A 57,671-nucleotide genomic window follows, 5' to 3' on the forward strand; every position below is an offset into this window, starting at 1 on the left:
CGGCGCTGTGACTGGTCGTGCCTGCAATCCGTAACCGCGAAACGTGAAAAGGCTTGCAGGCAATAACAGTATCTACGCTCTTTCTTTACATATTATTTTCGCTAATGCTTCGTGCAAACGTGGCATCCCTGCGCCAGACTTTGTACAATGCAACGCCCCGGAAGAGCAGACCGCTTGCCGGGGCGTTTCTTTTTAACCCTCCACGGGCCACAACGTGTAACAACGAGGCCGGAAAAAATTATGTCTGAATTAGTTAACACCTCTGAAGTCGTCATTCCTGCGGTTCCAAATAAAAATGGAAAAATTAACCTGCTGGATCTGAACCGTCAGCAAATGCGCGAATTCTTCAAAGAGATGGGCGAAAAGCCGTTTCGTGCCGATCAGGTCATGAAGTGGATGTACCATTATTGCAGCGACAACTTTGATGACATGACTGACATCAATAAGGTGCTGCGTAACAAGCTGAAAGAAGTCGCTGAAATTCGCGCCCCGGAAGTGGTGGAAGAGCAGCGTTCCTCTGACGGCACGATCAAATGGGCTATCGCGGTTGGCGATCAGCGCGTTGAAACCGTTTATATCCCGGAAGACGATCGCGCGACCCTGTGTGTTTCTTCACAGGTTGGTTGTGCATTAGAGTGTAAATTCTGCTCTACGGCGCAACAGGGATTTAACCGTAACCTGCGAGTATCGGAAATCATTGGCCAGGTTTGGCGTGCGGCGAAAATCGTCGGCGCGGTCAAAGCAACGGGCGTACGTCCTATCACCAACGTGGTGATGATGGGGATGGGCGAACCATTGCTCAACCTGACCAACGTGGTACCGGCGATGGAAATCATGCTGGATGACTTCGGTTTTGGGCTGTCCAAGCGTCGCGTTACGCTTTCCACCTCAGGGGTTGTACCTGCGTTGGATAAGCTGGGTGATATGATTGACGTCGCGCTGGCGATCTCTCTGCATGCGCCAAACGATGAAATTCGTGACGAAATTGTGCCAATCAACAAAAAGTACAATATCGAAACGTTCCTCGGGGCAGTGCGCCGTTATCTGGAAAAATCCAACGCCAACCAGGGTCGTGTGACCATTGAGTATGTCATGTTGGATCACATCAATGACGGTACCGAACACGCGCATCAGTTGGCTGAACTGCTGAAAGATACTCCATGTAAGATCAACCTGATCCCATGGAACCCGTTCCCTGGCGCACCGTATGGTCGTAGCTCTAACAGCCGTATCGATCGTTTCTCCAAAGTGTTGATGAGCTATGGTTTCACCACCATCGTGCGTAAAACACGTGGCGATGACATCGATGCAGCCTGCGGTCAATTGGCCGGCGATGTTATCGACCGTACCAAGCGTACCCTGCGCAAGCGTATGCAGGGTGATGCTATCGACATCAAAACCGTTTGATGTCGAGTGCACTACGGTATAATTCATGTACCGTAGTGCAATGTAAGCCAGATGAGGTTCTTTGGTTGTTGTCGTCAGGTCAATAATAACGGTGCGTTTTTGTCGACTTTAAGGCAGTATGTAACGGCGCAACAAGAGTTTAGCCCTCAGGTTTACGCTTTTTTGTCATTGGTAGTCTGACCGTTTTATACTGTCTGACGAAGGTTAACTGACCAGATGTTTCGCGGTGTGGGTGAGCATTGTGACTCGCCGGCGCCAGAACCCAAATTTACGCAGCTGTAGCGAATGAATACTGAAGCCACGCACGACAAAAATGAAGCACTCTCCACCGGCGTTCGTCTGCGCAATGCCCGTGAACAACTCGGATTCAGCCAACAGGCAGTCGCGGAACGACTGTGCCTGAAGGTCTCCACGGTACGCGATATTGAAGAAGATAAGGCGCCAGCCGATCTCGCTTCAACATTCCTGCGTGGGTACATCCGTTCTTATGCGCGTCTGGTGCATATTCCTGAAGAAGAACTGTTGCCAGGGCTGGAAAAACAGGCTCCAATTCGCCCTGCTAAAGTCGCGCCGATGCAGAGCTTCTCGCTCGGTAAGCGTCGTAAAAAGCGCGACGGCTGGTTAATGACCTTCACCTGGCTGGTGCTGTTTGTCGTTGTCGGACTGACAGGTGCCTGGTGGTGGCAGAACCATAAAGCGCAGCAGGAAGAGATCAGCACCATGGCCGATCAATCTTCCGCTGAACTGAATGCCGGTAAAGACACTGCGCAGAATGTACCGTTAGATACCAGCGCCGCAGCAGGTCAGGAGACAACTCCGGCTGCGGGCGATGGCGCGGTAGCGGACGCAGCGCCAGCGACGGATGCTCCGACAACCCCGGCGCCAGCAGCGGATGCGCAACAGAACGCCGTAGTGGCGCCTTCTCAGGCCAACGTCGATACCGCAACCGCAGCGCCAACAGCGCCAGCGAACGCGGCACCGCTGCCGACTGACCAGGCGGGTGTCACTACCCCTGCAGCCGACCCTAACGCGCTGGTAATGAACTTTACCGCCGATTGCTGGCTGGAAGTGACCGATGCGACCGGTAAAAAACTGTTCAGCGGTATGCAGCGTAAAGACGGCAATCTGAATCTGACCGGTCAGGCGCCGTACAAACTGAAAATTGGCGCTCCGGCGGCAGTGCAGATTCAGTTCCAGGGGAAACCTGTTGATCTGAGTCGTTTTATCAGAACTAACCAGGTTGCACGTCTGACCGTTAATGCCGAACAATCACCGGCTCAGTAACAGACGGCAATGCGGGAGATTTTTTAATGCATAACCAGGCTCCAATTCAACGTAGAAAATCGACACGCATTTACGTTGGGAACGTGCCGATCGGCGATGGCGCGCCCATCGCCGTACAGTCTATGACCAATACGCGTACCACTGACGTGGAAGCAACGGTTAATCAGATCAAAGCGCTGGAACGTGTAGGCGCAGACATTGTTCGTGTCTCTGTACCGACAATGGATGCTGCAGAAGCGTTCAAGCTTATCAAACAGCAGGTTAATGTCCCGCTGGTTGCCGATATTCACTTCGACTACCGTATCGCGCTGAAAGTGGCGGAATACGGCGTTGACTGCCTGCGTATCAACCCAGGCAATATCGGTAATGAAGAGCGCATCCGCATGGTAGTGGATTGCGCTCGTGATAAAAATATTCCTATCCGCATCGGCGTAAACGCCGGATCGCTGGAAAAAGATCTGCAGGAAAAATACGGTGAACCGACGCCGCAGGCGCTGCTGGAATCCGCTATGCGTCATGTGGATCACCTTGATCGTCTGAACTTCGATCAATTCAAAGTCAGCGTTAAAGCCTCTGACGTTTTCCTTGCCGTAGAATCCTATCGCCTGCTGGCGAAACAGATCGATCAACCGCTGCATCTGGGGATCACCGAAGCCGGTGGCGCACGTAGCGGGGCGGTGAAATCCGCGATCGGTTTAGGATTGCTGCTATCCGAAGGGATCGGCGATACGCTGCGTGTTTCTCTGGCCGCCGATCCGGTGGAAGAGATCAAAGTGGGCTTTGATATTCTGAAATCGCTGCGCATTCGCGCGCGCGGGATCAACTTTATCGCGTGTCCAACCTGCTCACGTCAGGAATTTGACGTTATCGGTACGGTTAACGCGCTGGAGCAACGCCTGGAAGACATCATTACGCCAATGGATGTTTCGATCATCGGCTGCGTGGTAAACGGTCCTGGCGAAGCGCTGGTTTCTACGCTGGGCGTGACGGGCGGTAACAAGAAAAGCGGCCTGTACGAAGACGGTGTGCGTAAGGACAGACTCGACAACGACGATATGATCACGCAGCTTGAAGCCCGTATTCGCGCTAAAGCGAGTATCCTGGACGAAGCGCGTCGTATCGACGTGCAGCAGCTTGAAAAATAACAACGTGATGGGAAGCGGCGTGCTTCCCGTGTATGATTGAACCCGCATGGCGCCCGCATTGTTCGGGTTAGCGCTGAGGGTTCATTTTTATATTCATAAAGAGAATAAACGTGGCAAAAAACATTCAAGCCATTCGCGGCATGAACGATTATCTGCCTGGCGAAACCGCCATCTGGCAGCGCATTGAAGGCACTCTCAAAAACGTGCTCGGTAGCTACGGTTACAGTGAAATCCGCTTGCCGATTGTAGAGCAGACCCCGTTATTCAAACGCGCGATCGGTGAAGTCACCGACGTGGTTGAAAAAGAGATGTATACCTTTGAGGACAGAAATGGCGACAGCCTGACTCTGCGTCCTGAAGGGACAGCGGGCTGCGTACGCGCCGGCATCGAACATGGTCTCCTGTACAATCAGGAACAGCGTCTGTGGTATATCGGGCCGATGTTCCGCCACGAACGTCCGCAGAAAGGACGCTATCGTCAGTTCCATCAGTTGGGTGTCGAAGTGTTTGGCCTGCAGGGCCCGGACATCGATGCTGAACTGATTATGCTGACCGCTCGCTGGTGGCGCGCGCTGGGTATTTCCCAACATGTTAGCCTGGAGCTGAACTCAATTGGTTCGCTTGAGGCCCGCGCTAACTACCGTGATGCGCTGGTCGCCTACCTGGAACAGCATAAAGAGAAACTGGACGAAGACTGCAAGCGTCGCATGTACACCAACCCGCTGCGCGTGCTTGACTCCAAAAATCCAGAAGTGCAGGCGCTGCTCAACGACGCACCTGCGCTGGGTGATTATCTTGATGACGATTCTCGCGAGCATTTCGCGGGTCTGTGCAAACTGCTGGAATCCGCAGGGATTGCCTACACCGTCAATCAGCGTCTGGTTCGTGGCCTTGATTACTACAACCGCACCGTATTTGAGTGGGTTACCAGCAGTCTGGGCTCGCAGGGTACAGTGTGTGCCGGCGGTCGTTATGACGGTCTGGTAGAGCAACTTGGCGGTCGCGCAACGCCTGCTGTGGGCTTTGCCATGGGCCTGGAACGACTTGTTTTGTTAGTTCAGGCAGTTAATCCGGAATTTATTGCCTCCCCTGTTGTCGATATATACCTGGTTGCTTCAGGCACAGACACGCAGCCGGCGGCAATGCGGCTTGCAGAACGTCTGCGTGATGAAGTGCCTGGTGTGAAACTGATGACCAACCACGGCGGCGGCAACTTTAAGAAACAGTTTGCCCGTGCCGATAAGTGGGGCGCCCGCGTTGCACTGGTACTGGGTGAGTCCGAAGTGGCTGACGGTACCGTTGTAGTGAAGGATTTGCGCTCTGGTGAGCAAACGGCAGTAGCGCAGGATGGCGTTGCCGCGCATTTGCGCACTCTACTGGGCTAAGGAGAAGGACAGCGTGGAAATTTACGAGAACGAACACGACCAGGTTGATGCGGTAAAACGCTTCTTTGCCGAAAACGGCAAAGCGCTGGCGGTTGGGATAATTTTAGGGGTTGGCGCGCTGGTTGGCTGGCGTTACTGGACCAGCCATCAGACGGAGTCCGCACGCTCTGCTTCTCTGGCATACCAAAATACCGTGACCGCGGTTAGCGCGGGTAAAGCGGATAGCATTCCTGCGGCAGAGAAATTTGCCGCAGAGAATAAAAATACCTACGGCGCGTTAGCTTCACTGGAACTTGCGCAGCAGTTTGTTGACCAAAATGAACTTGAGAAAGCCGCAAGCCAGCTGCAACAAGGCCTGGCTGCAACCAGCGATGAGAATCTCAAAGCGGTGATTAACCTGCGTCTGGCTCGTGTTCAGGTTCAGCTTAAACAAGCTGATACCGCGCTGAAAACACTCGACACCATTAAAGGTGAAGGGTGGACGGCCATTGTTGCCGATCTGCGCGGTGAAGCGTTGCTGAGCAAGGGCGACAAACAAGGTGCGCGTAGCGCATGGGAAGCGGGTGTGAAAAGCGATGCCTCTCCTGCTCTGAGCGAAATGATGCAGATGAAAATCAATAATTTGTCCATCTGAGAGGGACCCGATGCAATTGCGTAAATTACTTCTGCCAGGGCTGCTTTCCGTTACCCTATTGAGCGGCTGTTCACTGTTTAGTGGCGAAGAAGATGTCGTTAAGATGTCCCCATTACCGGTGGTTGAAAACCAGTTTACTCCGTCTACGGACTGGAGCACTTCCGTAGGCAACGGTATTGGTGATTTCTATTCTAATCTTCATCCTGCGCTGGCGGATAACGTTGTCTATGCAGCCGATCGCGCAGGTGTCGTGAAAGCGTTGAACGCAGACGACGGCAAAGAAGTGTGGTCTGTGAATCTGGGTGAGAAAGACGGCTGGTTCTCCCGTGCATCTGCACAGCTTTCTGGCGGTGTAACCGTGTCCGGTGGTCATGTTTACATTGGCAGTGAAAAAGCGCAGGTTTATGCGTTGAATACCAGCGACGGTACCACCGCATGGCAGACGAAAGTTGCCGGTGAAGCGCTGTCTCGTCCTGTTGTGAGTGATGGCGTAGTATTAATCCACACCAGCAACGGTCAATTGCAGGCGTTGAACGAAACTGACGGTGCCATCAAATGGACTGTTAACCTCGATATGCCATCCCTGTCTCTACGTGGCGAATCTGCCCCAGCGACGGCCTTTGGCGCAGCGATTGTTGGCGGTGATAACGGTCGCGTAAGCGCCGTGCTGATGCAGCAGGGACAGATGATTTGGCAGCAACGTATTTCCCAGGCGACTGGCCCAACGGAAATCGATCGTCTGAGTGACGTTGATACCACGCCGGTTATCGTCAATGGCGTTGTTTACGCGCTGGCTTATAATGGTAACCTGACCGCGCTGGATCTGCGCAGTGGTCAGATTATGTGGAAACGTGAACTGGGCTCGGTGAATGATTTCATCGTCGACGGTAACCGTATCTACCTGGTCGATCAGAACGACCGCATACTGGCGCTGACCACCGACGGCGGCGTGACGCTGTGGACGCAAAGCGATCTGCTGCACCGTCTGCTGACGTCTCCGGCATTGTATAACGGCAATTTAGTTGTGGGTGATAGCGAAGGCTACCTGCACTGGATTAACGTTGAAGATGGTCGCTTTGTTGCCCAGCAGAAAGTCGACAGCTCCGGTTTCCTGACCGAGCCAGTCTCTGCTGATGGTAAACTGCTGATCCAGGCGAAAGACGGTACGCTGTACTCCATTACGCGTTAATCGTCCTGGCCGCTCGCTTTGAAAAACGGCTCCTGGTGCAGGGGCCGTTTTACTGTTTTTAACAACGGCGCAAAAATGCGCGCGTTGTTTGATGATTTTTTAAATGAGGCTTTAAACATGGTACCTGTGGTCGCGCTTGTCGGGCGCCCTAACGTTGGCAAATCCACGTTATTTAACCGTCTAACTCGCACCCGAGATGCGCTGGTTGCGGATTTCCCGGGTCTGACTCGTGACCGTAAGTACGGTCGTGCGGAAATTGAAGGCCGCGAGTTTATCTGCATCGATACCGGCGGTATTGATGGCACCGAAGACGGTGTTGAAACCCGCATGGCCGAACAGTCTCTGTTGGCGATTGAAGAAGCGGACGTTGTGCTGTTTATGGTGGATGCGCGTGCTGGTCTGATGCCAGCGGATGAAGCCATTGCTAAACATCTGCGTTCACGCCAGAAACCGACGTTCCTGGTGGCCAACAAAACTGACGGACTGGATCCCGATCAGGCGGTTGTTGATTTCTACTCGCTGGGGTTAGGCGAAATTTATCCGATTGCTGCCTCCCATGGTCGTGGCGTTCTCAGCCTGCTGGAGCATGTTCTGCTGCCGTGGATGGATGACGTTGCACCGCAGGAAGAAGTCGATGAAGATGCGGAATATTGGGCGCAACTGGAAGCCAAAGAAAACGGTGAAGAAGAGCCTGAAGACGACTTCAACCCGCAGGATCTGCCGATCAAACTGGCGATTGTCGGTCGTCCGAACGTAGGTAAGTCCACACTGACTAACCGTATTCTGGGCGAAGACCGCGTGGTGGTTTACGACATGCCTGGGACTACGCGTGACAGCATTTATATTCCGATGCAACGCGACGAACGTGAATATGTGCTGATCGACACCGCGGGCGTGCGTAAGCGCGGGAAAATTACCGAAGCGGTAGAAAAATTCTCAGTTATCAAAACGCTGCAGGCGATTGAAGATGCCAACGTGGTCATGTTGGTGATTGATGCGCGCGAAGGTATTTCCGATCAGGACCTGTCGCTGCTGGGCTTTATCCTCAATAGTGGGCGCTCACTAGTTATTGTCGTCAACAAATGGGACGGCCTGACGCAGGAAGTGAAAGAGCAGGTCAAGGAAACGCTGGACTTCCGTCTGGGCTTTATTGATTTTGCGCGTGTACACTTTATCTCTGCGCTGCACGGTAGCGGTGTCGGTAATCTGTTTGAATCAGTCCGCGAAGCATACGACAGCTCCACCCGTCGCGTTAGTACCGCGATGCTGACGCGTATCATGACCATGGCGGTAGAAGATCATCAGCCACCGCTGGTACGTGGTCGTCGCGTGAAGCTGAAATATGCCCATGCCGGTGGTTATAACCCGCCGATCGTGGTGATTCATGGCAATCAGGTGAAAGATCTGCCGGATTCATATAAGCGTTATCTGATGAACTATTTCCGCAAAACCCTGGACGTGATGGGGACACCGATCCGCATTCAGTTCAAAGAAGGGGAAAACCCGTTTGCGAATAAACGTAATACGCTGACACCGACCCAGATGCGTAAGCGTAAGCGTTTGATTAAACACATTAAAAAGAGCAAATAATCGTTGCTGATGTTGATGAAAACCCGCGCTTGTCGCGGGTTTTTTTTCGTTATTCCATCGCCTGCTTCAGCCCGTGCGATGTCAATCACTATTCGTTTTTTACCAAGTTTAAATCTAAGAAAGTAGACATTTGTCGAGTTTTCATCTTAAAGTCCGGGGGCTGGTACTAGACAAAACTAGCCTTAGGTTATCAAATGGTTAAATAACTTTTCGCCGCATGTAAAAAATCGGTCAGATACGTAACTGGCTGGCGTACATCGCGGTGTTTACACGCACGACGACATAACTTTCGGGAGAATTATGCAATCCTCTGTTAATCAAAAAGAAAGCCGAACTTTCTTCGGCCATCCTTATCCGCTCGGCTCGCTGTTCTTCACAGAGATGTGGGAGCGTTTCTCGTTTTATGGCATTCGCCCATTACTGATCCTGTTTATGGCGGCTACCGTCTATGACGGTGGCATGGGGCTGGCGCGTGAAAACGCCTCGGCGATTGTGGGTATCTTTGCCGGTACGATGTATCTCGCCGCGCTGCCAGGCGGTTGGCTGGCGGATAACTGGCTCGGCCAACAGAAAGCGGTATGGTACGGCTCCATCCTGATTGCGCTCGGTCATCTGTCGATTGCGCTTTCGGCCATTATGGGTAACAACCTGTTCTTTATCGGCCTGATGTTTATCGTGCTCGGTTCCGGTCTGTTCAAGACCTGTATTTCGGTCATGGTGGGCACGCTGTATAAAAAAGGCGATGCGCGTCGTGACGGCGGTTTCTCGCTGTTTTACATGGGCATCAATATGGGGTCATTCATCGCACCTTTGATCTCCGGTTGGTTGATTAAAACCCATGGCTGGCATTGGGGCTTTGGTATCGGTGGTATCGGGATGCTGGTGGCGTTAATCATCTTCCGTGTGTTTGCCGTTCCGTCAATGAAACGCTACGACAGCGAAGTGGGACTGGACTCGACCTGGAACAGCCCGGTAGTCAAGCGTAACGGTGTGGGCGCATGGCTACTCGCGCTGGCTGTCGGTGTGGCGATTATCGTTACGCTGATTGCACAGGGCGTGATTGTGATTAATCCGGTCGCGGTTGCCAGCGTACTGGTGTACGTGATTGCCGCCTCTGTTGCACTCTACTTTATCTACCTGTTCATCTTTGCCGGTCTGAATCGCAAAGAACGCGCCAGACTGCTGGTTTGCTTTATCCTGCTGGTTTCCGCCGCATTCTTCTGGTCGGCGTTTGAGCAAAAGCCAACCTCGTTCAACCTGTTCGCCAACGACTACACTAACCGTATGATCGGTGATTTTGAAATCCCGGCGGTCTGGTTCCAGTCGATAAACGCCCTGTTTATCATCCTGCTGGCGCCGGTATTCAGCTGGGCGTGGCCGAAACTGGCGAGCATGAACATTCGTCCGAGCAGCATCACTAAGTTCGTTATCGGTATTTTGTGCGCGGCGGCAGGCTTTGGCCTGATGATGCTGGCGGCGCAAAACGTTCTCAGCAACGGCGGGGCGGGCGTTTCTCCATTCTGGCTGGTGGGCAGCATCCTGATGCTGACGCTTGGTGAGCTGTGTCTGAGTCCGATAGGCCTGGCGACCATGACGCTGCTGGCGCCGGAAAGAATGCGTGGGCAAATGATGGGCCTGTGGTTCTGTGCCAGTGCGCTGGGTAACCTGGCCGCAGGTCTGATTGGTGGTCATGTGAAGGCTGACCAACTGGATATGCTGCCGGATCTCTTCGCACGCTGCTCGATTGCGCTGCTGATCTGCGCCGCGGTGCTGATCGTCCTCATTGTTCCGATTCGTCGTATGCTGGAGAATACGCAAACTAAACCGGCAACCAGCGCCTGATAACACCTCGATTATGCCGGGGCAGAGGCTATGCCCCGGTCATTCAATTGATGAGGTGTGACGGTTTGTTGGACCTGGGCGACATTCAGCGCAGCGTGTTAAACTCAACGCAAGAATAGATCCCTGTACTGGAGTTGTTATGTCTATCATTTGCCCGGGTTGCCACGCTGAACTGGAACCACAAAACGGTGCGGCGCACTGTGAGAGTTGTCAAAAAGATTTTCAACTGGAAGCACGTTGCCCAGAGTGCCATCAACCACTCGAAGTACTAAAGGCCTGTGGCGCGGTGGATTATTTCTGCCAGCATGGCCATGGGCTGATTTCGAAAAAACGCGTGGAGTATGTGCCGGTTTAAACCGGCTTTTTCTTCCGCGTTTTTTTCGCCGCCGTTACGCCCCTCACTTCGCTTTCCACCCAGCCATCTGCTAGACGGGTGGTGATGACATCGCCTGCGCTGACCTGTTTGATCTGTTTCAGTACGCCGCCGCCCGTGGTGGTAGAAACGCTGTAGCCACGCGCCAGGGTCGCCAGTGGGCTGACCGCTTCGAGATGGGTAACCGCGTTGCCAAAACGTTCGCGCTGTGCGCTTAAACGTGTGCGGATATTCTCCGTCAGACGATATTCCAGCTGCTGAATACGGGTTTGCGCGCGATAAATGCGGGGCTGCGGGTTTTGCTGATTGAGCCGTTGCAACATACGCTGCTGGCGCTGATTAGCCTGCTTAATCTTATTCTCAAGCGCAAATCCCATCCGCTGGCGCAGCCGCTCCAGCGACGTTTGCTGACGTGCCAGGCGTAGCTGTGGGTGCTGCTGCTGTAGGCGGTGGAATAGCTGCGTGAAGCGGCGGCTGCTGTTGGCGAGGTAGTAGTCCATCGCCATGCCCAAGCGCTGCTGGGCAGACTGCACCTGACGCAGCAGCTCTTGCTGGTTACGGCTGACGATTTCCGCCGCCGCCGACGGCGTCGGCGCGCGCAGGTCGCCGACAAAATCGGCAATGGTGACGTCGGTTTCGTGGCCGACGGCGCTGACCACCGGAATGCGGCTGGCAAAAATAGCGCGCGCCACCCGTTCGTCGTTAAAACTCCATAAATCTTCCAGTGAACCGCCGCCGCGCCCGACGATTAACACGTCGCATTCGCCGCGCGCGTTCGCCAGTTCAATGGCGCGAACGATTTGCCCCGGTGCGTCGTCGCCCTGTACTGCGGTAGGGTAGATAACCACCGGCAGCGACGGATCGCGGCGTTTAAGAACGTGGAGAATATCGTGCAGCGCCGCGCCGGTTTTCGAGGTAATCACCCCAACGCAGTGGGCCGGGGAGGGCAGCGGCTGCTTGTATTGCTGATCGAACAACCCTTCCGCCTGCAGTTTGGCTTTCAGCTGTTCATACTTCTGCTGTAATAGCCCTTCGCCCGCGGGCTGCATGCTCTCAACAATTATCTGGTAATCGCCGCGCGGCTCATACAGCGTGATGTTGGCGCGTACCAGTACCTGCTGACCGTGCTGCGGACGGAACGTCACCCGACGGTTGCTGTTACGGAACATCGCGCAGCGCACCTGGGCGGAGTCATCTTTGAGCGTGAAGTACCAGTGACCGGAAGAGGGCTGGGTGAAATTCGATATTTCGCCGCTAATCCACACTTGTCCCATCTCCTGCTCAAGCAGCAGACGAACCGTCTGATTCAGGCGGCTTACGGTAAAAATTGAGGAGGTCTGAGAGGATAACATGTGAGCGGGATCAAATTCTAAATCAGCAGGTTATTCAGTCGAAAGTAACATGCTCACAGAGGAGCGCAAGGTTTTTTTGCAAAAAAGTGTGGATGCAATCGGTTACGCTCTGTATAATGCCGCGGCAATATTTAATAACCTCCCAGGTGAGATATTGCCCATGCTACGTATCGCAAAAGAAGCCCTGACGTTTGACGACGTCCTCCTCGTTCCCGCTCATTCTACCGTTCTGCCGAACACGGCTGACCTTAGCACTCAGCTGACCAAAACGATTCGCCTGAACATTCCTATGCTCTCTGCAGCCATGGACACCGTGACGGAAGCGCGCCTGGCGATTGCCCTGGCACAGGAAGGCGGCATCGGTTTTATCCACAAAAACATGTCCATCGAGCGCCAGGCGGAAGAAGTCCGCCGCGTGAAAAAACACGAGTCTGGCGTGGTAACTGACCCACAGACCGTATTGCCAACTACCACCCTGCGTGAAGTGAAAGAACTGACTGAACGTAACGGTTTTGCGGGCTACCCGGTTGTGACTGAAGACAACGAACTGGTTGGCATCATCACCGGTCGTGACGTGCGCTTTGTGACGGACCTGAACCAGCCGGTCAGTGTATACATGACGCCGAAAGAGCGCCTGGTGACCGTGCGTGAAGGTGAAGCGCGTGATGTCGTGCTGGCCAAAATGCATGAGAAACGCGTTGAGAAAGCGCTGGTTGTTGATGACAGCTTCCACCTGCTCGGCATGATCACCGTTAAAGATTTCCAGAAAGCAGAACGTAAACCGAACTCATGTAAAGACGAGCATGGTCGTCTGCGCGTCGGCGCGGCTGTAGGCGCAGGCGCGGGTAACGAAGAACGTGTTGACGCGCTGGTTGCTGCGGGCGTTGACGTACTGTTGATCGACTCCTCTCACGGTCACTCTGAAGGTGTGCTGCAACGTATCCGTGAAACCCGTGCTAAATATCCTGACCTGCAAATCATTGGCGGTAACGTCGCGACTGGCGCAGGCGCTCGCGCCCTGGCGGAAGCGGGTTGCAGCGCGGTGAAAGTCGGTATCGGCCCAGGCTCCATCTGTACTACCCGTATCGTTACTGGCGTGGGCGTGCCGCAGATCACCGCTGTTTCCGACGCGGTTGAAGCGCTGGAAGGCACCGGTATTCCGGTTATCGCTGACGGCGGTATCCGTTTCTCCGGCGACATCGCCAAAGCGATTGCCGCTGGCGCCGCAGCCGTCATGGTTGGCTCTATGCTGGCGGGTACCGAAGAATCCCCGGGCGAAATCGAACTATACCAGGGCCGTTCTTACAAATCTTACCGCGGTATGGGTTCCCTGGGCGCAATGTCCAAAGGCTCTTCCGATCGTTACTTCCAGAGCGACAACGCCGCTGACAAACTGGTGCCGGAAGGTATCGAAGGTCGCGTAGCATATAAAGGCCGCCTGAAAGAGATCATTCACCAGCAGATGGGCGGCCTGCGCTCCTGTATGGGTCTGACCGGTTGTGGTACCATCGACCTGCTGCGTACGAAGGCTGAATTCGTGCGTATCAGCGGTGCGGGTATTCAGGAAAGTCACGTTCACGATGTGACCATCACCAAAGAGTCCCCGAACTACCGCTTGGGCTCCTGATAAGTTTCCGCGCCCGGTTTTAAACCGGGCGTTTTGTTATTGTTTCACTTGCCTCGGAATTATCGTCAAATGACAGACAATATTCATAAACATCGCATTCTCATCCTCGATTTCGGATCGCAGTACACCCAACTGGTCGCACGTCGCGTACGTGAACTGGGCGTCTACTGTGAGCTGTGGGCATGGGATGTTACTGAAGCACAAATCCGTGAGTTCAACCCGAGCGGCATCATCCTCTCCGGTGGCCCGGAAAGCACCACCGAAGCAAACAGCCCGCGTGCGCCTGAGTACGTCTTCAACGCCGGTGTGCCGGTCTTCGGCGTTTGCTACGGTATGCAGACCATGGCAATGCAGTTGGGTGGCCACGTTGAAGGTTCTAACGAGCGTGAATTCGGCTACGCCCAGGTTGAGGTACAGACCGACAGCGCGCTGGTGCGCGGTATCGAAGATTCTCTGACCGCCGACGGCAAACCGCTGCTTGACGTATGGATGAGCCACGGCGACAAAGTGACCGCGATCCCGGAAGGTTTCGTGACCGTTGCCAGCACCGAGACCTGTCCGTTCGCCATTATGGCGCACGAAGAAAAACGCTTCTACGGCGTGCAGTTCCACCCGGAAGTGACCCACACCCGCCAGGGTATGCGCATGCTGGAGCGTTTTGTGCGCGATATCTGCCAGTGTGAAGCGCTGTGGACTCCAGCTAAAATCATCGATGATGCCGTTGCCCGTATTCGCGAGCAGGTTGGCGACGACAAAGTGATCCTCGGCCTCTCCGGCGGCGTGGATTCTTCCGTAACCGCCATGCTGCTGCACCGCGCTATCGGTAAAAATCTGACCTGCGTGTTCGTGGACAACGGTCTGCTGCGTCTGAACGAAGCCCAGCAGGTGATGGACATGTTCGGCGATCACTTCGGCCTGAACATTGTTCACGTGGAAGGCGAGCAGCGCTTCCTCGACGCGCTGAAAGGCGAGAACGATCCGGAAGCCAAACGTAAGATCATTGGCCGCGTGTTCGTTGAAGTGTTCGACGAAGAAGCGCTGAAACTGGAAGATGTAAAATGGCTGGCGCAGGGGACTATCTACCCTGATGTGATCGAATCCGCGGCATCCGCGACCGGTAAAGCACACGTCATCAAATCTCACCACAACGTGGGCGGCCTGCCGAAAGAGATGAAGATGGGTCTGGTTGAGCCGCTGCGTGAGCTTTTCAAAGACGAAGTGCGTAAAATTGGTCTGGAGCTGGGCCTACCGTACGACATGCTGTACCGTCACCCGTTCCCGGGCCCAGGTCTCGGTGTGCGCGTGCTGGGCGAAGTGAAGAAAGAGTACTGCGACCTGCTGCGCCGCGCGGACGCTATCTTCATTGAAGAGCTGCACAAAGCTGACCTGTACAACAAAGTCAGCCAGGCGTTCACCGTATTCCTGCCGGTCCGTTCCGTTGGCGTAATGGGCGATGGCCGTAAGTACGACTGGGTTGTCTCCCTGCGTGCTGTCGAAACCATCGACTTTATGACCGCACACTGGGCGCACCTGCCGTATGACTTCTTAGGCCGCGTCTCTAACCGCATCATCAACGAAGTGAACGGTATTTCCCGCGTCGTTTATGACATCAGCGGTAAGCCGCCGGCTACCATTGAGTGGGAATAATACCCCCTTTGTAAGCGGTTTCTGAATCCGTAATATCAAAAAACCCTCTGTTTATAGAGGGTTTTTTATTGCTCTTATTTCAAAAGACAATTCTGAAGGACGATGTTCTAATCAACCAGTTGTAGCTGAGGTTGAGAGTGGGATGACACGTTCTCCACGCGAATATCCATCTGTGGATACGGCAGGTCAATATGATTGGCGTCCAGGGCCTCTTTAATGTTTTCCAGCAAATCGTAATACGTGTTCCAGTACTCAATATTAGGCACCCACACGCGGACGTAAAAATTGAGCGCAGAGGCTCCTAACTCACCCAGACGAACGGTCACCCCACGTTGCTTATCGATGCGGCTGTCCTGCTCAATAATGTGATTAATAACGCGCTTAACATCCGCGATCCGACTCTGATAACCCACGCCAATCACAAGATCGATACGACGGAAAGGGTGGCGGGAATAGTTAATAATATTATCAGCGATGATCTTGCCGTTTGGGATCACCACTTCTTTGCTGTCGGCGGTGAGTAGAGTGGTGGAGAAAATGTGCACCTTTTCTACCGTCCCGGTGACTGCACCAATCTGCACTATTTCGCCGGCGCGGAAAGGCCGTAGGGAAACCAACAGTACACCTGCGGCGAAGTTGGAGAGCGATCCTTGTAGCGCGAGACCAATAGCCAGTCCGGCAGCGCCAATGACGGCAATAATGGATGATGTTTCAATACCGACGCGCCCCAACGCAGCGACAATGAAAAAGGCGAGAGTGATGTAACGTACCAGGGCGGTAAAGAACTGAATGATGGTCCGGTCAACTTTACGTTTTAACAGCAGTTTCTCCAGTCCACGGGAGATCAGTCGAGAGATAAATTTGCCGATAAACAGTAAAATCACGGCGGCAACGATATTCCATGCGAATTGCATAACGGCATCGCTGTGCCCGGCGAGCCACTCAAGGCCGCTTCTTATTTTGGGAAAAAAAGAAAAACTACTCATGGTATTACCCTGTTATATTTAAAAATAGTAACAATTCGAATAAGCATTTAATTTTCATGCAAAATATTAATATTTGCGTTAGTGATATTTTCTGGCGATATTAATTAGCGTCTATTTGATCTGTATTTGCCTTTTTTATGTCCAGTAAACAGGTACGTAAAAATTAGCGCGAATGGTGCGGTGAAGTGGGATTAAAAGATAGTGTATTTGTGCGATAAAACTGGTTAATTATCTGATATATCAGTGCGTGTCGTTGGTAGGATTATGAACGGTTCCGTCACTTAAATCCCTTACCGGATGGTTAAATGTCAGGCGATTAGCCATCCGGTAAGGAATCTTAATGCTGGGGGATCACAGGCAAGCGCGATCAGCGTACGTCGTTTTGCGCAGGAGATGTCTGTTGCGGCAGGGTTAACTGCTGAGATTCTTTTTTGTCCTGGTGGTGATGCCACGCACCAATGGCGGAGTAGACGAAGCGTCCGAAGAAGAAGAGAAAGCTGATAAGCAGTACGATCCGGATCATGCGACTGTTAAATCGGTGTCGTTTGCGTAGGCTGGTAACCTGGCTCACAAAAGGTTCCTTGTAGTGTACCCAACATGGGCGATACTCACATTAAGGCATACTGTGAGGGAATGGTCAATTCTTCGTTATGTAAAATTGCTTCAGTCGTTTTATCCCCTTATGTTATGAAAATTAATATAATTATTTGCATGAATAATGAATTAACGATAAAAAACAATGAAAAGAGTAATAATTGATTAATGAGGGGCATTTTTTTTGATATGTATCAAACGTCACCCTTTACTGGTAACTAAAATTGATGAGTCATTATGATGTATTTTACTTTATCTTTTTAAAGTCAGGTGGGATGCCTGTCTGAATACCCCCTGCAGGATGTGCGGGATTCTACTGAGCATCTATGAAACTCAATAAAAAATATATTGGTATTAGAGATAGATGGTGGGCGTTACCTCTCATCTTGCCTTCTTTGCTGTTGCCTATATTGAGCACCGCCAACACCTATGCCCATATTAGTACGGGGACCGTAATACTTTTCTATCTGCCATTGGCGCTGATGATTAGTCTGATGCTCTTTTTTGGTTGGGCGGCATTGCCAGGAATTATCATTTCCATAATCTGGTATAAATATCCGCAGGTTGGGCTATTTGAAACACTCTCAATAATTTCGCACTTTATCGTTACGCTAGTGCTTAGTTGGGGCGGGTATAAGGTATTTACTCCCCGACGCAACAATGTTTCCCACGGTGATTCTCACCTGATGTTTCAGCGAATGTTCTGGCAGGTGTTCTGTCCGGCAACGCTGTTTCTGATTCTCTTCCAGTTTGCCGCCTTTGTGGGCGTCTATGAGAGTAAATCAGGCATGGTCGGCGTGATGCCCTTTAATACCGGTACGTTAATCAATTATCAGGCCATGCTGGTGGGGAATCTTGTTGGGGTTCCACTGTGCTATCTTATTATTCGAGCGATACGTAATCCTTTGCACCTGAGAGGCTATTTTTCTCAGTTAAAGCAGCAGTTTGATAGCAAAGTCACCAAAACAGAACTGGCCATCTGGTCGATTATATTGATCGCGCTGATGTCTATGTTATGCATGCCGTTAAATGAACAAAGCTCAATATTTAGCACGAATTATACCTTGTCGTTGTTACTGCCCGTTATGCTATGGGGCGCAATGCGTTACGGGTATAGATTTATTTCGTTGATATGGTCAGTCGTACTTATTACTGCAATTCATTACTATCAGCGCTATATGCCCTGGTATTCGGGCTATGATACCCAGCTTGCCATTACCTCATCGAGCTATCTGGTTTTCTCCTTTATAGTGAATTTCATTGCCGTACTGGCAACGCGCCAGCGGTTCGTTACCCGACGCAACCATCGTCTGGCATTTTTTGATCCGATGGTACATATTCCAAACTTGCGCGCGTTGAATCGGGATTTGAAAAAAGCGCCCTGGTCAGTGCTCTGTTTTTTGCGGGTGCCTGGCATGGAACTGCTGGTGAAAAATTACGGCATTATGCTGCGTATTCAGTACAAGCAAAAACTCGCTCAGTGGATAACACCTTTGTTAGAACTGGATGAGCATGTCTATCAATTATCGGGTAATGATCTCGTTTTGCGTTTTAATACAGAGGCTCATCAGGAGCGCATCGAAGCACTGGACAGGCATATTAAGCAGTTCCGCTTTATCTGGGATGGTATGCCTTTACAGCCGCAGGTAGGTATCAGCTTTTGCTATGTACGCTCCCCGGTTAACCACATTTATTTGTTACTCGGTGAGTTAAGCACCATTGCCGAGATCTCCCTGGCGACCAATTCTCCAGAAAATATGCAGCGGCGCGGCGTGATGCACTTGCAACGTGACCTGAAAGATAAGGTTGCGATGATGAACCGTCTGCAGCAGGCCCTGGAGCACAATCGCTTTTTCCTGATGGCGCAGCCGATCGCTGGCGTGCGTGGCGATGTCTATCACGAAATTCTGCTGCGACTTCATGGGGATGATGGCGAAATTATCGCCCCGGATAATTTCTTGCCGGTAGCGCACGAGTTTGGTTTGTCTTCCAGCATCGACATGTGGGTGATTGAAAATACGCTGAAGTTTATGGCGCAGAATCGGGAAAAAATGCCTGCCCGTCGCTTTGCTATTAACTTATCGCCTACATCGGTATGTCGTGCCCGTCTTCCGCATGACATCAATCAGTTACTGACGAAATACAAGGTTGAAGCCTGGCAACTCATCTTTGAGGTGACGGAAAGTAATGCCTTAACCAATGCGGATCAGGCGCAGGCGACGTTACTACAGCTGCAAGCTTTGGGTTGTCAGATTGCGATTGATGATTTTGGGACCGGATATGCCAGCTATGCCCGACTGAAAAATGTGAATGCCGATATCCTGAAAATTGACGGCAGTTTTATTCGTAATATCGTTTCGAACAGCCTCGACTACCAAATTGTGGCCTCTATTTGTCATCTGGCGCGGATGAAAAGAATGCTGGTGGTTGCGGAGTACGTCGAAAGCGAAGAAATACGCAGCGCAGTGGTTTCGCTGGGGATTGATTACCTGCAGGGGTATTTGATTGGCAAACCGCAGCCGCTGCATGAAACTCTGGAGGAGCAGGTGCCAGACGAGCCGGCACCTGTTGGGAGCTTATGCGGCGAGATCGGGTGAGCTTTCTTCTTCAATTTTGAGACGCCAGCCGGTTACTGCTTCCCAGTATTGCTGCTCTTTTTCCAGATCGAGCAGTACCAGCGCATTTTGGCTGAACCAGTCATGCGGGAAGCGTAAGGTCCAGTGGTTGTCCTCGGTTATCAGGGTCAGGGTCGGCGGCGTGGTTGTCGCCTGACGCTGATTATTCAGCAATACCCCCAGACGCAATAGCTGGATTAACGGCAGAAACTGTTTTTTCTTAAACAGCGTAAAGCGGGGCAAATCATCAAGCTTCACCGCTTTACGATGGTAACGAACTAATGTTGCCATCATCAGCTGCTGTTCCTGATTGAATCCCGGTAAATCGCTATTTTGTAGAATGTAAGCAGAATGGCGATGCAGACCGCTATGATTGATGTTCAGCCCAACCTCATGCAGCATCGCTGCCCAGCGCAGTAACGCTTCCAACTGGGGATTGGCCAGTTTTGGCTGCTGAGTATGCCACTGGTCATACATCTGCATGGTGGTTTCCAGCACACGGCGGGCTTGTTCACTGTCGATGTTGTACTGATTCGCCAGGCTGCTGGCGGTGCGGCTGCGTACATCCTGATGGCGAAAACGGCCTTCCATCTCATACAGCACGCCTTCACGTAGCGCACCATCGGACAGACGAAGCTCGCGAATAGCCAGCGCATCAAAAACGCCGCACAAAATAGCAAGCCCAGGTACAAACACCGCTTTTCGTTCTTCTGACAGTCCCGGCAAACTAAGCGCATTGAATGACGCGTGCTTCAACACTTCAGCGGTCAGTTTTTCCAGACGTTCAGGGGTGATAAAGCCATCTTTCTCCCCCATTTCCAGCAGCACTTCGTGTGCCGCTTTAATGGTACCCGACGCGCCCAGCGCAACGTTCCAGCCCTGAATGCGAAACTGCCACGTTAGCGTTTCAAGTTTCTGCGCAGCCGCCATGCGGGCGCGCTGGAAGTTTTCCCGACTGATAGTGCCGCCCGGGAAATACATCTGAGCAAAACTAACACAGCCCATACGGCGGCTTTCGACCAGTTTGGGTTCGAAATCCTCACCGATCACCAGTTCCGTGGAACCGCCGCCGATATCGATAACCAGCTTGCGGCCTTTTTCCGGCTGGGTGTGTTCAACGCCCATAAAAATCAGACGTGCTTCTTCATTACCGGAAATAATCTCAATCGGGTAGGGGATGACTTTTTCTGCTCGCTTGAGAAAATCGGTCGCGTTCAGCGCCTGACGTAGAGTATGGGTTCCCACGATACATACGCTCGACGGGGGAAATCCTTGCAGTCGTTCAGCGAAAAGCGACAAACAGCTTAATCCACGCTCCATTGCTTCTTCGCTCAGCTTGTTGTCTGCGCCAAGCCCATCCGCCAGATGTACGCGTTGTTTCAGTCGGCCGATGATTTGCATTGCACCATCAACCACGCGGGCAATGACCATATGAAAACTGTTTGAACCCAGATCGACCGCAGCAAATTCCTGCGGTCGTGGTGACTTGTCGTGTATTGGCATATCGTTAGTCAGGTTGCTCGAGTGATTTGATGTAGTCGTAAATCGCCAATTGTGACTGAACCTTACGGCGGTTTCCACGTGGCACGTAGCGATTACTCAGTTCTTTATCTATGTACCGGGCCTTCACCGTGTCGCTGAACAGGATATCAATGATATCCAGCACGCGTTGCTTGAGGCGCGGGTCAAGTAGCGGGGTAGCGACTTCGATACGATAGTCGATATTTCTTGTCATCCAGTCAGCCGAGGAGAGATACACCTGCTTATCGCCGCCGTTCTCAAAGATATAGACCCGGTCATGTTCGAGGTAGCGGTCAACAATGCTGATAACGCGAATATTGTCGCTGATGCCTTCCAGGTTCGGGATCAGAGAACACATACCGCGAATCAACAAATTGACCGGCACGCCCGAGCCTGATGCCGCATAGAGACGATCCACCAGACCTTTATCGACCAGGTTATTCAGTTTTAACGTAATGCCTGAAGGTAATCCTTGCTGTGCGTTGGCGATCTCTTTGTCGATCATGGCGTACAGCAGGCGACGTGAGTTTTGCGGAGAAACCAGCAGGTAATCGAATGTGACCGGACGATACGGATTTTCAATGAAGTTGAATACCCGACGAACTTCGTTGGTAATGCGCGAATCGGCGGTAAGCAATGAGTAGTCGGTATACAGTCGTGCCGTTTTTTCGTTGAAGTTCCCGGTCCCGATATGCGCATAGCGCACGACTTCATCGCCTTCTTTACGTGAGATAAGAAACAGCTTGGCGTGAATTTTCAGGCCAGGGGCGGAGAAGATGACGTGAACGCCCGCTTCGGTAAGACGTTTGGCCCAGTGAATGTTGGCTTCTTCATCGAAGCGTGCCTGCAGCTCCACGACGACAGTGACTTTCTTACTGTTATGCGCGGCATGGATCATCGCGTCGATGATGCGTGAGTCTTTTGCCACCCGGTAGATGTTGATTTTTATCGCCAGCACGCTTGGGTCGAAGGAGGCCTGACGCAGCAGTTCCAGGACATGCTCAAAGGTGTGATACGGATAATAAAGCAGTACATCACGCTCGCGGATTGCATCAAATCCGTTTCGGAATTTCTCGTTATCGAACCAGATATGACGCAGACGGGGCAGCGGTTTATTCACCAGGTTAGCTTTGCCAACGTTGGGGAAGTTAATAAAATCTTTGAAGTTATGGTAACGCCCGCCAGGAACGATAGAGTCGTAGCGAGAAATGGTCAGTTTTTCACGCAGCACCTCGACCAGCGCATTAGGCATATCTCGCTGATAAACAAAGCGCACAGGCTCGGCGGTCAGACGCTGTTTCAGGCTGGATGACATCAGCTCCATCAGGCTGGATTCCATCTCGTGCACTAAATCGTATTCGGCGTCGCGGGTCATTTTCATCGAATAGGCGTTCAGCGCATCGTAATCAAAGAACCCTTTGAAAATATCGTCCAGGCAATAACGTAAAATGTTGTCCAACAGGATCATCGGCTTGCGACGACGCGGGGTCTCCGGCGGCAAATTCACAAAACGGGGAACCTTGTCAGAAGGGATTTCCAGCAGCGCGTAGCGGATCGTATCACCACGGATAATCTCCACCGCCAGATAGGTATAGTCATCTTTCAGAAACTGGACTAAATCCGTCTCGCGGTTAATCAGGATCGGCGTAATGTGCTGGCGAAGATATTGCTTGAAGTAATGGCGTAACCAACTCTGCTGATTCACCGACAATTGGCGTTCGTTGATTAAGAAAATCTGGTTGCGCGCCATCTCCAGCAGTAATTCGTTGTACAGGCCGTCAAATTCTTGATCGGCTTTTAATACGCGGGCCTGGATTTTGCCGAGCAGATGGCGGGAGTGAGAGTTTGAACCCTGTTCTTCGCTAATGATGATTCGGCGCTTCAGTTCGGCAAAACGAACCTTGTAAAACTCGTCGAGGTTATTGGAATAGATGCCTAGAAAACGCATCCGTTCGATCAACGGGTTTGATTTATCAGCAGCTTCCTGGAGTACACGTTCGTTGAACGCTAACCAGCTGAGTTCTTTCTCGATATATAGCTTTTCCTGACCCATTACCACTTTTACTCCGTTTCATTCACGGGACACTACCGATTTATTATGGCGAGCATTGCTCTCAGATGTCCAACTGTGCCAGAAAAATATGACAATAAACTGTCTGATAGCAAAGAGAAAGGGGGGAAGAAGAGTAGGCCCGATAAGCGAAGCGCCATCAAGCCTACCAGAAGATGAGATTATTCCTCGGCGGCATAACCTTGCGGTGGCAGGCGATTACCGTCAAGCCACGCGGCGTTATCACGCATTTTCAGACGGCCGTCGGTAAACCAGCTAATCACCAGCGGGTAGATATCATGTTCCTGCGCCTGAACCCGGGCAGTGACATCATCTTCGCTGTCGCCTTCAAACACCGGTACTGTCGCCTGGAGAATTACCGGTCCGCCATCCAGTTCATCCGTCACGAAATGAACTGAGGTTCCATGCTGTTCATCGCCATTTTCCAGTACCTGACGGTGCGTATGCAGGCCGGGATACTTTGGCAACAACGAAGGATGGATATTCAACAATCTTTCAGAATAGTGAGCGACAAACGCCGGGCTGAGGATACGCATATAACCGGCCAGCACCACGACATCGGGGCCGTAGGCGTCAATCTCTTGTATCAGTTGGCGGTCAAATGCTTCGCGGCTGGCAAACTGAGCGGCCTCCAGCGAATGTGCCGGAATATTCGCTTCTCGTGCACGTTCAAGGCCGAACGCATCGGCCTTGTTACTGAATACTGCACGTATGGTGCCATTGATTTTTTTCTGTTCGCAGGCGTCGATGATCGCCTGCAAATTGCTTCCGTTACCGGAAATGAGCACCACAATGTTTTTCATTCAATGACCACACGCTGTTCGGAATCAGAGGCTTTGATGATACCGATTTTCCATGCGTTTTCACCTTTCGCATTGAGCAACGCGAGGGCGTTGTCCACTTCCGAAGCAGGCAGGGCGATGACCATGCCGACGCCGCAGTTGAAGGTGCGATACATCTCGTGCTGGCTGACGTTACCCGCCGTTTGCAGCCAGTTGAAGACGGCTGGCCATTGCCATGAGGATTCGTCGATTACTGCCTGCGTGTTGTCTGGCAGGACGCGCGGAATATTTTCCCAGAAGCCGCCGCCGGTCAGGTGGGCGATGGCATGCACATCCACCTTCTCGATCAGTTCCAGAATGGATTTTACGTAGATACGGGTCGGGGCAAGTAAGTGATCGGCCAGCGGTTTACCGTCAAGCTCAGTGGTTTCCGGGTTGCATCCGCTGACTTCAACGATTTTACGTACCAGGGAGTAGCCGTTGGAGTGTGGACCGCTGGAGCCGAGCGCAATCAGCACGTCGCCGTCAGCCACTTTTGAACCGTCGATAATCTCGGATTTTTCGACGACGCCAACGCAGAAGCCAGCCACGTCGTAATCTTCGCCGTGGTACATACCCGGCATTTCAGCCGTTTCACCGCCCACCAGCGCACAGCCCGACTGCAGACAGCCTTCGGCAATACCATTAATGACGCTGGCTGCGGTATCCACATCCAGTTTGCCAGTCGCATAGTAGTCGAGGAAAAACAGCGGCTCAGCGCCCTGTACCACCAGGTCGTTGACGCACATCGCGACCAGATCGATGCCAATCGTGTCATGGCGTTTCAGATCCATCGCCAGACGCAGTTTTGTACCTACGCCATCCGTGCCGGAAACCAGTACCGGTTCACGATATTTTTGCGGCAATGCGCACAGCGCACCGAAGCCACCCAGACCACCCATCACTTCCGGGCGACGCGTTTTCTTTACTACGCCTTTGATTCGATCAACCAGAGCATTACCTGCATCAATATCAACACCGGCATCTTTGTAGCTAAGAGAGGTTTTATCGGTCACTGCCTGCTTCCCCACATGTTTACTTGCAGTAAAAGTTAAATTCGGCGCAATTCTAACAGGGAAAGCAAACGTTTGCGAGCCTGCTCTGCATCAAGTTTTATCTGCTGTTTTTTTCAGCATGTTACAGTCATTTATCTATTTTTTTAAATAACGCCACCAAAATGAAACCGGTTTCTGTTTTCTGTTTTGGACCTTACATAGAGTGTTTTGCACAGAGCAAGCTATGGGGTTATCTACGTCGATAAAAATAATGACGGTAGTGGGGCATTAGCTCGCTTGCCTAAGAAATCTTTTTCATGGTAGCAAAACGTCGTCCAGACTAATGCTGAATATCTTTAAAATTCATGGTGTTGAATGCAGGTCCCGCCATTGGCGCGGGGCTTGTTTTATACTCATCATCCGGACGCAAACGACTTTGGTTGATCCATATCAAGCGGATGCAGTGTTGCGCCAGAGACGAAAAGCGGTATAATCCGGCGATTTTTTTTGTGGTTGCCACTCGTCTGAGGAAAGGAGAAGAGTATGAAGATCGTGGAAGTCAAACACCCACTCGTCAAACACAAGCTGGGACTGATGCGTGAAAACGATATCAGCACTAAACGCTTTCGTGAACTCGCCTCGGAAGTTGGCAGCCTGCTGACTTATGAAGCAACCGCTGGCCTGGAAACCGAAAAGGTGACCATTGAAGGCTGGAACGGTCCGGTTGAAGTAGACCAAATCAAAGGTAAAAAAATCACCGTTGTACCAATCCTGCGTGCCGGTCTGGGCATGATGGAAGGCGTACTGGAAAACGTTCCGAGCGCGCGTATCAGCGTTGTCGGTATGTACCGTAACGAAGAAACGCTGGAGCCGGTTCCGTATTTCCAGAAGCTGGTTTCTAACATCGATGAGCGTATGGCGCTAATCGTTGACCCGATGCTGGCCACCGGCGGTTCCGTTATCGCCACCATCGACCTGCTGAAAAACGCAGGCTGCACCAGCATTAAAGTACTGGTCCTGGTTGCGGCGCCGGAAGGTATCGCGGCGCTGGAAAAAGCACACCCGGATGTTGAGCTGTACACGGCCTCCATCGATCAGGGACTGAACGAGCACGGATACATTATTCCGGGGCTTGGCGATGCCGGCGATAAGATTTTTGGTACCAAGTAAACGAATAAGTGAAAAGAAGCCGACTTTAAGAGTCGGCTTTTTTTTGAATACAACAACCTAATCGCTAATAACAAACAACACTCAGAGGAAAACACTATGACGCGCCGTGCTATCGGGGTAAGTGAAAGACCGCCGCTTTTACAGACAATCCCGCTTAGTTTACAGCACCTGTTCGCCATGTTTGGCGCAACGGTACTGGTGCCAGTCCTGTTCCACATCAACCCGGCTACTGTTCTGCTGTTTAACGGCATTGGTACGTTGCTGTATCTCTTTATCTGTAAGGGTAAAATCCCCGCGTACCTCGGTTCCAGCTTTGCGTTTATTTCTCCGGTGCTGCTGCTGCTGCCGTTAGGTTATGAAGTGGCGCTGGGCGGTTTCATTATGTGCGGCGTCCTGTTCTGCCTGGTTTCTTTCATCGTTAAGAAAGCCGGCACCGGCTGGCTGGATGTGATGTTCCCTCCGGCGGCGATGGGCGCAATCGTTGCCGTCATCGGCCTGGAACTGGCGGGCGTCGCTGCAGGCATGGCGGGATTACTGCCTGCCGAAGGGCAATTACCGGATTCGAAAACCATCATCATCTCAATGGTGACGCTGGCGGTGACGGTCTTTGGCTCCGTACTGTTCCGCGGTTTTATGGCAATTATCCCGATCCTGATTGGGGTGCTGGCCGGTTACGCGCTCTCCTTCGTGATGGGCGTCGTGGACACTACGCCGATTGCCCAGGCACACTGGTTTGCGCTGCCGACTTTCTACACGCCGCGTTTTGAATGGGTTGCTATTCTGACTATCTTGCCTGCTGCGCTGGTAGTCATTGCTGAACACGTCGGACACCTGGTGGTGACGGCAAATATCGTGAAAAAAGATTTGATCCGCGACCCTGGTCTGCACCGCTCTATGTTCGCTAACGGTCTGTCCACGGTAATCTCCGGTTTCTTCGGCTCTACGCCGAACACCACGTATGGCGAAAACATCGGCGTCATGGCGATTACCCGCGTTTACAGTACCTGGGTTATTGGCGGCGCCGCGATTTTTGCCATCCTGCTCTCTTGTGTGGGCAAACTGGCGGCGGCGATCCAGATCATTCCACTGCCGGTCATGGGCGGCGTATCGCTGTTACTGTACGGCGTGATTGGCGCTTCCGGTATTCGCGTACTGATCGAATCAAAAGTTGACTACAACAAAGCGCAGAACCTGATCCTGACCTCGGTCATTTTGATCATTGGCGTGAGTGGCGCGAAAGTCCACATCGGTGCCGCAGAGCTGAAAGGCATGGCGCTGGCGACCATTGTCGGCGTCTGCCTGAGCCTGATTTTCAAAGTCATCAGCCTGCTGCGTCCAGAAGAAGTGGTGCTCGACGCAGAAGATGCAGACAGCCCGCAACAGTAAGTCTCTGACCGGGCAGTGTCGCTGCCCGGTTCTATCGCGACGTATTTCTGTGTTAAACTCAACGCGATTTTATGAAATCCTGGGTTGAGGTATCTCTGAACACACCGGCACAGCTCTCTTTGCCACTTTATCTTCCTGACGACGAAACGTTTGCAAGTTTCTGGCCGGGGGATAACTCCTCTTTACTGGCTGCACTGCAAAACGTGCTGCGTCAGGAACATAGCGGGTATATTTATCTCTGGTCGCGTGAAGGCGCTGGCCGTAGTCATTTGCTGCATGCAGCCTGTGCGGAACTGTCCGCGCGCGGCGATGCGGTAGGCTATGTGCCGCTCGATAAGCGCACCTGGTTTGTCCCCGAGGTGCTAGACGGTATGGAGCATTTATCGCTGGTATGCATCGATAACATCGAATGCGTGGCCGGTGATTCGCTGTGGGAAATGGCGATCTTTGATCTCTACAACCGTATTCTGGAGTCTGGGAAAACGCGTTTACTGATCACCGGCGATCGCCCACCAAGACAGCTCAATCTGGGGTTACCGGATCTCGCCTCACGCCTGGACTGGGGACAAATCTACAAGCTGCAGCCGCTTTCCGATGAAGATAAGCTGCAGGCGTTGCAATTACGCGCCAGACTTCGTGGATTTGAACTGCCGGAAGATGTGGGACGTTTCCTGCTTAAGCGTTTGGATCGGGAAATGCGTACGCTGTTTATGACGTTGGATCAGTTAGATCACGCATCGATCACCGCCCAGCGAAAACTGACCATTCCATTCGTAAAAGAGATTTTGCAACTGTAAACGCCGCAGCCGAAAAGAGTGCGGCGATTTCAGGTTAACCGACGATTTCCAGTACCTGCTCCGGCGGACGTCCAATCCGCGCCTGGCCTTTGGCAACCACAATGGGGCGCTCTATCAGTTTCGGATTGTCCACCATGGCCTGAATCAGCGCATCTTCACTCAGATTTTTGTCCGCCAGGTTAAGCGACTTGTAGAGATCTTCTTTCTGGCGCATCAGCTCACGCGCGCTGGACATGCCCAGCATCTGCAGTAATTCACGCAGGGTTGCGGCATCTGCCGGAGTTTCCAGATACAGCACCACTTCCGGATCCACGCCGTTGGACTTCAGTAATTCCAGCGTTTCGCGGCTCTTGGAACAACGTGGGTTATGGTAGATTTTGATCGCGTCTGACATGACTTCTCCTTGCAAAACAATACTGCCGGATGGCGGCCTACATATCGCGCCTGACGTAGGCCGGATAAGACGCTACAGCGTCGCCATCCGGCAAGAGTTCGATAATTACATTTTCGTATACGGTTTAAAACGTTCTTGCAGTTGGCGCAGTTGATCGATACGGGCATCGTATCTGGCCTGCTGCTGGCTGCCCAGTTTTACCTGCGAACTTGCGCTGCTGAGCATCGAAATCGCCTGGTCAAGACGTCCTGCAAGGGCATACCCCTCCGCGCGAGCCGCCAGTTCCTGATCGCGGTTACCGAGACCGGCCTCCGTTTGCGCTAACAAATCCCAACCGTTAGGGTCATCCTTGTGGTTAAACGTATAACGATTCAGGATATTGGCTGCTTCTTTCGCTTGCCCGCCCTGTAAATACGCATTTGCCAGATTGAGCTGCAGTACCGGGTTGACTCGCAGGTCTCGAGCATTTTTCAGGCGATTAATAGCGTCGCCGGTTTTCTTCTGGCCGAGATCGATATCCGTTGCCAGGTCGAGATACCAGGCATTGTTGGGTTCAGCCGTCAGCAATGGTTGCAGCGCTTTACGCGCCTCATCATATTTACTGGCTTCCATCGCCTGAAGTGCGCGGCCATACTGCGCCGCACGCTGCTCGCGTACGTTGCCTTTCGACCAGTTACTCAGCAGGTCATCGGTCAACTGGTTGCGACCAGAGTTATACATGCCTAAGGTTCGCGCCTTGGCCAGATAAAAATCTTCTGAAGACTGGACGACGACCGGGCGCATCTGGTTGGCGCGGTTACGCGCATCTGCCAGACGGCTTTCCGGCAGGGGGTGGGTCAGCAAAATTTCCGGTGGACGCGAAGAGTAACGGGCCTGATCGAGCAGTTTTTCCAGGAACGTCGGCATGGCTTGGGGATCGAATCCCGAGCGTTGCAGTACCTGAATACCGATGCGGTCCGCTTCCTGTTCGTTTTGCTGCGTAAAACTGATCATTCCCTGGCGCGTACCCGCCAGCGTACCGGTCAGCGCCGCCATACCCGCCTGTGGGCTGGCCATCGCCAATAAAATGGATCCTAAGGCACCGACCCACGTTAGCGGGGCGCTGCGTTTCTGATCTTCCATCGCACGCGCCAGGTGTCGCTGCGTAACGTGGGAAATTTCGTGCGCCATCACCGATGCCAGCTGGCTTTCGTTATCGGAATAGCGGAACAGCGCGGAGTGCAAAACAACGTTGCCGCCAAAGAAGGCAAAGGCGTTAATTTCATCGTTGTTGATTAAAAAGAAGGTGAAGGGCGTTTTTACTGAGTCGGCGTGTGCAACTAAGCGCATCCCCAGACTATTAATATATTGGGTCAGCAACGGGTCGTTAATTAACGGCGCGCTGCCCCGCAGTTGGCGTACGTAAAAATCGCCCATCTGCATTTCCTGTCCTATGGAAAGGGTACTCCCTGCCGAGGTCCCCATATCAGGCAGGGTGTCCGCGGGGTCAGCAAATGCGGGCGCAACCTGACCTATGGTCAGTGCGGCAATGAGGGTAGCAACCAGGTTTTTTTTCAACTGCCTGAACATAACCTCTGTCCTGTATTCTTTTTTGAGATAGCCATTTGACCAATGCCGTGAAGTATCGTTCACACTCCGCAAGCTTAGGGAGTGTAACTGTGAAACCTGACGATGAACACCCAGGAAAAATGTCTTTTCACTTTGCGTAATCAGTCATAAAAAGCGAAGTCTTTTTTGTGACATTTCGATACAATTCGGGATCGCAATCCCGCTATTGGGTTCATGGAAGGGTTTTATGCTCGAAATGTTGATGCAATGGTATCGCCGCCGCTTTAGCGACCCCGAGGCCATCGCCCTGCTAATTATTCTGGTTGCCGGTTTTGGCATCCTGTTCTTCTTTAGCGGTCTTTTGGCGCCGCTGTTGGTCGCCATTGTGCTGGCGTACCTGCTTGAGTGGCCGACTGTACGGCTGGAACATATCGGCTGTTCACGGCGCTGGGCGACATCAATCGTGCTGGTGGTGTTTGTTGGTATTTTGCTGCTGATGGCGTTTGTGGTGATGCCCGTCGCGTGGCAGCAGGGGATTTATCTGATCCGCGATATGCCCGGCATGCTCAATAAATTGTCCGATTTTGCCGCCACGTTGCCACGACGTTATCCGGCGCTGATGGATGCGGGCATTATTGATGCGATGGCAGAGAATATGCGCTCGCGAATGCTCACCATGGGCGATTCGGTGGTGAAATATTCGTTAGCCTCTCTGGTCGGATTGCTGACGCTGGCGGTCTATCTGGTACTTGTCCCGTTGATGGTGTTCTTCCTGATCAAAGATAAAGGCCAGATGCTGAACGCCGTGCGCCGGGTGCTGCCGCGTAATCGCGGGCTGGCGGGACAGGTATGGAAAGAGATGAACCAGCAAATCACCAACTATATCCGCGGTAAAGTGTTGGAGATGGTGGTGGTTGGCGTGGCGACCTGGCTTGGATTCCTGCTGTTTGGCCTCAACTATTCGTTGCTGTTGGCGGTGCTGGTGGGTTTCTCGGTTTTGATCCCGTATATCGGCGCTTTTGTGGTGACGATTCCGGTCGTCGGGGTGGCGTTGTTCCAGTTCGGGCTTGGCACCGAGTTCTGGAGCTGCTTTGCCGTGTACCTGATAATCCAGGCGCTGGACGGTAATCTGCTGGTCCCCGTCCTGTTCTCCGAGGCCGTTAACCTGCATCCGCTGGTGATTATTCTGTCGGTCGTGATTTTTGGCGGGCTGTGGGGATTCTGGGGCGTATTCTTTGCGATCCCTCTGGCGACGCTCATCAAAGCCGTCATGCATGCCTGGCCTGATGGTCAGGCCGTTGACGAACCTTAATTTGCAAACTCCGGCGATGCAATGTCGCCGGATCTGCACTTGTCTGACCTCTATCCACACATTCTGAATAATCTCCTCTGGTGTCGTTTTTCTCCGCATTTGTCTTTAACTTGACCAACGAGACATCTTTTCGTCGCACAAGGAATAAGGCCAACAGGAGAACAACATGGGTCACAACACACACACGCCGCAAAAGGTGGGATGGGGTGGTTATCTCGCTTTTTTAATCACAATAATTCTTTTTTCCGGCATGTTTGCGAAAAGTACCGAATGGTGGCGGGTTTTTGACTTCACCGTCCTCAACGGTGCGTTTGGGAAGGTTAATGCGGCAGGCGATACGGCGGTCTCTTTTCGCGGTACGGGTGGCATGGGTGCTAAAGATGGCTTTTTATTCGCACTGGAGCTGGCGCCATCCGTCATTCTTTCTCTGGGGATTATTTCCGTTACCGAAGGGTTGGGGGGATTGCGCGCCGCACAACAGTTGATGACGCCTGTCCTGCGCCCGTTACTCGGAATTCCAGGTGTTTGTTCGCTGGCGCTGATTGCGAATTTGCAAAATACCGATGCCGCGGCCGGGATGACGAAAGAGATGGCTGAAGAGGGCATTATCACTGAACAGGAACGTGCCGTTTTTGCCTGCTGGCAAACCAGCGGCAGCGCCTGTATTACCAACTATTTTTCCTCGGGGGCCGCGCTATTTACGATGGTTACTGTTCCGGTGATTACGCCGCTGGCGGTGATCCTTGTCTTCAAATTTGTGGGGGCTAACCTGCTGCGCTTATGGATTGCGCAGTTGGAAAATCGCCGTACGCAGCAGGAGGCCTGAGATGACAACGCAGGTACGTAAAAACGTCATGGATATGTTTATCGATGGCGCACGACGTGGGTTTACCATTGCAACAACCAGCCTGTTGCCGAACGTGGTGATGGCGTTTGTGATTATCCAGGCGCTAAAAGTAACGGGGCTGCTCGAGATTGTCGGGCGGATATGTGAGCCGGTTATGGCGCTATGGGCGTTGCCGGGCGAATCTGCCACCGTCCTGCTGGCGGCGGTAATGAGTATGGGAGGCGGCGTCGGTGTTTGCGCCAGCCTGGTTGTCGCCGGTACGCTTTCGGGACATGATGCTACGGTATTGTTACCTGCTATCTACCTGATGGGTAATCCAGTACAAAATGTGGGACGTTGTCTGGGGACAGCGGGGGTCCATCCTCGTTATTATCCGCTTATTATTGCGGTGTGCGTCATTAATGCACTGCTCTCTATTTGGGTCATGCAGGTTATTGCCTGACAAGGAAGGTTATGAACTGTTCAATTCTTAATTTGACGTTGTTCCAGCAGGGACATGTGTACGCGCCGGAAGATTTAGGCCGACAGGATATACTGGTGTCCGGCAGCAAGATTGTTGCCATCGCGCCGTCGATCTCCCCGCAAGACTTTCCTGGCTGCGAGTGCGTCAATCTTGACGGCGCGATTGTCTGCCCTGGGTTTATCGATCAGCACGTCCATTTGATTGGCGGCGGTGGAGAAGCGGGGCCGCACACCCGCACGCCGGAAGTGCGTTTGTCACGGCTGGTTGAAGCTGGCGTCACTTCGGTGGTGGGATTGCTGGGTACCGATGGCATAACCCGCCATCCGGAGTCGCTGCTGGCGAAAACCCGCGCGCTGGAGTTTGAAGGGATCAGCGCCTGGATGCTGACCGGGGCGTATTCTCTGCCTTCCCCGACTATCACCGGCAGCATCGATCGCGACGTGGCGCTGATCGATAAAGTGATTGGCGTTAAGTGTGCGATTTCGGACCATCGTTCCTCAGCACCAGATACCCATGCACTGGCGAACATGGCGGCGCAGTCGCGCGTCGGTGGATTGCTGGGGCGCAAACCGGGAATCAGCGTTTTCCATATGGGCGACAGCCCGCGCATGCTGGAACCGTTGTATCAGATCCTTGAAAACTGCGACGTGCCGATCGCTAAACTGTTGCCGACCCATGTTAACCGTGCGGAACCCTTGTTCCAGGCGGCACTGGAGTATGCCCGCCAGGGTGGTTATATCGACATTACCAGCAGCATTGATGAGCCAGTTGATCCTGCCACGGCTATTGCCACGGCGCTGCGCCAAAATGTGCCGCTGTCGCGCCTTACCCTGAGCTCGGACGGCAACGGCAGTCAGCCGGAATTTGATGAGTCAGGTAATCTCACCGGAATTGGCGTCGCCGGGTTTGAATCCCTTGCGGAAACGGTGCGCCAGTTGGTGAAGGTGCATGCTGTGCCGCTGGAACAGGCGCTGTGTCCACTGACGCGTACGGTGGCAGAGTTTTTAGGTCTGGAGCATAAAGGGCGTCTGGCGGTGGGATGCGATGCGGACATTCTGGTGCTCAACGACGCGCTGGAGGTGAATCACCTGTGGGCGAAGGGAAAAGCCGTAGTCAGAGAGAAAAAAGCCTGCGTCAAAGGGACGTTTGAATAACCGGGCGGTTATCTGCCGGATAGCTACGCTAAAGCGTCTTATCCGGCCTACGTGCGTGCATTTGTAGGCCGGATAAGGCGTTCACGCCGCCATCCGGCATTTCACGGTCAGGCGTTCTCTTTCAGCCAGTTCATTACCACGTCGTGGTGATTGCTGGTTTTGAAGTTATCAAACACATGTTCAATTTTGCCTTCAGCATCAATCAGGAAGCTGATGCGGTGGATGCCATCGTAGGTTTTGCCCATAAATGACTTCTCACCCCAAACGCCGAACTGCTCGCAAACCTGATGATCTTCGTCCGACAAGAGCGTGAAGTTAAGAACTTCTTTTTCCGCGAATCGGGAAAGTTTTTCCGGTTTATCGGTGCTGATGCCCAGCACTTCAACACCTGCTTTTTTTAACTCATCCATGTTATCGCGCAGGCCGCAGGCCTGTACGGTACAGCCGGGTGTCATGGCTTTCGGGTAAAAATAAACCAGAACACGCTGTCCCTGGAAGTCGGTTAAATTTACTTGTTCTCCGTCTTGATCCGGCAAGCTAAATTTCGGTGCGATATCACCGGCTTTCAGTGGGTTCATTACTTAACTCCATCCTGTTCATCATGCTGTGAGTAATTGACGACGTTAATACTGCCTTGCGCATTGAGTTCTGTACAGAGTGCTTTGAACGCATCTTCAATATTTGCCCCGTCATGTGACGCAGGACTATGTGCGGTAATTTGAATAAACAGCTGCGCCGTCTTTCCGTTCTCAGCCGGTTGCGTGCGTGAAACCAGTTCCGCAATATTCATTTGGTGGCTGTCAAACAGGGCGGTAAAGCGTTCAATCAAATGTGGAGAATCGGGGACATCGACCTGTACCCATACCGTGGCGGGCATCGCTGGGCGGGGACGCGCAGTCGTGCGCTTCATGACAATCAATAAATCCAGCTCAGCGCCTTTCAACGGCAAGGTTGATTCAATCAGGGTGATGGCATTCCAGGTGCCTGACAGCAGCATGATAAATGTGAATTCGTCACCCAGCATCGCCAGTCGGCTGTCTTCGATATTACAGCCGCAACTGCTGACATGACGCGTGATGGTGTTCACAATTCCTGGGCGGTCGGCACCCAGCGCAGTAATGACCAGATAGTGTTGCGATGACGATGTCAAACCTGTTCTTCCTTTGAGCGGTGAGGTAATCATAAGGAAAGCATAAAAAAAACATGCATACAACAATCAGAACGGCTCTGGTCGCTTGCTTTTATTGTCGTACCAAACGTACCATTGAGACACTTGTTTGCACAGAGGATGGCCCATGTTCACGGGAAGTATTGTCGCGCTTGTTACGCCGATGGATGAGAAAGGTAAAGTCTGCCGGTCGAGCCTGAAAAAACTGATTGATTATCATGTCGCCAGCGGCACCTCGGCGATCGTTTCGGTTGGCACCACAGGAGAGTCCGCCACCCTGAGTCATGATGAACATGGCGATGTGGTGATGATGACGCTGGAGCTGGCCGACGGGCGTATTCCGGTTATTGCCGGAACGGGCGCCAATGCGACCGCAGAAGCCATTAGTCTGACGCAGCGTTTCAACGATAGCGGTGTTGTCGGCTGCCTGACGGTGACGCCGTACTACAACCGCCCAACCCAGGAAGGTTTGTTCCAGCATTTCAAAGCCATCGCTGAACATACTGACCTGCCGCAAATTCTGTATAATGTGCCGTCCCGTACTGGCTGCGATATGCTGCCAGAAACCGTTGGCCGTCTGGCGAAAGTAAAAAATATTATCGCTATTAAAGAGGCCACGGGGAACTTAAGTCGTGTTCACCAGATCAAAGAGCTGGTTTCAGACGACTTCATTCTGCTCAGCGGTGATGACGCGACCGGACTGGATTTTATGCAGCTCGGTGGTCATGGCGTGATTTCCGTAACGTCTAACGTTGCGGCGCGTGACATGGCTGAAATGTGCAAACTGGCGGCAGCGGGGCATTTTGCCGAGGCGCGGTTGATTAACCAGCGTCTGATGCCGTTACACAACAAACTATTTGTCGAACCCAATCCTATCCCAGTGAAATGGGCATGTAAGGAGTTGGGGCTTGTGGCGACCGATACGCTGCGTCTGCCGATGACGCCAATCACGGACAATGCTCGTGAAATCGTCAAGGCGGCACTTAAGCATGCCGGTTTGCTGTAAAGTTTAGGGAGATTTGATGGCTTACTCAGTACAAAAGTCGCGCCTGGCCAAGGTTGCGGGTGTTTCGCTTGTTATGTTGCTCGCGGCCTGTAGTTCTGACTCGCGCTATAAGCGCCAGGTGAGCGGTGATGAATCCTATCTGGAGGCCGCACCGCTTGCTGAGCTTCATGCGCCAGCTGGGATGATTCTGCCGGTTATGTCGGGTGACTATAATATCCCGGTAACCAACGGTAGCGGTGCCGTGGGTAAAGCGCTGGACATTCGCCCACCGGCCCAGCCGTTAGCGTTAGTCACTGGCGCTCGTACCCAGATCGCAGGTGATACGTCGACATTACTGGTGGAAAATGGTCGTGGCAACACGCTGTGGCCGCAGGTCGTTAGCGTCATTCAGTCTAAAAACTACACGATCACGAAACGTGATGATGCCAGCCAGACGTTGACTACCGACTGGGTTGACTGGAACCGTCTGGATGAAGACGAGCAGTACCGTGGACGTTATCAAATCTCGGTTAAACCGCAGGGCTATCAGCAAGCGGTAACGGTGAAACTGACTAACCTCGAGCAGGCGGGTAAACCCGTAGCTGATGCGGCATCAATGCAGCGTTACAGCGCTGAGATGATGAACGTTATCTCTGCTGGTCTGGATAAGAACGCCACCGATGCGGCGAATGCCGCGCAGAACCGCTCTGCAGCCACCATGGACGTTCAGAGCGCCGCCGATGATACCGGTTTACCAATGCTGGTGGTGCGTGGACCGTTCAACGTGGTGTGGCAGCGTCTGCCGGCAGCGCTTGAGAAAGTGGGCATGAAGGTGACCGACAGCACCCGTTCTCAGGGCAGCATCGCCGTAACCTACAAACCGCTGTCTGATAGCAGCTGGCAGGAGCTGGGCGCAAGCGATCCAGGTCTGGTATCCGGCGACTATAAACTGCAGGTCGGTGATTTAGATAACCGCAGTAGTATGCAGTTTATCGATCCGAAGGGGCATACCCTGACGCAAAGCCAGAACGACGCGCTGGTCGCCGTCTTCCAGGCAGCGTTCAGTAAGTAAAAATGAAGGGCTGGATAACTCCAGCCCTTTTTTTCTGATATGATACGCAAACGTGTGCGTCGGCAGAAAAACGCAATATTTATCGTTAATTCACACCCAGGAGTAATAAAGATGCAAAAGCAAGCTGAGTTGTATCGTGGTAAAGCGAAGACCGTATACAGCACGGAAAACCCGGACCTGTTGGTGCTCGAATTCCGCAATGATACGTCAGCAGGGGATGGCGCGCGCATTGAACAGTTTGACCGTAAAGGCATGGTGAATAACAAGTTCAACCATTTCATTATGACTAAACTGCAAGAAGCGGGCATTCCTACCCAGATGGAGCGACTGCTTTCCGATACCGAATGTCTGGTGAAAAAACTGGAAATGGTACCGGTTGAATGTGTGGTGCGTAACCGCGCGGCAGGCTCACTGGTTAAGCGTTTAGGCGTTGAGGAAGGTATTGAACTGAATCCGCCGCTGTTTGATCTGTTCCTGAAAAACGATGCTATGCACGATCCAATGATTAACGATTCCTATTGCGAAACTTTTGGTTGGGTGAGCAAAGAGAATCTGGCGCGTATGAAAGAGCTGACCTACAAAGCTAACGACGTGCTGAAAAAGATGTTCGATGATGCGGGCCTGATTCTGGTCGATTTCAAACTTGAGTTTGGCTTGTATAAAGGTGAAGTGGTGCTGGGTGATGAATTCTCACCGGACGGTAGCCGTCTGTGGGATAAAGAAACGCTGGATAAAATGGACAAAGATCGCTTCCGCCAGAGCCTGGGCGGCCTGATCGAAGCCTATGAAGCCGTCGCGCATCGCCTGGGTGTCAAGTTAGACTAATTCCCCTCTGAGCCGGCGATCGCTCACCGGCTCATCAATCTCGCCGATTTTGATTACTGTTTCTTATGGTAATCCTGTTCCGAACCGCCTACGATCATCATCATAATGAATAAAAAGTTGAGGTGATTATGCGCTGGCAAGGGCGTCGTGAAAGTGACAATGTAGAAGACAGACGAAACAGCTCCGGCGGCGGCCCTTCTATGGGCGGGCCTGGTTTTCGTTTGCCCAGTGGTAAAGGCGGCATCATCCTGCTGATTGTGGTGCTGGTCGCCGGTTATTATGGCGTGGATCTCACCGGGTTAATGACCGGTCAACCCGTTTCCCAACAGCAATCATCACACTCCATCAGCCCAAATGATGATGAAGCAGCAAAATTTACCTCGGTGATTCTGGCCACCACGGAGGATACCTGGGGGCAGCAGTTTGAAAAAATGGGCCGGACCTATCAACAGCCGAAGCTGGTGATGTATCGGGGCGCTACGCGTACCGGCTGCGGCGCGGGCCAGTCCGTGATGGGGCCGTTTTACTGCCCGGCGGATGGCACCGTGTACATCGACCTCTCCTTCTACGACGATATGAAAAACAAGCTGGGCGCCGATGGTGATTTTGCTCAGGGCTATGTTATCGCCCATGAAGTGGGCCACCACGTGCAGAAACTGCTGGGCATTGAACCGAAAGTTCGTCAGATGCAGCAGAATGCCACACAGGCTGAAGTGAACCGTCTTTCCGTACGTATGGAACTGCAGGCGGATTGCTTTGCCGGTGTCTGGGGCCACAATATGCAGCAGCAGGGCGTGTTGGAATCCGGCGATCTGGAAGAGGCGCTGAACGCCGCGCAGGCTATTGGCGACGATCGCCTGCAGCAGCAAGGACAAGGCCGCGTGGTACCGGACAGCTTTACCCACGGAACCTCTGAACAGCGCTTTACCTGGTTCAAACGCGGCTTTGACAGCGGTGACCCGGGGCAGTGCAATACTTTTGGAAAAGGCATTTAAGATACAGAGGCAGGGATGTCTGATAACACGGCGCTGAGTGCGTTAACTGAACAGATGACCCGCGAAGGCATCCGCCGTCTGCTGGTTATCAGCGGCGAGGATAGCTGGCGTCAGGCGCAAGCGTTAGCGCTACGCAACGCGTTACCCGGCGACTGGCTATGGGTAGGGGCACAAGCCCCTGCTGAGCCGAACTGTACGCCGCAGGCGCTGCAAACGTTACTCGGGCGCGAATTCCATCATGCAGTTTTTGACGCCGGGCAGGGATTTGACGCTGCGGCGTTCGCCGCCTTAAGCGGCACGCTGATCGCCGGGAGCTGGCTGGTGTTACTGACTCCACCCTGGCATAGCTGGCAGACCTATCCGGACGCGGATTCACTGCGCTGGAGCGACTGCGCAGACCCGATTCCAACGCCGCATTTTGTTGAACACGTCAAACGGGTGATTTCCCGTGATGGACAGGCTTTGCACTGGCAGCAGCATCAGCCTGCTTTATATCCCCGCTTTCCTGCTCGCGCCGACTGGCAAGCGGCAACCGGTGAACCTCAGCCTGAACAGGCGCTGATTTTAGCGCAGTTGCTGGCTATGCCTTCTGGCGTGGCTGCCGTGACGGCCGCGCGTGGTCGGGGTAAATCCGCGCTGGCGGGGCAGCTGATTGCACGTATCAACGGGACAGCGATCGTTACCGCGCCTGCCAAAGCGGCAACCGATGTGCTGGCGCAATTTGCCGCAGAACGTTACCGCTTTATGGCTCCGGACGCGTTGTTAAGCAGTTCTGCAACCGCAGACTGGCTGATTGTGGATGAAGCCGCCGCAATCCCCGCGCCGCTACTGCATCAGTTAGTCTCACGTTTTCCTCGCACGCTATTAACCACGACAGTTCAGGGCTACGAGGGAACCGGCAGAGGCTTCTTGCTGAAATTCTGCGCCCGCTTTCCCCATCTTCGACGGTATGAGTTACAACAGCCTGTACGCTGGGCGCAGGGATGTCCGCTGGAGAAAATCGTCAGCGATGCGCTGGTGTTTGACGACGAATCGTTCACGCATGCTCCGCTAGGAGAACTGCACTTCTCGGCATTTGAACAACAATCCTGGCATGACAACCCGGCGCTGCCGGTAGCGGTATATCAACTGCTTTCCGGGGCGCACTATCGCACCTCGCCACTGGATCTGCGGCGGATGATGGACGCACCTGGTCAACATTTTCTTCAGGCGTCGTGTGCTGACTCGGTGGCGGGAGCCGTCTGGTTGGTGGATGAGGGGGGATTATCCGCAGAATTAAGCCAGGCCGTCTGGGCAGGATATCGCCGACCACGAGGAAATCTGGTTGCACAGTCACTGGCGGCGCACGGCGGCGATCCGTTGGCGGCAACGCTCATTGGGCGGCGGGTAAGCCGAATTGCGGTTCATCCTGCTCGCCAGCGAGAAGGTATCGGGCAGCAGTTGATTATGCAGGCCCAGCGTTACTCCACACAGTGTGACTATCTGTCCGTCAGTTTTGGGTATACGGTCGAGCTATGGCGTTTCTGGCAGCGCTGTGGTTTTGTTCTGGTGCGTATGGGCAATCACCGCGAAGCCAGCAGCGGGTGCTATACCGCCATGGCGTTATTGCCCATCAGCGAAGCGGGAAAACGCCTCGCCGGGCGCGAACACCATCGTCTGCGGCGTGATGCCCAGATCCTTGCTCAGTGGAACGGTGAGGGCATTCCGCTGGACCCGTTGAAAGAGTCTACGCTTAATGAGGATGACTGGAACGAGCTGGCCGGATTTGCTTTCGCCCATCGGCCATTATTGACGTCGCTTGGCTGCCTGACTCGTCTGCTTCAGCACAGCGAATTACCTCTCCCGGCCTTGCGGGGCCGCTTACAAGCCAAACGCAGCGATGCCGAGTTGTGCCAGCAGTTGAAGATCTCCGGGCGTAAAGCACTGTTGGTCGTTCAGCGTGCGGAGGCCGCGCAGGCGTTAAAGCAGCTGGATGCTGAACGTATACAGCGGCTACAAAATCGCATTATGCAATGGCAAAATTTTCACTAACTTCTTCAATTTACTGACATGGTCATTGCGGTTAAGCGGCGTAGAATGATTCTCATCAGTTAAGGAGATCGCCATGAAACATGACCATTTTGTTGTTCAAAGTCCTGATAAACCCGCTCAACAGCTACTGCTGCTGTTTCATGGCGTCGGCGATAACCCGGTAGCCATGGGCGAAATCGGCTCCTGGTTTGCACCGTTGTTTCCGGATGCGCTCATTGTCAGCATTGGCGGGGCTGAGCCTTCTGGTTCTCCTTCCGGACGTCAGTGGTTTTCGGTTCAGGGCGTAACGGAAGAGAACCGGCAGGCGCGTGTTGACGCTATTATGCCGGTCTTTATCGAAACCGTGCGCTACTGGCAGAAGCACAGCGGCGTTTCGCCTCACGCTACCGCGCTGATTGGTTTTTCTCAGGGGGCGATTATGTCGCTTGAGAGTATTAAAGCCGAGTCGGGGCTGGCATCGCGCGTCATCGCCTTTAATGGTCGCTATGCCACCTTGCCAGAGGTTGCAACCACGGCGACGACGGTGCATTTGATTCACGGCGGTGAAGACCGGGTGATTGAGTTATCTCACGCCGTTGCCGCACAGGAAGCATTAATTCGCGCGGGTGGGGATGTGACGCTGGATATCGTCGATAATCTGGGGCACGCCATTGATGAACACAGCATGCAGTTTGCGCTCGATCATCTGCGTTTTACCGTACCGAAGCACTACTTTGATGAAGCGCTGAGTGGCGGTAAGCCTCACGATGATGATGTGATTGCCATGATCTGATTGATCACCGTAGGCCGGATAAAACGCGAAGCGTTGCCATCCGGCACGTCATGCCCGGTGGCGCTAACGCTTACCGGGCCTACGGAACTTATCGGCCTGGAAATTATTTCTTCGGCTGATCCTTATTCGGCCAATCGTCGTCGTCGTCCCATTTATCGTTAAAGTCACGATGCGGGGGAAGCTCCGGCTTATTAGCGAGAAACTTCTTGTGGTCGACGCGCTTGAGATCTTTGATCACGTTCAGCAATACGCCTACCAGAAACACCAATACTAAAATCCACCAATATTTTGCCAGCCAGTCCATGCTCATTTCCTCTTGCAGGAACACTCATCAGGCGACGAGTTGCTCCATGATACGTTGATACATACGGGCAAGCAATTGCAGGTCGGCGGCATTAACGCATTCATTAATTTTATGAATGGTGGCATTGACCGGCCCAAGCTCTACTACCTGTGCCCCCATGCGGGCAATAAAACGCCCGTCGGATGTCCCGCCTGTAGTCAGTAACTGCGGTTTAATTTCATTATAGTGCTCAATGGCGTTCACTACTGCATCCACCAGTTTACCGCGTGCGGTCAGGAACGGCTGACCGGAGAGCCACCAGTCGACGGTATAACGCAGTTGATGTTTTTCCAGCAGTTCCAGCACCCTGGCTTTAATCATTTCATCGTTTAATTCGGTGCTGAAACGGAAGTTAAACTGGATAAACAGCTCACCAGGGATGACGTTGTTGCTACCGGTTCCTGCCTGAATATTGGCTATCTGCATGCTGGTCGCCGGGAAGAATTCATTCCCCTGATCCCACTCGATCGCCACCAGTTCATTGAGCATTGGCGCGGCGCGGTGTACTGGGTTATCAGCCAGATGTGGGTAGGCCACGTGCCCCTGCACGCCGTGAATGGTCAAGTTGCAGGTCAGCGAACCACGACGACCATTTTTCACCACGTCGCCAACGATTTCGGTACTTGATGGTTCGCCTACCAGACAATAATCGAGGCGTTCGTTACGCGCCATCAGCGCTTCAACCACTTTTACGGTGCCGTTTTTGGCGCTGGCTTCTTCGTCAGAGGTTATCAGGAATGCCAGACGGCCCTGATGATTAGGATGCTGGGCGACAAAGCGTTCTGCGGCCACGACCATCGCCGCCAGCGAACCTTTCATATCGGCAGCGCCACGCCCAAACAGCATGCCATCGCGAATGGTTGGTTCGAACGGCGGATTAATCCAGCGATCGACATCGCCGGCAGGCACTACGTCAGTGTGACCGGCAAATGCCAGGGTCTCACCTTTACCGCGCCATGCCCAAAAATTCTGCGTGTCACCAAAATCCATACGCTCAACGGTAAAACCTACCGCACGCAGACGTTCAATCATTAACGCCTGGCACCCGGCATCATCCGGGCTCAGAGAAGGACGGCGAATAAGCTGCTGAGTCAGCTCAATAACCGGGCACGACATAGATTACACCTCATTAAAAAACTGCGTATAACTGGATTCACTGAAACCAAGCAGCATAGGCTTACCCGGCTCGCAGAGCAATGGGCGTTTGATAATTGCAGGCATTTCAATCATCAACGCGGCGGCGGCGTCCGCAGTAGTGATTTGGCTACGCGTGGCTTCATCCAGTTTCCGCCACGTGGTTCCACGCGTATTGAGCAGCGGCTCCCAACCTAATTCGCTGATAAAAGACTGTAATAGCGCGTTGTCCAGGCCGTCGACGCGATAATCATGGAAGCGGTAGTCGATCTCTCGTTGTTCTAACCAGCGTCTGGCTTTTTTAATCGTATCGCAATTTTTAATGCCGTAGAGCGTGATCATTTGAATCCTTATCGATTTAATTTGAATATTTATTCTCGTGTTGTGTGAACACGAATAATACATATTGTCATCCAGGCGTTATAGAGAAATATAACATTGTTGAACAATGGTGAATAATGATTCCTGAAAGTTCCAAAACTAACTCATAAATGAAAATCAGAATTTGCCTGTTTGCATCAGCCTGTTTTTCCATCAGAATTGCAAAAGTAGTAGATCATGTATGAATATTTCAAAATATTGCAGTAAGTCACATAAAATTTATGGGCATAGCGCATAGTGATCACATAAACCCCAAACACTGGAGGATGTAATCACAACCATCGGTTAAATGATCTTCTTTTGATGATGATGATTTCGTAGAATGCTCATAATAATAAGAGAGGTTGTTATGATTGAACGTGAACTGGGGAACTGGAAAGACTTTATCGAAGTAATGCTTCGTAAATAATTTTCTGGAAGAAATGCATATCCTGCAAAGGATAAAAAAAGGCGACTCAACGTAAGTCGCCTTTTTTGTGTCCGATTATTCTGGGCGTGGTTTCAATGGGAAGCGTCGGCGGACCAGTACAAAGAACAGGGGAACGAAGTAAATCGCCAGGATGGTGGCTGAAATCATCCCGCCCATTACGCCGGTCCCCACCGCATGTTGACCACCGGAGCCAGCGCCGCTGCTGATGGTCATCGGCAATACCCCGAAGATAAACGCCAGCGACGTCATCAGAATCGGACGTAAGCGCTGGCGACAGGCATGCAGCGTGGCGTCGAGCAGATCGTGTCCTTTCTCGTTCATCTCATTGGCGAATTCAACAATCAATATTGCGTTCTTCGCCGAAAGACCGATAACGGTTAATAACCCGACCTGAAAATAAACATCGTTTTCCAGACCGCGCATCCAGGTGGCCAGCAGCGCGCCGATGACCCCCAGCGGTACCACCAGCATGACGGAGAAGGGCACCGACCAGCTTTCGTACAGTGCCGCCAGGCACAGGAACACCACCAGCAGAGAAATGGCGTACAGGGCTGGTGCCTGAGAACCCGACAGTCGTTCCTGATAAGACATTGCCGTCCATTCGAGGCCAAATCCGGTCGGCAACTGGCGCACTAGCGACTCCATCACGTCCATTGCCGTACCGGTACTGACGCCGGGCGCGGCTTCACCGACAATCTCGACGGCAGAATAGCCGTTATAACGCTCCAGACGCGGTGAGCCGGTTTCCCAGCGCGAGGAGGCAAAGGCCGAGAAAGGTACCATGCCGCCGCTATTATTGCGGACGTACCACAGGTTGATGTCGTCCGGGAGCATGCGGTACTTCGCCGCCGCCTGTACGTAAACTTTCTTCACGCGACCGCGGTCCATAAAGTCATTAACGTAGCTGGAGCCCCAGGCCGTTTGCAATGTGTCGTTGATGTCGTCAATGGACACGCCCAGCGCCTGGGCTTTGCGCTGATCGATATCAATTTGCAATTGTGGACTGTCGTCGAGTCCGTTATGACGAACGCGGGTCAGGGACGCGTCTTTCCCGGCCAACTCAATCAGCTTGTCGCGCGCGGCCATTAACGCGTCATGACCCGCGCCGGCGTGATCCTGCAGTTCCATATCAAAACCAGCCGAACTGCCGAGGCCGCTAATGGCCGGAGGGCTGCTGGCGAAGACGCGAGCCTCTTTAATCTTATTAAACGCTTTGGTCGCGCGTTCGATGATGGCGAAGGAGGTCCCGGTGGTGGTGTCACGCTCATCCCAGTCTTTTAAACGCACGAACATACGCGCCACGTTTTGTCCGTTCCCGCCAGGGCCAGAACCGACGGTCGAGAAGACCGACGTAATGTTGTCTTTTTCGTGGGTGAAGTAATACTTCTCCACTTCCTCAACCACTTTCAATGTTTGCTGCTGCGTGGAGCCGCTGGGCAGCTGGACCGAGGTGGTAAACATGCCGCGGTCTTCCAGCGGCAGGAAGGAGGTCGGCAGGCGCAGGAACAGGAAGACCATACCGCCGAGCAGCAGACCGTAGATCAGGATCCAGCGCAGGCTGCGGTGCAGAATTCTGGCAACGCCTTTTTCGTAGCGCTCGGCGTTGCGATTAAACATGCGGTTAAACCAGCCGAAGAAACCGGTTTGCCCGTGATGCTCGCCTTTATGCAGCGGTTTAAGTAGCGTGGCGCACAGGGCGGGGGTGAGGATCATCGCCACCAGAACGGACAGCACCATCGCGGAAACAATGGTAATCGAGAACTGGCGATAAATCGCCCCGGTGGTACCGCCGAAGAAGGCCATTGGAATAAACACCGCCGACAGCACCATGGCGATACCGACCAGCGCCCCCTGTATTTGCCCCATCGATTTCCGCGTCGCTTCACGCGGCGTGAGGCCTTCCTCACTCATAATACGCTCGACGTTTTCCACTACTACAATGGCGTCATCCACCAGCAGGCCGATCGCCAGCACCATCGCAAACATGGTTAACGTGTTCACGCTATAGCCAAAGGCGTAGAGCACGGAGAAGGTGCCCATCAGAACGACAGGTACGGCGATAGTGGGAATCAGCGTGGCGCGGAAGTTTTGCAGGAACAGGTACATGACCAAAAATACCAGTGCGATCGCTTCCAGCAGGGTTTTTACCACGTCGATGATTGAGGCTTTTACGAAGGAGGTGGTTTCATATGCCACCTTATATTCCATCCCGTGCGGAAAGTATTGCGACAGTTCGTTCAGACGGTTAATGACCAGCGTCGCTGTCGCCATTTCATTGGCGCCGGAGGCCAGTTTCACGCCCAGACCGGAGGCGGGATTCCCGTTAAAGCGGCTGAGGTAGTCATACTTCTCAGCCCCCATTTCGACCGTCGCCACGTCGCCCAGTTTAACTTCTGAACCGTCCTGGTTAACGCGTAGCGTAATCGCGCGGAATTCATCCGGAGTCTGCAGCAGCGACTGGGCATTAATCGTCGCATTCAGCGCCTGTTTGTCTACTGAAGGCGTACCGCCAAGTTGCCCGACGGCAATCTGCGCATTCTGTGACTCGATGGCATCGGTCACATCTTTGGCGGTCATCTGGAAGCTGTTAAGTTTGGCCGGATCGAGCCAGATACGCATGGAGTATTGTGAGCCGTAGGCATCGATATCCCCCACGCCGTTTATGCGGCTGAGCGGATCCTGAATATTACTCGCCACGTAATCGGCGATGTCCTGCTTATCCATGGAGCCATCGGTAGAGACGAAGGCGATGGTCAGAATATTGGTATCCCCGGTTTTACGCACTGTGACACCTTGATCCTGTACCGCCTGCGGCAGCTTACGCATTGCCGATTGCAGCTGGTTTTGCACCTGCTGGACGGCCTCGTCAGGATCGGTTCCGGCGACGAAGCTCAGCGTAACGGATGCCTGGCCTGTCCCGCTGCTCTGTGATGACATGTACATCAGATTATCGAGACCGGTCATATTCTGCTCGATGACCTGGGTCACGGTGTTTTCCAGCGTTTGTGCAGATGCACCAGGATAGTTGGCGGTTACCCGCACGTTGGGCGGGGCCAGATCGGGATATTGCTCAACGGGGAGTGAAAAAATAGCCAGGGCTCCTGTCAGGCACAACAGGATAGCTAACACCCAGGCAAAAATGGGGCGATCGATGAAAAAATTCGCCATTAAAAGGGGACCTCGTGTTTCTGCGTATCGTTATGGGTATGACTTGTTTCACTTTAGCGGCAAGGTACGAGCCAAACGTGGAGAAAAAAAGAAGATAATGTAAATTATCATGCCCGTTTACAGCATACCTTTTGTGCCAGCGCCGTCAGGGCGGGATCCCGGCCTGCAAGCGCTTTGCGGTTCTTTACGTTAGACCACTGTCGGATTCAGCCGAACGAAAACTGATGCTTACCAGCGTTCCCCCGCCGGAGGGCTGCGAGAAGGTCAATGTGCCGCTGAGTCTTTCCGCTCGCTCACGCATAATATTTAATCCATAGTGTCCGGTAGGCTCATGCGGTTCGCCAATGCCGATGCCGTTATCGCGGATATAAACCGTATGATTGCCATCCGGTGCGGTGACGCAACTGACGGCAATTTCCGTTGCGTTAGCATGCTTAATTGCGTTCAGCACCGCTTCACGAACAATTTGCAGCAGATGCACCTGCATTTGCGCATCCAGCGCCAGCGTAGGCAACCGGCAATCGAGCGTCAGTTTAGCTGAAGTCTGATTTTGCAGCGTTTCCAGCATTTCATGCAGGGCGGAGGGTAAATCGGCCTGCTGTAAGGTCAGACGGAAGGTGGTCAGCAGCTCTCGCAGTTGACGGTAGGCATCATTCAGCGCCTGAGAGAAATCCGCCATAATGCTTTGCGCCGGAGCGTTATCCTCTGGAATCGAGCGCTTCAGCAGCGTGAGCTGAATGCGTAAATAAGAGAGCACCTGCGCCAGCGAGTCGTGCAGTTCGCGTGCAATGGTCGCACGCTCTTCCATTAACAGCAGTTGCTGAAAATGTTTTTGCGCCTGGTTGAAGTACAACCCACGTCCCAGCATAGACGATACGCTGTTGAGCAGCGGGGTCGAGGCATTGACGTTTGGACTTTGCCAGTGCAGTTCGCCGTAGACGGTTTCCTGCATCGTGACCGGCAGGATTTGCATTGGCAGCTCGGGGCTTTTGGTCCCTTCGCTAATCCGCCAGTTATCACCGACGGTAAGCTCCAGGAAATACGCGGCGTCATGTTCGCGGACAATCTGTAAAATATGGCGGAAGCAGTACACATCAATCTGACTGGTATTGAGCGCCTGAGAGCACTGATACAGCACCTCCAGGCGGCGATTAGCTTCGTGGAGATCGTGGGTTTTTTCTGCGACCGAGGCTTCCAGCGAGCGGTACAGCTTGTGTAACTCACTCGACATCTGGCTAAAGGTCTTGCCCAGCAGCCCCAGTTCGTTGGGTAAACCGGTATCCAGCGGCGGGATATCAAACTGACCGTGCTCAATGTGCTGGCTGGCCATTACCAGCTTATTGAGTGGCCGCACCACCTGCTGGCGAATGCGCCGCAGGGTAAAGAAAACCAAAGTGAATATGCCGATCCCGCCTGCCAGCGAAATACCAAAAACCAGCATCACTTTGCGTTCGGCGTAGTGTTGCAGCGCCAGCACGAAGAGATCGATTTGATCGACATAGTTGTTGATATTGGCCTGGTACCATTTTAAATCGCCATCGATCAAACGGGCGTTCATTTCCAGCCAGTTTGCATGCAGTCGTCCATAGCGACTTTTCACCGCTTGCGGTACATACCACGCATTCAGATTTTGCAATGCCGGCGAGTTTAGCGCCTGCTGGAAAAGTTGGCGGTGAGCGTTGAGCTGCGGGCTTTGGCTTTGCAGATCGTAACCCAGACGGTAGCTTTGCATGCGCAATGAGCCAGCAACGTTGATGGCTTCAGCATCCCGCAAGCTGCTGGTCAGCGTGAGCAGCGCAATACCCGTTGAGAGAATCGACAACAGCACGATGTAGAAAAAAGCCTTGGCCAGACTGGCCGAGACCGGACGCTTTACCGTCACTTGTGCATCCTCACACAATACACGTCGCGCCTTGATACAGCCCGAACGATGCGGTGTAGTTGATAAATGTTAATAAAACGCCATGAAACTGGATGGTAACTGAAACACAATTTCATATGCGATGAAATAAATTGATCTGCCACAGGTTCTGGATAAATAGTTGTGCTTCCTGGGCAAATGAACATTGCCGCTTCCTTCCGTGTCGGTTAATAACAACAGTCATATAAAGAATAAGGTTTTTGCAACCAAAAAAGAAGGAAGCCATGAATCGTTTTATTATGGTCAATAGCCAGCAGTGCCTGGGTTGCCATGCCTGTGAGGTCGCCTGCGTCATGGCTCACAATGGCGAGCAGCATGTCCTGAGCCCGCGGCATTTCCAGCCCCGAATTACCGTCATCAAGCATCAGCACCAGCGCAGTGCGGTGACCTGCCACCACTGTGAAGATGCGCCCTGCGCCAGAAGTTGCCCAAACGGGGCAATCAGCCATGATAACGACAGCGTGCAGGTGAACCCGCAAAAGTGTATTGGCTGCAAATCGTGCGTCGTGGCTTGTCCCTTTGGCACGATGCAGATCGTACTCACTCCCGTGGCTAAAGGAAAGGTGAAAGCGACAGCGCATAAATGCGACTTATGTCAGGGGCGTGAAGAGGGGCCCGCCTGCGTGGAAAACTGTCCGGCACAGGCGTTACAGTTGGTGACGGAAAACGCGCTTACCGGTCTGTCAAAAGCGCGCAGACTGCGTACAGCCAGTCTGGAGAGTCAACCCTGGCACAGTAGCGCTACCGATTTTGTTCAGGATGCCATCACCAAACGTGAGCAAATGCAGGCGACGCCTGCCCGTGGTGAGCCGGATAAGCTGGCGATTGAAGCCCGTAAAACCAGCTTTGAAGAGATCTATCTGCCGTTTCGTACGGCGCAGGCGGAACGGGAAGCGTCCCGCTGCCTGAAATGCGGCGACCACAGTATTTGCGAATGGACCTGCCCACTGCACAACCATATTCCGCAGTGGATTGAACTGGTCAAAGCCGGGAACATCGACGCGGCGGTTGAGCTTTCTCATCAGACCAACTGCCTGCCGGAAGTGACCGGGCGCGTGTGTCCCCAGGACCGGCTCTGCGAAGGGGCATGCACGGTGCGTAACGAGCATGGCGCGGTGACTATCGGTAATATTGAGCGTTATATTTCTGATCGGGCGCTGAGCAAAGGTTGGCGACCTGACTTAAGCCACGTACAGAAAGTGGATAAACGCGTCGCGATTATCGGCGCGGGTCCGGCAGGCCTGGCCTGTGCAGATGTGTTAGCGCGAAACGGCGTTAGCGCCACCGTGTACGATCGCCATCCTGAAATCGGCGGTTTGCTGACGTTTGGCATACCGGCCTTCAAGCTGGACAAAACGCTGCTGGCGCGTCGCCGCGAAATCTTCAGCGCCATGGGCATTCATTTCGAACTTAACTGTGAAGTAGGAAGGGATGTGGCGCTGGCGACGCTGTTGGAAGAGTACGATGCCGTGTTTGTGGGCGTGGGGACCTATCGTTCCATGAAGGCGGACCTGCCGAATGAAGACGCGCCTGGCGTTTATGATGCGCTGCCGTTCCTGATTGCCAACACAAAACAGGTGATGGGGCTGGATGAACTGCCTGAAGAGCCGTTTATCGATACTGCCGGGCTGAACGTGGTTGTCCTGGGGGGCGGCGATACGGCGATGGACTGCGTACGCACCGCGCTGCGTCACGGCGCGAGCCAGGTAACCTGCGCCTACCGTCGTGATGAAGCCAACATGCCGGGTTCGAAAAAAGAGGTGAAAAACGCGCGCGAAGAGGGGGCGAACTTTGAGTTTAACGTTCAGCCGGTTGAACTGGTGTTGAATGCCGATGGACGAGTCAGCGGCGTGCGTTTCTTACGTACCCAGCTTGGCGAGCCGGATGCTCAGGGGCGTCGACGTCCGGTGCCGATCGCCGGGAGTGAGTTTGTGATGCCCGCAGATGCGGTGATCATGGCGTTTGGTTTCCACCCGCACGGTATGCCGTGGCTGGAGAGGCATGGCGTTAAGGTCGATAACTGGGGACGCATTGCCGCCAACGTTGAGAGCGCGTACCGTTATCAAACCAGTAATCCGAAAATCTTTGCCGGAGGGGACGCGGTACGCGGTGCGGACCTGGTGGTCACGGCGATGGCCGAAGGGCGGCATGCTGCACAAGGGATCGTCGACTGGCTGGGCGTAAAATCAGTCAAATCTCACTAGCCGAAGGTCAAGACAAACCCGGTTTCACGGCGTAGTATTATTTCTCACTTCTCGCCGTGGAGCTGGTATGTCGCAAAAAATTACCCTCATCAAAGACAAAGTCCTTTCTGATAACTACTTCATCCTGCGCAATATTACCTATGACCTGACCCGGAGTAATGGTGAGGTGATTCGTCACAAGCGCGAGGTTTACGATCGCGGCAACGGCGCGACTATTCTGTTGTATAACGCGGAGAAGAAAACCGTGGTGCTCATCCGTCAGTTCCGCGTCGCGACCTGGGTCAACGGTAACGAAGACGGGCAACTGATTGAAACCTGCGCCGGGCTACTGGATAACGACGAACCGGAAGCGTGTATCCGTAAAGAGGCAATTGAAGAGACCGGCTATGAAGTGGGGGAAGTGCGTAAACTGTTCGAACTCTACATGTCGCCGGGCGGTGTAACGGAGCTGATCCATTTCTTTATCGCGCAATACAGTGACAGTCAGCGGGCAAACGCAGGCGGCGGTGTTGAAGATGAAGATATTGAGGTTCTGGAGCTACCGTTCACGCAGGCACTGGAAATGATTAAAACGGGTGAGATCCGTGACGGCAAAACGGTGCTGTTGTTGAACTACCTGCAGTCGTCGCACCTTATGGATTAACCCTCTGCATTAATATTTCTTTACAAATAGACGGCCAATCCGACGATTCTTATTGAGCCACATCAGTCGCGCAAGGAAGATACCGCTTAGGCTGTGTGTTTTGATTTCGGGGTTGTACCGTCCATGCGCTATCGCGTCATTTTCATTTTCCTGCTCGGGCTGCTACCCGTGCGTTTGCTGTGGGCCGCGCCCGCGCAGCAGGCGTTTTCTGACTGGCAGGTGACGTGTAATAACCAGAATTTTTGCGTGGCGCGTAATACCGGAGAGCATCATGGCCTGGTTATGACCCTCAGCCGCAGCGCCGGGGCGCACACCGACGCTGTGTTGCGCATTGAGCTGGGAGGGCTGGAGTCTTCCCATGTTAAAGAGAGCGAAATTGCGCCGCGTCTGTTGTTGGATGGCGCACCGCTTTCGCTTAGCGGTGAGCACTGGCGTATTACGCCCTGGCAACTGATGACCGATGATCCGGTCACCATTAGCGCATTTTTACAAACTGTACAGGACGCGAAGGCAATAACCCTGCAAAAAGGCGCGCAGAATCTTTCACTGATCGGATTAAAAGCCGCATTGCTGTTTATCGACGCCCAGCAAAAACGCGTTGGGAGCGAAACCGCATGGATCGAAAAAGGTGATGAGCCGCCGCTCAGTGTACCGCCAGCTCCGCCCCTGAAAGGTGTGGCTGTCATTAATCCAACGCCAACCCCTTTAACGCAACAAGAGCGCAGCGAGCTGCTGGATTACGGTAACTGGCGAATCAATGGTATTCGCTGCTCGATCGATCCGCTGCGTCGCGAAATGCGCGTCACGGCCCTGACGGATGATAAAGCGCTACTGATGATCGGCTGTGAAGCCGGGGCATATAACACTATCGATCTTGCGTGGATTGTTTCGCGCGTAAAACCGTTAACTTCCAGTGCCGTACGTTTGAGTCTGCCATTTAAAACGGATGCCGAAAGTCGGGATATGGAGCTGACCAACGCCACGTTTGACGAGAAGTCGCGGGAACTGGTCACCCTCGCCAAAGGACGAGGGTTGGCAGATTGTGGCATCCAGACGCGCTGGCGCTATGACGGACAGCGGTTTCGCCTGGCGCGTTATGCCCAGGAACCAAGTTGCGATAACTGGCATGGGCCAGATGCCTGGCCCACATTGTGGATCACGCGTTAAGCACTTTATGCGCTTTGGCGACGATGTTATCCACCGTAAAGCCGAAGAACGGGAACAATTTATCTGCCGGAGCCGATTCTCCATAACCGGTCATGCCGACAATTGCCCCTTTTAGGCCGACATATTTGTACCAGTAATCGGCAATGCCTGCTTCCACTGCCACGCGCGCGCTGACGTTTGCCGGTAAGACCGATTCCCGGTACGCCTCATCCTGAGCGTCAAAAATATCGGTTGAGGGCAGAGAAACCACGCGCACGTTACGACCTTCACCGGTCAATTTTTCCGCCGCCAGCAGCGTAATTTCCATTTCTGAACCGGTCGCAATCAAAATAACATCCGGTTTACCGCCGCTGTCCTTCAGCACATATCCTCCGCGGGCAATCTGCTGCACCTGTTCAGGCGTACGCTCAACCTGCGCCAGATTTTGTCTGGAGAGGATTAGCGCCGTTGGCCCGTCATGGCGTTCGACCGCCAGCTTCCAGCCTACCGCGGCTTCGACCTGATCGCACGGTCGCCAGGTGCTGAAATTAGGTGTCAGACGCAGGCTGGCGAGCTGCTCGACGGCCTGGTGCGTAGGACCATCCTCCCCCAGACCAATCGAGTCGTGGGTATAAACCATGATTTGTCGGGCCTTCATTAGCGCCGCCATGCGTGCGGCATTACGGGCATATTCAACAAACATCAGGAACGTGGCGGTGTACGGCACAAAGCCACCGTGATGGGCGATACCGTTGGCAATCGCGGTCATGCCAAACTCCCGCACGCCGTAGTGGATGTAGTTTCCGGCCGGATCCTCTTTAAGCGAAGCGGAACCTTTCCAGATGGTCAGGTTGCTTGGCGCCAGATCCGCTGACCCGCCGAGCAGCTCAGGCAGTATCGGCCCGTAGGCGTTCAGGGTATTTTGCGAGGCCTTACGGGTGGCGATTTTGGCTGGATTAGCCTGTAAATCGGTAATGTACTTCTGGGTCGTTTCTTCCCACTGTTCCGGCAGCCCGCCGCTCATTCGGCGGGTAAATTCAGCCGCCAGCTCCGGGTGTGCTTGTTGATACGCCGCGAATTTCTCATTCCAGGCCTGTTGCGCTTTTTCGCCTTTTTCCCGTGCATCCCACGCCCGGTAAATCTCTTTGGGGATCTCAAAAGCAGGATGGTGCCACCCCAGCTTCTGTCGGGTTAGCGCCACTTCTTCTTCACCCAGCGCAGCGCCGTGCGCTTCTTCTTTCCCGGCTTTATTCGGTGAGCCAAAACCAATCACCGTGCGGCAGATAATCAGCGACGGCTTATCGGTAACAGCCTGCGCTTCCTGAATCGCTTTTTTCACCGCCTCAGGATCATGACCATCAATCTCATGCACGACATGCCAGTGATAGGCCTCAAAGCGTTTCGCGGTATCGTCGGTAAACCAGCCGTCGGTTTCACCATCAATCGAGATGCCGTTGTGATCGTAGAAGCCGATCAGTTTGCCCAGTCCCAGGGTTCCCGCCAGGGAACAAACCTCATGGGAAATCCCCTCCATCAGGCAGCCATCGCCCATGAATACGTAGGTAAAGTGGCTGACAATCTCATGATCCGGCTGGTTAAATTGCGCCGCCAGCGTGCGTTCGGCAATCGCCAGGCCAACCGCGTTGGCTAAACCCTGACCCAGCGGACCGGTGGTGGTTTCCACGCCCGGCGTGTAGCCGATTTCCGGGTGTCCTGGCGTCTTCGAGTGCAGTTGGCGGAAGTTCTTCAACTCCTCTAACGGCAAATCGTAGCCGGAAAGGTGCAACAGACTGTAAAGCAGCATTGAAGCGTGACCATTGGACAGAATAAACCGGTCACGATCGTACCAGGTGGGATCGGTCGGGTTATGGCGGAGGAAATCATTCCACAGTACTTCGGCGATATCGGCCATACCCATTGGTGCGCCGGGGTGGCCAGAGTTAGCTTTTTGTACGGCATCCATACTTAGCGCACGAATGGCATTGGCAAGCTCTTTACGGGTCATAGGAAATACTCCTTGAAAAGTAAAGCGTTAGATGCGTGTGTTAATTCACACTTTTGGGAAAATTGCGGGCTGCACACGCAAAAAGCATAGCAGACAAGCATGGCATTGCTGGATTAAGCAGGTAACATGGCTGTTATAAGTTGATAACAAATTCTTTCTTTGAATGGCGAGAGTTTGGGGACCTTCAAAGTTTGGGCCGCTGACAGAGGTGATAATGTGCGGCTCGTAGCATGGTTACCCGCGCCAATTTTTTGATCGACACGTGAAAGGAACAACAAGATGGATGACCAGTTAAAACAAAGCGCCCTCGATTTCCACGAATTTCCAGTACCAGGTAAAATTCAGGTTTCTCCAACCAAGCCTCTGGCAACACAGCGCGATCTTGCCCTGGCCTACTCGCCAGGCGTTGCAGCGCCGTGTCTGGAAATTGAAAAGGACCCGCTGGCGGCCTACAAATACACCGCGCGCGGCAACCTGGTTGCGGTTATCTCCAACGGTACGGCGGTTCTGGGCCTGGGCAATATCGGCGCACTGGCTGGCAAACCGGTGATGGAAGGTAAAGGCGTCCTGTTTAAGAAATTCGCCGGGATTGACGTGTTCGACATCGAAGTGGATGAGCTTGATCCGGATAAATTTATCAATGTCGTGGCGGCCCTGGAGCCAACGTTTGGCGGCATCAACCTCGAAGATATTAAAGCGCCGGAGTGCTTTTACATTGAGCAAAAACTGCGCGAGCGCATGAATATACCGGTATTCCATGATGATCAGCACGGCACGGCGATCATCAGCACCGCCGCAATTCTTAACGGTCTGCGGGTGGTGGAGAAGAACATTTCTGACGTGCGTATGGTGGTGTCCGGCGCAGGTGCGGCGGCGATTGCCTGTATGAACCTGCTGGTGGCGCTGGGGATGCAGAAACACAACATTGTGGTCTGCGACTCCAAAGGCGTGATTTACAAAGATCGCGAACCGAACATGGCGGAAACCAAAGCGGCTTACGCGGTCGTGGATGATGGTAAACGTACGCTGGATGACGTGATTGACGGCGCAGACATTTTCCTCGGCTGTTCCGGCCCGAAAGTGCTGACCCAGGAAATGGTCAAGAAGATGGCGCGTGCGCCAATGATCCTGGCACTCGCCAACCCGGAACCGGAAATCCTGCCGCCGCTGGCAAAAGAGGTGCGTTCCGACGCCATCATTTGTACCGGTCGCTCCGACTACCCGAACCAGGTTAACAACGTCCTCTGCTTCCCGTTCATCTTCCGCGGCGCGCTGGATGTCGGCGCTACCGCCATCAACGAAGAGATGAAACTGGCTGCAGTTCACGCGATTGCTGAGCTGGCGCACGCCGAGCAGAGCGAAGTCGTGGCTTCCGCCTATGGCGATCAGGACCTGAGCTTTGGCCCGGAATACATCATCCCTAAACCGTTCGACCCACGTCTGATCGTCAAAATCGCCCCGGCGGTAGCAAAAGCGGCGATGGACTCCGGTGTGGCGACGCGCCCGATTGCCGACTTTGACGCTTATATCGATAAGCTGACCGAGTTTGTCTACAAAACCAACCTGTTCATGAAGCCGATTTTCTCTCTGGCACGTAAAGCGCCGAAGCGCGTGGTGCTGACGGAAGGGGAAGAGGCGCGTGTGCTGCATGCGACTCAGGAGCTGATCACCTTAGGTCTGGCGAAGCCGATTCTGATTGGTCGTCCGAGCGTTATCGAAATGCGTATCCAGAAACTGGGGCTGCAGATCAAAGCTGGCGTCGATTTTGAAATCGTTAACAATGAGTCCGATCCGCGCTTCAAAGAGTACTGGAGCGAGTACTACCAGATCATGAAGCGCCGTGGTATTACCCAAGAGCAGGCGCAGCGTGCGGTGATTGCCAACACTACGGTGATCGGCGCGATCATGGTGCAGCGCGGTGAAGCGGATGCGATGATCTGCGGTACGATTGGCGACTACCATGAGCACTTCAGCGTGGTGAAAGAGGTGTTTGGTTACCGTGATGGCGTGCATACCGCCGGGGCGATGAACGCTTTGCTGCTGCCAAGCGGTAACACCTTTATCGCCGATACCTACGTCAACGATGACCCAACGCCGGAGCAACTGGCTGAAATCGCCGTGATGGCGGCGGAAACCGTACGTCGCTTTGGTATCGAGCCGAAGGTAGCGTTGCTGTCGCATTCCAACTTTGGCTCATCAAACTGTCCGTCGGCCAGCAAAATGCGTGAAGCGCTGGCGCTGATTAAGGCGCGTGCGCCAGAATTGATGATTGACGGTGAAATGCACGGTGATGCCGCGC

The 57,671-nt window shown here is 53.3% G+C and carries 47 protein-coding genes (1 of these 47 running past the window's edge); 30 read left to right on the forward strand and 17 right to left on the reverse strand.

Annotated elements, in window-relative coordinates:
- Nucleotides 1–240: 240 nt before the first annotated feature.
- The 9 genes from ACVXHP_RS20370 to ACVXHP_RS20410 all read left to right on the forward strand — a co-directional run bounded on the left by ACVXHP_RS20370 (nucleotide 241) and on the right by ACVXHP_RS20410 (nucleotide 10,831).
- Nucleotides 241–1,407, forward strand: coding sequence for a bifunctional tRNA (adenosine(37)-C2)-methyltransferase TrmG/ribosomal RNA large subunit methyltransferase RlmN (locus ACVXHP_RS20370; RefSeq protein ID WP_003037713.1), 1,167 nt, complete (start codon nucleotides 241–243; stop codon nucleotides 1,405–1,407).
- Nucleotides 1,408–1,692: 285 nt separating this feature from the next.
- Entirely contained in the window at nucleotides 1,693–2,691 is a 999-nt protein-coding gene (gene rodZ, locus ACVXHP_RS20375) for a cytoskeleton protein RodZ (RefSeq protein WP_316130295.1), read from the forward strand.
- Between the two features lie 26 nt (nucleotides 2,692–2,717).
- Nucleotides 2,718–3,836, forward strand: coding sequence for a flavodoxin-dependent (E)-4-hydroxy-3-methylbut-2-enyl-diphosphate synthase (ispG, locus tag ACVXHP_RS20380; protein ID WP_016154000.1), 1,119 nt, complete (start codon nucleotides 2,718–2,720; stop codon nucleotides 3,834–3,836).
- A gap of 110 nt (nucleotides 3,837–3,946) precedes the next feature.
- Entirely contained in the window at nucleotides 3,947–5,221 is a 1,275-nt protein-coding gene (gene hisS / locus ACVXHP_RS20385) for a histidine--tRNA ligase (protein WP_137398551.1), read from the forward strand.
- A 13-nt stretch (nucleotides 5,222–5,234) separates the two neighbouring features.
- Nucleotides 5,235–5,855: a YfgM family protein gene (locus tag ACVXHP_RS20390; protein ID WP_038642608.1), complete on the forward strand. Its 621-nt coding sequence runs from the start codon at nucleotides 5,235–5,237 to the stop codon at nucleotides 5,853–5,855.
- A gap of 10 nt (nucleotides 5,856–5,865) precedes the next feature.
- On the forward strand, nucleotides 5,866–7,044 hold the full coding sequence (gene bamB / locus ACVXHP_RS20395; protein WP_447572093.1) for an outer membrane protein assembly factor BamB: 1,179 nt from the start codon (nucleotides 5,866–5,868) through the stop codon (nucleotides 7,042–7,044).
- Nucleotides 7,045–7,161: 117 nt separating this feature from the next.
- Entirely contained in the window at nucleotides 7,162–8,634 is a 1,473-nt protein-coding gene (gene der, locus ACVXHP_RS20400) for a ribosome biogenesis GTPase Der (protein WP_038642605.1), read from the forward strand.
- A 300-nt stretch (nucleotides 8,635–8,934) separates the two neighbouring features.
- Nucleotides 8,935–10,476 (forward strand): peptide MFS transporter, encoded by a 1,542-nt coding sequence (locus tag ACVXHP_RS20405; protein ID WP_200005477.1) that lies wholly within the window; start codon nucleotides 8,935–8,937, stop codon nucleotides 10,474–10,476.
- Nucleotides 10,477–10,615: 139 nt separating this feature from the next.
- Nucleotides 10,616–10,831 carry a zinc ribbon domain-containing protein gene (locus ACVXHP_RS20410; protein ID WP_316129252.1) on the forward strand — a complete coding sequence of 72 codons (216 nt, stop codon included), beginning with the start codon at nucleotides 10,616–10,618 and terminating at the stop codon, nucleotides 10,829–10,831.
- Here the strand turns inward: ACVXHP_RS20410 and xseA are convergent.
- The gene (xseA, locus tag ACVXHP_RS20415; RefSeq protein WP_447572094.1) at nucleotides 10,828–12,201 is read right to left on the reverse strand and encodes an exodeoxyribonuclease VII large subunit; all 1,374 of its coding nucleotides are present in this window, start codon (nucleotides 12,199–12,201) and stop codon (nucleotides 10,828–10,830) included. The genes ACVXHP_RS20410 and xseA overlap by 4 nt on opposite strands.
- 160 nt (nucleotides 12,202–12,361) lie before the next feature.
- Between xseA and guaB the strand changes: the two genes are divergently transcribed.
- Both guaB and guaA read left to right on the forward strand, forming a co-directional pair.
- Nucleotides 12,362–13,828 carry an IMP dehydrogenase gene (guaB, locus tag ACVXHP_RS20420; RefSeq protein WP_038642597.1) on the forward strand — a complete coding sequence of 489 codons (1,467 nt, stop codon included), beginning with the start codon at nucleotides 12,362–12,364 and terminating at the stop codon, nucleotides 13,826–13,828.
- A gap of 69 nt (nucleotides 13,829–13,897) precedes the next feature.
- On the forward strand, nucleotides 13,898–15,475 hold the full coding sequence (gene guaA, locus ACVXHP_RS20425; protein ID WP_200005483.1) for a glutamine-hydrolyzing GMP synthase: 1,578 nt from the start codon (nucleotides 13,898–13,900) through the stop codon (nucleotides 15,473–15,475).
- A gap of 107 nt (nucleotides 15,476–15,582) precedes the next feature.
- On the opposite strand, the gene mscS is transcribed toward guaA, so the two are convergent.
- Together mscS and ACVXHP_RS20435 are read right to left on the reverse strand one after the other, a co-directional pair.
- Nucleotides 15,583–16,461, reverse strand: a complete 879-nt coding sequence (gene mscS, locus ACVXHP_RS20430; RefSeq protein WP_316129249.1) for a small-conductance mechanosensitive channel MscS — start codon at nucleotides 16,459–16,461, stop codon at nucleotides 15,583–15,585.
- Nucleotides 16,462–16,828: 367 nt separating this feature from the next.
- Complete coding sequence (locus ACVXHP_RS20435; protein ID WP_200005485.1) at nucleotides 16,829–17,032, reverse strand: YfgG family protein; 204 nt, start codon at nucleotides 17,030–17,032, stop codon at nucleotides 16,829–16,831.
- A 349-nt stretch (nucleotides 17,033–17,381) separates the two neighbouring features.
- Between ACVXHP_RS20435 and ACVXHP_RS20440 the strand changes: the two genes are divergently transcribed.
- Nucleotides 17,382–19,652 (forward strand): bifunctional diguanylate cyclase/phosphodiesterase, encoded by a 2,271-nt coding sequence (locus ACVXHP_RS20440; RefSeq protein WP_316129248.1) that lies wholly within the window; start codon nucleotides 17,382–17,384, stop codon nucleotides 19,650–19,652.
- On the opposite strand, the gene ppx is transcribed toward ACVXHP_RS20440, so the two are convergent.
- The 4 genes from ppx to purM form a co-directional block, all read right to left on the reverse strand.
- Nucleotides 19,632–21,173, reverse strand: a complete 1,542-nt coding sequence (gene ppx / locus ACVXHP_RS20445) for an exopolyphosphatase (protein WP_447572095.1) — start codon at nucleotides 21,171–21,173, stop codon at nucleotides 19,632–19,634. The two genes, ACVXHP_RS20440 and ppx, sit on opposite strands and share 21 nt — an antisense overlap.
- A gap of 4 nt (nucleotides 21,174–21,177) precedes the next feature.
- Complete coding sequence (gene ppk1 / locus ACVXHP_RS20450; RefSeq protein WP_200005488.1) at nucleotides 21,178–23,244, reverse strand: polyphosphate kinase 1; 2,067 nt, start codon at nucleotides 23,242–23,244, stop codon at nucleotides 21,178–21,180.
- A gap of 179 nt (nucleotides 23,245–23,423) precedes the next feature.
- Complete coding sequence (gene purN / locus ACVXHP_RS20455) at nucleotides 23,424–24,065, reverse strand: phosphoribosylglycinamide formyltransferase (protein ID WP_200005489.1); 642 nt, start codon at nucleotides 24,063–24,065, stop codon at nucleotides 23,424–23,426.
- A complete protein-coding gene (purM, locus tag ACVXHP_RS20460) occupies nucleotides 24,062–25,099 on the reverse strand; it encodes a phosphoribosylformylglycinamidine cyclo-ligase (RefSeq protein WP_200005490.1) in 1,038 nt (345 codons plus the stop codon). Before purM ends, purN begins: the two co-directional genes overlap by 4 nt.
- A gap of 522 nt (nucleotides 25,100–25,621) precedes the next feature.
- Here purM and upp point away from each other — a divergent pair.
- The 3 genes from upp (at nucleotide 25,622) to ACVXHP_RS20475 (ending at nucleotide 28,431) form a co-directional block, all read left to right on the forward strand.
- Nucleotides 25,622–26,248 carry a uracil phosphoribosyltransferase gene (gene upp, locus ACVXHP_RS20465; RefSeq protein WP_003835110.1) on the forward strand — a complete coding sequence of 209 codons (627 nt, stop codon included), beginning with the start codon at nucleotides 25,622–25,624 and terminating at the stop codon, nucleotides 26,246–26,248.
- Between the two features lie 96 nt (nucleotides 26,249–26,344).
- Complete coding sequence (uraA, locus tag ACVXHP_RS20470) at nucleotides 26,345–27,634, forward strand: uracil permease (RefSeq protein ID WP_016157119.1); 1,290 nt, start codon at nucleotides 26,345–26,347, stop codon at nucleotides 27,632–27,634.
- Nucleotides 27,635–27,729: 95 nt separating this feature from the next.
- Entirely contained in the window at nucleotides 27,730–28,431 is a 702-nt protein-coding gene (locus tag ACVXHP_RS20475) for a DnaA inactivator Hda (RefSeq protein ID WP_233612556.1), read from the forward strand.
- Nucleotides 28,432–28,465: 34 nt separating this feature from the next.
- On the opposite strand, the gene arsC is transcribed toward ACVXHP_RS20475, so the two are convergent.
- Nucleotides 28,466–28,825 carry an arsenate reductase (glutaredoxin) gene (arsC, locus tag ACVXHP_RS20480; RefSeq protein WP_447572096.1) on the reverse strand — a complete coding sequence of 120 codons (360 nt, stop codon included), beginning with the start codon at nucleotides 28,823–28,825 and terminating at the stop codon, nucleotides 28,466–28,468.
- Between the two features lie 105 nt (nucleotides 28,826–28,930).
- Nucleotides 28,931–30,394: a beta-barrel assembly-enhancing protease gene (bepA, locus tag ACVXHP_RS20485; RefSeq protein ID WP_447572097.1), complete on the reverse strand. Its 1,464-nt coding sequence runs from the start codon at nucleotides 30,392–30,394 to the stop codon at nucleotides 28,931–28,933.
- Nucleotides 30,395–30,620: 226 nt separating this feature from the next.
- Here bepA and ACVXHP_RS20490 point away from each other — a divergent pair, with 226 nt between their 5' ends.
- From ACVXHP_RS20490 to iadA, 4 genes are all read left to right on the forward strand, one after another.
- Complete coding sequence (locus ACVXHP_RS20490; RefSeq protein ID WP_006683504.1) at nucleotides 30,621–31,685, forward strand: AI-2E family transporter; 1,065 nt, start codon at nucleotides 30,621–30,623, stop codon at nucleotides 31,683–31,685.
- Nucleotides 31,686–31,851: 166 nt separating this feature from the next.
- Nucleotides 31,852–32,511 (forward strand): nucleoside recognition domain-containing protein, encoded by a 660-nt coding sequence (locus tag ACVXHP_RS20495; RefSeq protein WP_447572098.1) that lies wholly within the window; start codon nucleotides 31,852–31,854, stop codon nucleotides 32,509–32,511.
- A 1-nt stretch (nucleotide 32,512) separates the two neighbouring features.
- Nucleotides 32,513–32,974 (forward strand): YjiG family protein, encoded by a 462-nt coding sequence (locus ACVXHP_RS20500; protein ID WP_447572099.1) that lies wholly within the window; start codon nucleotides 32,513–32,515, stop codon nucleotides 32,972–32,974.
- A gap of 11 nt (nucleotides 32,975–32,985) precedes the next feature.
- Nucleotides 32,986–34,149, forward strand: a complete 1,164-nt coding sequence (iadA, locus tag ACVXHP_RS20505; protein WP_447572100.1) for a beta-aspartyl-peptidase — start codon at nucleotides 32,986–32,988, stop codon at nucleotides 34,147–34,149.
- Between the two features lie 107 nt (nucleotides 34,150–34,256).
- Here the strand turns inward: iadA and bcp are convergent, their stop codons facing one another.
- Nucleotides 34,257–34,727, reverse strand: coding sequence for a thioredoxin-dependent thiol peroxidase (gene bcp / locus ACVXHP_RS20510; RefSeq protein ID WP_038642568.1), 471 nt, complete (start codon nucleotides 34,725–34,727; stop codon nucleotides 34,257–34,259).
- Nucleotides 34,727–35,299 (reverse strand): glycine cleavage system transcriptional repressor, encoded by a 573-nt coding sequence (locus tag ACVXHP_RS20515; protein WP_200005496.1) that lies wholly within the window; start codon nucleotides 35,297–35,299, stop codon nucleotides 34,727–34,729. Before ACVXHP_RS20515 ends, bcp begins: the two co-directional genes overlap by 1 nt.
- A 145-nt stretch (nucleotides 35,300–35,444) precedes the next feature.
- Here ACVXHP_RS20515 and dapA point away from each other — a divergent pair, with 145 nt between their 5' ends.
- From dapA to ypfH, 6 genes are all read left to right on the forward strand, one after another.
- Nucleotides 35,445–36,323 carry a 4-hydroxy-tetrahydrodipicolinate synthase gene (gene dapA, locus ACVXHP_RS20520; RefSeq protein WP_200005497.1) on the forward strand — a complete coding sequence of 293 codons (879 nt, stop codon included), beginning with the start codon at nucleotides 35,445–35,447 and terminating at the stop codon, nucleotides 36,321–36,323.
- 16 nt (nucleotides 36,324–36,339) lie between these two features.
- The gene (bamC, locus tag ACVXHP_RS20525) at nucleotides 36,340–37,374 is read left to right on the forward strand and encodes an outer membrane protein assembly factor BamC (RefSeq protein WP_447572101.1); all 1,035 of its coding nucleotides are present in this window, start codon (nucleotides 36,340–36,342) and stop codon (nucleotides 37,372–37,374) included.
- Between the two features lie 111 nt (nucleotides 37,375–37,485).
- A complete protein-coding gene (gene purC / locus ACVXHP_RS20530; RefSeq protein ID WP_003835086.1) occupies nucleotides 37,486–38,199 on the forward strand; it encodes a phosphoribosylaminoimidazolesuccinocarboxamide synthase in 714 nt (237 codons plus the stop codon).
- A 128-nt stretch (nucleotides 38,200–38,327) separates the two neighbouring features.
- Complete coding sequence (gene ypfJ / locus ACVXHP_RS20535) at nucleotides 38,328–39,194, forward strand: KPN_02809 family neutral zinc metallopeptidase (protein WP_200005498.1); 867 nt, start codon at nucleotides 38,328–38,330, stop codon at nucleotides 39,192–39,194.
- Between the two features lie 15 nt (nucleotides 39,195–39,209).
- On the forward strand, nucleotides 39,210–41,225 hold the full coding sequence (locus ACVXHP_RS20540; RefSeq protein WP_304701095.1) for a tRNA(Met) cytidine acetyltransferase TmcA: 2,016 nt from the start codon (nucleotides 39,210–39,212) through the stop codon (nucleotides 41,223–41,225).
- Nucleotides 41,226–41,298: 73 nt separating this feature from the next.
- Nucleotides 41,299–41,997, forward strand: coding sequence for an esterase (gene ypfH, locus ACVXHP_RS20545; RefSeq protein ID WP_316129238.1), 699 nt, complete (start codon nucleotides 41,299–41,301; stop codon nucleotides 41,995–41,997).
- A 103-nt stretch (nucleotides 41,998–42,100) separates the two neighbouring features.
- On the opposite strand, the gene ACVXHP_RS20550 is transcribed toward ypfH, so the two are convergent.
- The 3 genes from ACVXHP_RS20550 to ACVXHP_RS20560 are packed head-to-tail and all read right to left on the reverse strand — an operon-like array spanning nucleotide 42,101 to nucleotide 43,816.
- Complete coding sequence (locus tag ACVXHP_RS20550; RefSeq protein WP_003835080.1) at nucleotides 42,101–42,301, reverse strand: YpfN family protein; 201 nt, start codon at nucleotides 42,299–42,301, stop codon at nucleotides 42,101–42,103.
- Between the two features lie 27 nt (nucleotides 42,302–42,328).
- The gene (dapE, locus tag ACVXHP_RS20555) at nucleotides 42,329–43,456 is read right to left on the reverse strand and encodes a succinyl-diaminopimelate desuccinylase (protein ID WP_042306881.1); all 1,128 of its coding nucleotides are present in this window, start codon (nucleotides 43,454–43,456) and stop codon (nucleotides 42,329–42,331) included.
- Between the two features lie 3 nt (nucleotides 43,457–43,459).
- On the reverse strand, nucleotides 43,460–43,816 hold the full coding sequence (locus ACVXHP_RS20560; RefSeq protein ID WP_200005501.1) for an ArsC family reductase: 357 nt from the start codon (nucleotides 43,814–43,816) through the stop codon (nucleotides 43,460–43,462).
- Nucleotides 43,817–44,204: 388 nt separating this feature from the next.
- On the opposite strand from ACVXHP_RS20560, the gene ypfM reads away from it, so the two are divergent.
- Complete coding sequence (ypfM, locus tag ACVXHP_RS20565; RefSeq protein WP_001386977.1) at nucleotides 44,205–44,264, forward strand: protein YpfM; 60 nt, start codon at nucleotides 44,205–44,207, stop codon at nucleotides 44,262–44,264.
- A 75-nt stretch (nucleotides 44,265–44,339) separates the two neighbouring features.
- Here ypfM and acrD read toward each other — a convergent pair whose 3' ends face one another.
- Together acrD and narQ are read right to left on the reverse strand one after the other, a co-directional pair.
- Complete coding sequence (acrD, locus tag ACVXHP_RS20570; RefSeq protein ID WP_447572102.1) at nucleotides 44,340–47,453, reverse strand: multidrug efflux RND transporter permease AcrD; 3,114 nt, start codon at nucleotides 47,451–47,453, stop codon at nucleotides 44,340–44,342.
- Nucleotides 47,454–47,637: 184 nt separating this feature from the next.
- On the reverse strand, nucleotides 47,638–49,335 hold the full coding sequence (narQ, locus tag ACVXHP_RS20575; protein WP_304701087.1) for a nitrate/nitrite two-component system sensor histidine kinase NarQ: 1,698 nt from the start codon (nucleotides 49,333–49,335) through the stop codon (nucleotides 47,638–47,640).
- Between the two features lie 263 nt (nucleotides 49,336–49,598).
- Between narQ and aegA the strand changes: the two genes are divergently transcribed.
- From aegA to ACVXHP_RS20590, 3 genes are all read left to right on the forward strand, one after another.
- Nucleotides 49,599–51,578: a formate-dependent uric acid utilization protein AegA gene (aegA, locus tag ACVXHP_RS20580; RefSeq protein WP_447572103.1), complete on the forward strand. Its 1,980-nt coding sequence runs from the start codon at nucleotides 49,599–49,601 to the stop codon at nucleotides 51,576–51,578.
- Nucleotides 51,579–51,645: 67 nt separating this feature from the next.
- On the forward strand, nucleotides 51,646–52,221 hold the full coding sequence (nudK, locus tag ACVXHP_RS20585; RefSeq protein ID WP_006683526.1) for a GDP-mannose pyrophosphatase NudK: 576 nt from the start codon (nucleotides 51,646–51,648) through the stop codon (nucleotides 52,219–52,221).
- 123 nt (nucleotides 52,222–52,344) lie between these two features.
- A complete protein-coding gene (locus ACVXHP_RS20590; protein WP_316129234.1) occupies nucleotides 52,345–53,388 on the forward strand; it encodes a DUF1176 domain-containing protein in 1,044 nt (347 codons plus the stop codon).
- Here the strand turns inward: ACVXHP_RS20590 and tkt are convergent.
- Nucleotides 53,378–55,372, reverse strand: coding sequence for a transketolase (tkt, locus tag ACVXHP_RS20595; protein WP_200005506.1), 1,995 nt, complete (start codon nucleotides 55,370–55,372; stop codon nucleotides 53,378–53,380). The genes ACVXHP_RS20590 and tkt overlap by 11 nt on opposite strands.
- 279 nt (nucleotides 55,373–55,651) lie before the next feature.
- Between tkt and maeB the strand changes: the two genes are divergently transcribed.
- On the forward strand, nucleotides 55,652–57,671 hold the 5' portion of the coding sequence (gene maeB / locus ACVXHP_RS20600) for an NADP-dependent oxaloacetate-decarboxylating malate dehydrogenase (RefSeq protein ID WP_200005507.1). Its footprint extends 260 nt past the window's final position; only the first 2,020 of its 2,280 coding nucleotides appear in the window; its start codon is at nucleotides 55,652–55,654; its stop codon lies beyond the right edge, outside the window.

It is taken from the genome of Citrobacter freundii complex sp. 2025EL-00176 (assembly GCF_053309355.1).

Excerpts from the sequence above, each read along its gene's own strand:
- ACVXHP_RS20495 (WP_447572098.1), top strand. The coding sequence starts at position 31,852 with ATGGGTCACAACACACACACGCCGCAAAAGGTGGGATGGGGTGGTTAT.
- ACVXHP_RS20410 (WP_316129252.1), top strand. The coding sequence starts at position 10,616 with ATGTCTATCATTTGCCCGGGTTGCCACGCTGAACTGGAACCACAAAAC.
- aegA (WP_447572103.1), top strand. The coding sequence starts at position 49,599 with ATGAATCGTTTTATTATGGTCAATAGCCAGCAGTGCCTGGGTTGCCAT.
- bcp (WP_038642568.1), bottom strand. The coding sequence starts at position 34,727 with ATGAACCCACTGAAAGCCGGTGATATCGCACCGAAATTTAGCTTGCCG.
- purC (WP_003835086.1), top strand. The coding sequence starts at position 37,486 with ATGCAAAAGCAAGCTGAGTTGTATCGTGGTAAAGCGAAGACCGTATAC.
- ACVXHP_RS20440 (WP_316129248.1), top strand. The coding sequence starts at position 17,382 with ATGAAACTCAATAAAAAATATATTGGTATTAGAGATAGATGGTGGGCG.
- rodZ (WP_316130295.1), top strand. The coding sequence starts at position 1,693 with ATGAATACTGAAGCCACGCACGACAAAAATGAAGCACTCTCCACCGGC.
- ACVXHP_RS20490 (WP_006683504.1), top strand. The coding sequence starts at position 30,621 with ATGCTCGAAATGTTGATGCAATGGTATCGCCGCCGCTTTAGCGACCCC.
- ACVXHP_RS20405 (WP_200005477.1), top strand. The coding sequence starts at position 8,935 with ATGCAATCCTCTGTTAATCAAAAAGAAAGCCGAACTTTCTTCGGCCAT.
- ypfJ (WP_200005498.1), top strand. The coding sequence starts at position 38,328 with ATGCGCTGGCAAGGGCGTCGTGAAAGTGACAATGTAGAAGACAGACGA.
- ppx (WP_447572095.1), bottom strand. The coding sequence starts at position 21,173 with ATGCCAATACACGACAAGTCACCACGACCGCAGGAATTTGCTGCGGTC.
- acrD (WP_447572102.1), bottom strand. The coding sequence starts at position 47,453 with ATGGCGAATTTTTTCATCGATCGCCCCATTTTTGCCTGGGTGTTAGCT.
- ACVXHP_RS20550 (WP_003835080.1), bottom strand. The coding sequence starts at position 42,301 with ATGGACTGGCTGGCAAAATATTGGTGGATTTTAGTATTGGTGTTTCTG.
- nudK (WP_006683526.1), top strand. The coding sequence starts at position 51,646 with ATGTCGCAAAAAATTACCCTCATCAAAGACAAAGTCCTTTCTGATAAC.
- dapA (WP_200005497.1), top strand. The coding sequence starts at position 35,445 with ATGTTCACGGGAAGTATTGTCGCGCTTGTTACGCCGATGGATGAGAAA.
- ispG (WP_016154000.1), top strand. The coding sequence starts at position 2,718 with ATGCATAACCAGGCTCCAATTCAACGTAGAAAATCGACACGCATTTAC.
- ACVXHP_RS20560 (WP_200005501.1), bottom strand. The coding sequence starts at position 43,816 with ATGATCACGCTCTACGGCATTAAAAATTGCGATACGATTAAAAAAGCC.
- tkt (WP_200005506.1), bottom strand. The coding sequence starts at position 55,372 with ATGACCCGTAAAGAGCTTGCCAATGCCATTCGTGCGCTAAGTATGGAT.
- guaA (WP_200005483.1), top strand. The coding sequence starts at position 13,898 with ATGACAGACAATATTCATAAACATCGCATTCTCATCCTCGATTTCGGA.
- bepA (WP_447572097.1), bottom strand. The coding sequence starts at position 30,394 with ATGTTCAGGCAGTTGAAAAAAAACCTGGTTGCTACCCTCATTGCCGCA.
- dapE (WP_042306881.1), bottom strand. The coding sequence starts at position 43,456 with ATGTCGTGCCCGGTTATTGAGCTGACTCAGCAGCTTATTCGCCGTCCT.
- upp (WP_003835110.1), top strand. The coding sequence starts at position 25,622 with ATGAAGATCGTGGAAGTCAAACACCCACTCGTCAAACACAAGCTGGGA.
- ACVXHP_RS20370 (WP_003037713.1), top strand. The coding sequence starts at position 241 with ATGTCTGAATTAGTTAACACCTCTGAAGTCGTCATTCCTGCGGTTCCA.
- xseA (WP_447572094.1), bottom strand. The coding sequence starts at position 12,201 with ATGTTATCCTCTCAGACCTCCTCAATTTTTACCGTAAGCCGCCTGAAT.
- purN (WP_200005489.1), bottom strand. The coding sequence starts at position 24,065 with ATGAAAAACATTGTGGTGCTCATTTCCGGTAACGGAAGCAATTTGCAG.
- iadA (WP_447572100.1), top strand. The coding sequence starts at position 32,986 with ATGAACTGTTCAATTCTTAATTTGACGTTGTTCCAGCAGGGACATGTG.
- ypfH (WP_316129238.1), top strand. The coding sequence starts at position 41,299 with ATGAAACATGACCATTTTGTTGTTCAAAGTCCTGATAAACCCGCTCAA.
- ACVXHP_RS20500 (WP_447572099.1), top strand. The coding sequence starts at position 32,513 with ATGACAACGCAGGTACGTAAAAACGTCATGGATATGTTTATCGATGGC.
- uraA (WP_016157119.1), top strand. The coding sequence starts at position 26,345 with ATGACGCGCCGTGCTATCGGGGTAAGTGAAAGACCGCCGCTTTTACAG.
- bamB (WP_447572093.1), top strand. The coding sequence starts at position 5,866 with ATGCAATTGCGTAAATTACTTCTGCCAGGGCTGCTTTCCGTTACCCTA.
- ppk1 (WP_200005488.1), bottom strand. The coding sequence starts at position 23,244 with ATGGGTCAGGAAAAGCTATATATCGAGAAAGAACTCAGCTGGTTAGCG.
- der (WP_038642605.1), top strand. The coding sequence starts at position 7,162 with ATGGTACCTGTGGTCGCGCTTGTCGGGCGCCCTAACGTTGGCAAATCC.
- mscS (WP_316129249.1), bottom strand. The coding sequence starts at position 16,461 with ATGAGTAGTTTTTCTTTTTTTCCCAAAATAAGAAGCGGCCTTGAGTGG.
- arsC (WP_447572096.1), bottom strand. The coding sequence starts at position 28,825 with ATGTCAGACGCGATCAAAATCTACCATAACCCACGTTGTTCCAAGAGC.
- ACVXHP_RS20590 (WP_316129234.1), top strand. The coding sequence starts at position 52,345 with ATGCGCTATCGCGTCATTTTCATTTTCCTGCTCGGGCTGCTACCCGTG.
- ACVXHP_RS20540 (WP_304701095.1), top strand. The coding sequence starts at position 39,210 with ATGTCTGATAACACGGCGCTGAGTGCGTTAACTGAACAGATGACCCGC.
- guaB (WP_038642597.1), top strand. The coding sequence starts at position 12,362 with ATGCTACGTATCGCAAAAGAAGCCCTGACGTTTGACGACGTCCTCCTC.
- bamC (WP_447572101.1), top strand. The coding sequence starts at position 36,340 with ATGGCTTACTCAGTACAAAAGTCGCGCCTGGCCAAGGTTGCGGGTGTT.